The organism is Gottfriedia sp. NPDC058432, assembly GCF_042721555.1.
Classification (GTDB): Bacteria; Bacillota; Bacilli; order Bacillales; family Bacillaceae_G; genus Gottfriedia.
Genome location: NZ_JBHXLC010000033.1, coordinates 1 through 45,411, shown reverse-complemented (window position 1 = coordinate 45,411; position 45,411 = coordinate 1). Strand labels below are relative to the sequence as shown.

The window sequence follows — 45,411 nt, the reverse complement described above, 5'->3', positions numbered from 1 at the left end:
CAAATTTACAAGATAACCACAAGAAGAGTGCTATTTTTACTTGTCCTTAAATAACAATAAGTTTTAAAAAAAGAAATGTCGATATTTAATTTCTGCTATTTCTATATTAATTCAATTACTTAAACAGGATGAAGTTATTGGCGGTTAGCGTTTTCTTAAAAGAAGTCTAAAAACTCTTGAAATATTAAATCTGATAGACTAGTATATTAATATATAATAAATTAAAATTAATTTGTTAACAATTAGTTAAGATGCCTTAGGGCTTAATAGGGAATCTGGAGCATTACCAGAACTGTCCCCGCAACTGTAAGTGTGGACGAAATAGACAAACCACTGAAACGTTTATATGGACGTTACGGGAAGGGTCTAAAGTAGGAAGATACACAAGTCAGGAGACCTGTCTTAGCTTTTAAAGTTTCGAGTTCTTCGGGGGTTGAGAAGATGAAACGTTTGGACAAAAAGGATTATTTATTAACTTTCTTTGTGCTGGCGTTTTATCCGTTCAACTTATGTTGAACGGATTTTTTCGTTTTAATGATTCTAAATCATTTTTTTATGCCTCTAGAAGAAACAAGTCTTTTTAAAAATTGAATAGATTAGGATTGGTGCACAATGAAAATTGTGCTTAATAGGGAAGTACGGTTTAAATCCGTCACGGTACCCGCCACTGTAAGGGGAGTTCATTGCAGATGTCACTGAAGGAATTTGGGAAGACGCAATAGAATGATGAACCTAAGTCAGGAGACCTGCCTTTACCTAATAGCTTCAAACAACCTACGGGAACATAGGTAGAAGTGCTGAACTTACATCGCTATTTTTTGTGTGTATATATTCTGCACCCCTATGTTCATAGGGGTGCTTTTTTTATGAAAAAACGAAAGGGAGTGTGTGACATGACTACTTGGAATTTACAAGGAACGAAACACCATGTTTTCATTTGTAACGGCAGCAGCTGTATGAGAAAGGGTGGGGAGGAAGCGACACAAGCAATACGGAATGAAATCACCAATTTAAGCTTAGATTCAATCATACATACTACAAGAACGAGATGCAATGGGAGATGTAAGGATGCACCCGTTGCCATCGTCTATCCTTCAGGGACTTGGTATAAAAACGTAACCCCAGAAGTGGGAACTACGATTGTAAAGCGTCATCTGGCGGAAGGTCATTGCCTTCAGGAGCATTCGATCTATCAATATTCCGAAGCTGGATTCATACATCCAGAAGGGTCGGAATGCATCGAAGGAATACAAAAAGCGGTTAAAGAAAAGATTTAACAGCGGATAGTAGCTGGATTCTAGTTTGAAATTGTGAAAGGTGGCGTAATAGTGTGAAAGGCAAATTATTGGTTATTGGTTTTGGCCCTGGTGATGAAAAACATATTACCGGACGGGCAAAGGAAGCCATCCAAGAAAGTGATATCATCATCGGATACAAAACCTACGTTGATTTAATCAAGGGATTAATAGCTGGAAAGCAAATCATCAGCACAGGAATGACAGAAGAAGTGAGCCGTGCCCAAGAGGCTGTGAAACAAGCTGAGCTCGGTTACACGGTAGCTGTCATTTCGAGCGGTGATGCCGGTGTATATGGAATGGCAGGACTTGTTTACGAAGTGCTAATTGAAAAAGGCTGGAAAAAAGACTCAGGGGTAAAAGTAGAGGTGGTTCCTGGCATTTCTGCCATCAACTCCTGTGCTGCTTTATTAGGCGCGCCGGTCATGCATGATGCCTGTACGATTAGCTTAAGTGACCATTTAACACCTTGGAGTTTGATCGAGAAACGAATCGAAGCGGCAGCTCAAGCTGATTTTGTCATTGCCCTATACAATCCAAAAAGCGGGAGAAGAACACGGCAGATCATGGAAGCACAAAAAATTCTATTAAAATATCGCTCGCCAGACACCCCTGTAGGATTGGTAAAGAGCGCCTTCCGTGATAGTCAAAAGATCGTCTTAACCAATTTACAAGAGATGTTAGATCATGAAATTGGCATGTTAACCACCGTTTTAATAGGCAACTCTTCAACATTTTTCTACGATGAATTAATGATCACTCCGCGTGGTTATCAGCGGAAGTATACATTAAATCAGGCAATTCAGCCTTTGAAACCGCATCAGCGACTGCAAAAGGAAGCCGAACCATGGGCACTGGAGCAAATGGAAGATGTAATGTCGATAAACAAGAAACCAGTCACCCCAACCTCAGTGAAAGAGTCGCCAAGAGAGTTGGCTGAGGAAGCCTTGCAAATGAACCTTGGTGAGACCTATGGACGAAACCAAGATTTAATTGTGAAGCAAGACTTTCAATCTATTTTTGAGGTAGCGGTCAGCCCTGGTGTCGTCAATAAAAAATTTACCGCGCATCAGATGGTTATTCTTTCCGAAATTGTCGGAGAAGAAGGAGTCATGGAATACACACAAGACCATTTTATGAAGCTGCAAATTTTAACCTCTAAGCCTGATGAGATTATTAAAAAACTAACTGCAGCCAACTTTTTAATTGCTCCTGTTGGCGACGTATTAACCGTAAAAGCATGTGATTTTTGTGACGGAGAAAAGAAGGATTCCATTCCTTATGCCGATGAGCTACAAGAAAGGCTTGGTGGCATAGAACTCCCAAAAGAACTGAAGCTTGGTGTGAATGGCTGCGGCATGGCCTGTTATGGAGCCGTAAAAGAAGATATTGGCATTGTCTACCGTAAAGGAGCGTTTGATTTATTTTTAGGAGCCAAGACAGCTGGAAGAACCGCTCATAATGGCCAAATCGTTGCTGAAGGAATCGCACCGGACAAAATTGTCGGAATCATAGAGGGGATTGTTCAAGAGTACCAACAAAAGGCCTATCCAAATGAACGTTTCTATAAATTTTTTAAACGGGTCAAAGAGGTTCAAGGTTTTGTGTACCAGGATATCACACCAAACCTTAAAATCGAAGCAGCTGTTTGCGGGGAATAAAGGAGAGAAGTCTAGCGGTAATTGGCAAGTAAGGCATTTACAAACAAAGGGGAGGAAATATTTTGAAAGCAATTTTATTTGTTGGGCATGGAAGTAGAGATCAAGAGGGAAATCAGCAGGTTCGTGAGTTCATCCGTGAGATGAGAAAGACTTGGGAAGATTCATTCCTGGTCGAGACGTGTTTTTTAGAATTTGAACGACCAACAGTGAATCAAGGCATCGATCTATGTGTGGAGAAAGGGGCCGACCATGTTGTCTTGATTCCAATCATGCTCTTACAAGCAGGACACTCCAAAATTCATATTCCAGCAGCTATTGATGAGGCAAAGAATAAATATCCGCTTGTTCAATTTACTTATGGTCGGCCAATTGGTGTTCATGAGGAAACATTTGAAATTCTAAAAACTAGATTAATGGAAATTGGCGAGAATGTAGAAACCATCGAAGACGATACGGCTGTCCTTTTGTTAGGACGTGGCGGAAGTGATCCTGATGCGAATAGTGATTTATATAAAATTGCTAGATTACTATGGGAAAAAACAAACTATAAAATCGTCGAACCTGCTTTTATGGGGGTGACCAATCCCTCTGTGAACGAAGGGATTGAGCGCTGTATTAAGCTTGGAGCAAAAAAAGTAGTAATTCTGCCTTACTTTCTATTCACTGGCATCTTGATTAAACGGTTAGAAGATATGATGGTACCTATTCAAAATCAATATCCCGCTATTGAAATTCAGCTGGCTGACTATTTTGGTTATCATCCAAAATTACAGACAATTTTAATAGATCGGGTGGAAGAAGCCCTCCGTGATGAGGTGAAGATGAACTGTGATACTTGCCAATACCGTCTTAATGTGATGGAACATATCGATCATCACCACCATCATGACCATGACCACGATCATCATCATGACCATGACCATCATCACGACCATCACCATCACCATGATCACGAACATGCGGTGCAAAAGGCTGGAGATAGAGGATGATCTTCGTGTTAGCCGGAACAAGTGATGCAAGAGCCCTTGCTTTAGAAATAAAAAAGGAAGGCTTCGATTTCCTTGCCTCAGTAGTCACAGAAAATGCAGCAGTTGAATTAAGGGAGTCAGGGATACGTGTTCAAGTAGGAAGATTAACGGATACAGACATGGTGAGGTTGATTGACACAAAAGGGATTCTAGCGGTTGTCGATGCCAGTCATCCGTTTGCTGAAGAAGCTTCCAAAAACGCAATCAAGGCGGCCGAAACGGCGGGAATCCCCTATGTTCGGTATGAACGGGAGTCACAAAAATTCCAATATGACAAAATGAAAGTCGTCGAAAGTTACGAGGAAGCTGCCGAGCTTGCATTGGCCAATAAAGGCGTGGTAATGCTGACGACAGGCAGCAAGACGCTTCAAATTTTCACAGAAAAACTATTAGGTAACCCGGACATTCGCTTGATCGCCAGGATGCTGCCTCGTATGGATAATATGGAAAAATGTGAGCAACTAGGACTGCCACAGAAAAATATTATTGCGATCCAGGGCCCATTTTCAAAAGAGTTCGACAAAGCCCTATATAAGCAATATGGCGTGAACTTAATGGTGACTAAAGAGAGTGGGAAAGTCGGATCGGTCGATGAAAAGGTAGAAGCAGCCAAGGAACTGGGGATTGAGGTTATCCTTATTGGCCGCCCGAAACTGAATTATGGCACCGTCTATACTGATTTTATCGATGTCATCACAGAATTATATAAAAAGATTGGTTCCACACCAATTGTCACAACAGAACAATCATTTTAATACAGGAGTGAGAGAAATGGATTTTCGTACTGAATTTAAACCGTTAACCGTCCAACCGGAACAGATTGAAGGTAGAAGTTTTGAAATGATTAATGAAGAAATTGGTGAGCACCCTTTTACTGAGGATCAGTATCCAGTTGTCCAGCGTATCATCCATGCATCCGCTGATTTTGAACTTGGGCAAAGCGTTCTCTTCCATCCTGACGCTATTCAGTCCGGTATTCGGGCGATTCGGAGCGGAAAAATGGTAGTTGCAGATGTTCAAATGATTCAAAGTGGGGCAAATAAAGCGCGAATTCAAAAATTCGGTGGAGAAATCAAAGTCTATATTTCCGACCCAGATGTCATCCAGGAAGCCAAACGGCTGAATACAACAAGGGCGATTATTTCGATGAGGAAGGCAATCAAAGAAGCAGATGGCGGTATATTTGCCATTGGGAATGCCCCAACCGCTTTACTCGAACTTATCCGTCTGATTAAAGAAGGAGAAGCAAAACCTGGTCTTGTCATTGGATTGCCTGTTGGGTTTGTTTCTGCGGCTGAGTCAAAAGAAGAACTAGCTAAGCTCGATATCCCATTCATCACCAATATTGGCAGGAAAGGTGGCAGTACCGTGACCGTTGCTGCATTAAATGCCATTTCCATTATGGCTGAACGGGGATAATCGATGCAGGAAGTACCAAAAGGAAAGTTGCGGGAAGGATATACGACTGGGGCCTGCGCAACAGCAACCACCAAAGCAGCGCTGACCGCATTAATTACGAGTGAACCGCAAACAGAATCAACGATTTACTTGCCCGTCAAGCGGTTTGCAACCTTCCAGATAGAAAGCTGTGATGTAACGGACCAATCGGCTACCGCTAGTACGATTAAAGACGCGGGGGATGACCCAGATGCCACCCATGGGGCCTTGATTGTTTCCACTGTGTCATGGCTCGATGAACCAGGCATCGTGCTTGATGGGGGAATTGGGGTTGGCCGCGTCACAAAGGACGGCTTGCCCGTTCCTGTCGGAGAGGCCGCGATTAACCCCGTTCCCCGCAGGATGATCTGCGAGACAGCAGAAGGGGTATTAAAAGAATTCGGGATTACAAGAGGCATTAAAATCGTCATTTCCGTACCAGCCGGTGAAGAAATCGCCAAAAAAACACTCAATGGACGCTTAGGGATCATTGGCGGGATTTCTATTCTCGGAACCCGTGGGATTGTCGTTCCTTTTTCCACAGCCGCTTATAAAGCTAGTATCATCCAGGCAATTAGTGTTGCCCGAGCAAGTGGCTGCGAGCACGTTGTCATTACAACAGGCGGGCGGAGCGAGAAAAATGCCATGAAGCAATTCCCCGAGCTGTCTGAGGAAGCTTTTATTGAAATGGGTGACTTTGTCGGGTTTACCCTTAAACAATGCAAGAAGCAAGGGGTAAAGAGAGTTTCGATGGTCGGCATGATGGGGAAATTCTCAAAAGTGGCAATGGGGATCATGATGGTTCACTCAAAAAGTGCCCCTATAGATTTTGATTTTTTAGCTGAGGTGGCAAGCCGTACCGGTGCTGATGCTACCCTGGTCGAGGAAATTCGAACTGCCAATACGGCATCACAGGTTGGTGATTTGATGACAGCACAGGGCCACCTATCCTTTTTCGAAATGCTTAGCGACTATTGCTGCGTCGCTGCGTTAAAAGAAGTCGATGGTGGGATCGACATAGATACGACCCTATATACCATGAAGGGGCAATTGTTAGGAAAGGCGGTGCGAAAGAGTGCCATCAATTAAAATGATCGGCATTGGGGACGAAGGGAAAGTCAGCCTACTCCCAATGTACGAAAAGTGGATTAATGAAAGTGAACTATTAATAGGAGGAAAAAGACAGCTTGCTTTTTTTTCTGAATTCGCCGGCGAAAAAATGGCGATTGAAGGCGGGCTTTATTCTCTAGTGGAACGGTTGCAGTCGGAGACTAGAAAGGTAGTCATTCTAGCTTCAGGAGACCCGTTATTCTATGGAATTGGAAGCTATTTATCTTCTAAAATCGATTTGGATATTTATCCATATATAAGTTCAATCCAGCTTGCTTTTGCCAGAATGAAAGAAAGATGGCAGGATGCTTATTTTACTAGTGTTCACGGCAGGAGTATAAAAGGGTTGGCACAGCGAGTGGATGGAAAAAAAACAGTCGCAATCTTAACCGACACAGAAAATTCCCCAAATAAAATCGCTCAATATTTACTTTCCTTTGGCATGACTGAATATGAGGCGTTTGTGGGCGAGAACCTAGGCAGTGACAAGGAACGATGCCGCTGGTTTACCCTTTCTGAAATGAAGGATGAAGAGTTTTCACCGCTCAATGTAGTAATTCTTAAGAAAAAAGGGGAAAGCCCACATTGGCCGATAGGCATTGACGATTCGGAATTTTTACAGCGTAAACCAGATAAGGGATTAATTACAAAAAAGGAAATTCGCACACTAAGCGTTAGTGCCCTAAGGTTAAAAGAAGATAGCACAGTTTGGGATATTGGGACATGCACAGGTTCTGTTGTGATTGAGGCAGCGAAAATCGCCAGGGAAGGACAAGTGTTTGCTATCGAAAAGAACGAGGGCGACCTAGAAAACTGTATGCAAAATTTAGCAAAGTTCCGCGTGGATGCAACACTCGTCCATGGGAAAGCACCAGAGGGATTAGAAACCTTTCCGGAACCGGATGCGGTTTTTATTGGCGGGACGGCAGGTGGGATGGAAGACATTTTGGATATTTGCTGTAGCCGCTTGAAAACTTGTGGACGCATTGTCTTAAATGCCGTCACGATTGAAAATCTTTCAGAAGCGATGCTTTTGTTTAAAGAGCGGGGCTATGAGACGAACATTACTCTTGCTCAAATATCTAGAAGTAAGCCCATTTTGAATTTGACAAGATTTGATGCATTAAATCCGATTTACATAATAGAAGCATGGCGCAAGGAAGGGGAGTAAACATGTTAGGTACATTATACGGCCTTGGGGTTGGCCCAGGGGATCCAGAGCTCATTACCGTTAAGGCGTTTCGTAAATTAAAGGAATCACCAGTGATTGCTTATCCGAAAAAACAAAAGGGCAGCAAAAGTTATGCTCATCGAATCATTGATGTCTATTTTCAGCCGAACGAAAAAGAAATGCTGGGCCTTGTCTTTCCGATGACAAAGGATCCAGCCACATTGGAAAGAAAATGGACCGAAACCGTGGAAAATGTATGGGCGAAGCTGCAGGAGGGAAAGGATGTCGCTTTTGTAACTGAAGGGGACCCTCTTTTATACAGCACGTTTATTCATATGATGCGTTTGATGCAGGAGAAGTATCCGCAAGTTCCGATTGAAGTTGTTCCGGGAATTTCGTCCATCAATGGAGCGGCTTCTAGGCTGGGAATTCCATTAGCAGATGGGGATGAGCATGTGGCGATTGTTCCAGCACGGGATGACTATGAAACCATGAAAAAAGTCATTCAAGACAATGATTGTGTCATTTTTATAAAAGTAGCGAAAGTGATTGATTTAATGCTAGAAGTATTACGTGATTTAGATTTGCTTGACAAGGCTTCAGTCGTCACAAAGGTAACATCGAATGAAGAAATTATTTGGAGGGCAGATGAGCTCGAAGGAGCGGAGCTTGAATATTTAACATTAATGGTGGTGAGAAAATGAAGCTTTATATCATTGGTGCCGGACCGGGCGATCCAGATTTAATCACGGTAAAAGGTCTTCAGCATCTTCAGGAAGCAGATGTTATTCTATATGCTGATTCGCTTGTAAACGAAGACTTAATTGCAAAAGCAAAACCTTCCGCCGAAATATTGAAAACCGCCGGGATGCACTTAGAAGAAATGGTTGACGTCATGGCTGACCGAATTCTACAAGGGAAAAAGGTTGTTCGTGTACACACGGGCGATCCGGCTGTCTATGGGGCGATTATGGAACAAATCGTCTTGTTAAAGAAGAGAGGAATCGAAATAGAAATTGTTCCAGGTGTGAGCTCTGTGTTTGCGGCCGCCGCGGCCGCTCAAGCTGAGCTGACGATTCCTGATTTAACCCAATCCGTGATCCTGACAAGAGCCGAGGGTAGGACACCTGTGCCAGAATTTGAAAAGCTGGCTGATTTAGCAAAACATCATTGCACGATTGCGCTTTTCTTAAGTGCGACGTTAACGAAGAAACTTGTCAAGGAATTGACCGGGGCAGGATGGAGCAAGGATACTCCTGTTGCGGTTGTTTATAAAGCGTCGTGGCCAGATCAAAAAATTGTCCGGACCACACTGGAACGCTTAGACGAGGATATGCGGATTAATGGGATTCGTAAACAGGCGATGATTTTAGCAGGATGGGCACTGGATGAAAACATCCACGAACAAGATTATCGTTCCAAGCTGTATGACAAACAGTTTACACACGGATTCCGTAGGGGGGTAGAATCGTAATGATCGAGCTCCAAGAAGCGCAAAGGGCGGTCATCCAGCAGAAGGGGGACTATGCGGTTGTCGCCATTACAAAGCATGGGGTCGAACTGGCCCGCAAGCTGGGACATTCGTTTCAAAATGCCGATGTGTACTATATGGCGAAGTTTGAAAAAGGAGATGAGAGGAACAAGGACATCCAGTTATTTACCGGGAGCGTTCGACTTCTTCTGCCCGCTCTTTTCGAGGCCTACAAGGGGCTTATTATCATCATTTCCCTTGGAGCCGTGGTACGAATGATTGCACCTATTTTAAAGGATAAAAAAACAGATCCTGCGGTTGTCGTTATCGATGATAAGGGTGAACATGTGATCAGCGTGCTGTCAGGCCATATCGGCGGTGCAAATGAACTAACGAAAGAAGTGGCGGCCACTCTACAGGCCCGTCCAATTATTACCACAGCTTCAGACGTACAGGAAACGATTGCGGTTGATTTGTTCGGGAAACGATTTGGCTGGATTTGGGACTCGGCTGATAAGCTGACGCCCGTTAGCGCTTCGGTTGTAAACGAAGAAAAAATCGCCGTGGTTCAGGAGTCAGGTGAAAAAGACTGGTGGTCATATGACCGGCCGCTACCAGGAAATATTCAGCCGTATTCATCGATTCAAGAAGCGCTGGCCGCAAAGCCAGATGCTGCCTTAGTAGTAACCCATCGGAATTTATCCGAAGATGAAACGGAGATTTTACATAATGGAGTTTTATATCGACCAAAGGTGATCGCCCTTGGATTGGGTTGCAACCGTGGGACAACTGCAGCGGAAATCGAAGCAGTAATCGACGAAACGCTTGAGGAATTAAAGTTTTCAAAAAAAAGTGTCATAGCGGTTTGCACGATAGATCTAAAAAAGGATGAAGCAGGACTGCTTGAAGTGGCGAAAAAAAACGGCTGGGAGTTTATTTATTACACCCCAGCTGAATTGAATTCGATTAAACTTCAGAACCCTTCTGAAACAGTCTTTAAATTTACCGGTGCATACGGCGTCAGTGAGCCGGCTGCTTTATTGTACAGCGCAGCGGAACATCTAACGTTGATAAAGAAGAAATCAGGTAATGTCACCATATCAGTAGCGGTGATTCCCTATTGATAGAGGAGGGAAATAGAATGTCTACTCGTAGACTTGTGATTGCAGGGACAGGCAGTGGTGTCGGAAAAACGACGCTGACAATCGGGCTGATGTCTGCTTTAAGGAAAAAGGGCTATACCGTCCAGGGCTTTAAATGTGGTCCAGATTATATCGATCCGACCTATCATACGGCGGTCACGGGGAGAACGTCAAGAAACATTGACAGCTGGATGCTCAACCACGAGATGGTCAAAGAAATTGTCAACCGTGCAAGTAATGGAGCGGATATTTCCGTCATCGAGGGGGTCATGGGATTCTTTGATGGGAAAAATCCTCTAAATAATACGGGATCAACTGCCGAAATCGGTCTTGTCACCGAAAGTCCGGTCATTTTGGTCGTGAATTGTGCCAGCATGGCCCGTAGTGCGGCGGCCATTGTGAAGGGATTTCAATCGTTTCTGAATGAAGCCAATATTGTCGGGGTGATCGCTAATCGAGTGGGTAGCGAAGGACATTATAAAATCGTTCAAACCGCGATTGAGCAAGAATGCGGTATTCCCGTCCTTGGTTACTTGAAAAGAAACGAGGAACTCTCGATTCCAGAACGGCATTTAGGGTTGATACCCTCCGTTGAACGGGGGGAATTGGATCCATTTTTTGAGCAACTAGGTGAATTAGTTCTTGAAACCGTTGATGTAGATTCTATATATGACTTGGCACAAGCCCCCCTTTTAAAGGTAAAAGAATCTCAGTTTAAAAGAGCGGAGCAGGCAACTTTAAAAATTGCAGTCGCACGAGATGCCGCTTTTAATTTTTACTATCAGGAAAACCTCGACATGTTAGCAGCCGCCGGAGCCGAGCTAATCGAGTTCTCTCCATTAAAAGGTGAATGCCTGCCGGAACAAGTCGATGGCTTGTATATCGGTGGCGGTTTCCCAGAGGAATTTGCGGAAGAGCTTACCAATCAGACAGAGGTAAAAAACTCGATTCGAACGGCCATTGAAAAAGGACTTCCAACCTTGGCGGAATGCGGCGGGTTTATGTACTTAACTGAATCGTTGGAAAAAACGGATGAAACGAGTTACAAAATGGTCGGGATCATTCCTGGAAAGGTGAAAATGCAGACAAAACTAGCTGCTTTGGGATACCGAGAAATCACTGCAGAAGAAGAAAATTTCTTGTTAGCGGGAAATCTGAGTGCAAGAGGCCATGAATTTCACTACTCCACCTTTCATCCGAGAACGGTTTTTGAACCGGCCTACCAAACGAAAGGGATGCGTGGGTTTAAGCATGAGGGCTATAGGAAAGGGAATTTAATTGCAGGTTATACCCATTTTCATTTTGGCTCATGCCCTGAGCTTGTCGAAAATTGGGTGAAGAAATGTAAGGAGTTCAAACAAAATGACTAAAGCTTTCCCACTTATGTTTCAAGGTACCAATTCGGATGTTGGCAAAAGTGTTGTCGTGACCGCCTTTTGCCGGATATTCGCCCAGGACGGATATAAAACGGTTCCATTTAAATCACAAAATATGGCGTTAAATTCCTATATCACAGTGGATGGAAAAGAAATCGGCAGAGCACAAGGTGTTCAGGCCGAAGCCGCATGTATTCAGGCAACCACCGATATGAACCCGATTCTACTAAAGCCAAACCGAGATAACCAATCCCAAATTGTCGTCCATGGTAAACCATATAAAAATATGGAAGCAGGAAGGTACCGCCGGGAATTCTTTCAAACGGGATTGGAACTTATTCAACAATCACTGTCCACTCTGTCCCAAAATTATGAACGAATTGTCATTGAAGGGGCTGGTAGTCCGGCCGAGATTAATCTGAATGACCGGGAACTAGTTAATATGCGGGTCGCCAAAATGGCGGATGCCCCTGTGATTTTAATTGGGGATATCGAAAAAGGCGGAGTGTTTGCTAGTTTAGTAGGAACCCTTCAGCTAATGGAACCAGAGGACCGCGATCGAGTAATTGGTGTAATCATCAATAAATTCCGCGGTGATCTCAGCCTGTTAGAATCTGGATTAACGTGGTTTGAGGAGTATACAGGAAAACCCATTCTCGGCGTGATTCCTTACTTGCAGAATCTAAATATTGATGCCGAGGATTCTGTGATTTTAAATCAATATACATATACTCAAAATACTGAAAAAGAATTGGATATCGCGGTGATTCAGTATCCGAAAATCTCAAATTTCACCGATGTCGACCCGTTTTTTGCTGAGCCGGATTGTCATGTTCGTTTTATAACGAGAGCGGATCAATTACTAAATCCAGATTTAGTCATTCTCCCGGGCAGCAAGAATACAATTGAAGATTTACTGTTTTTACGAAAGAGCGGCATCTCTCAAAAAATAGCAGAATTACACAAAAAGAATCACTCCGTTCTTTTCGGGATATGCGGAGGCTATCAAATGCTCGGTGATAAAATTGAGGATCCGTTGGCGATCGAGTCTCTCCATAAAGAAATCGAAGGCCTTCAGTTACTGCCAATTGGAACTACTATTACGAAAGAAAAGACGACAATCCTATCAGATGGGAAGTTGCATCTTTTCGGAAAAAACTTTGATGTGACAGGTTACGAGATTCATATGGGTGAAACCGTGGCGACAGGAGCGTCCCAAGGGCTTATTTTTACAAATGAAAAATGGGATGGTTGTCATTCCCCAGACGAAACAATCATTGGTACTTATTTTCATGGGATATTCCATAATGATGAATTTCGTGAGGAATTACTTAATCAGCTTCGCCGTAAAAAGGGATTGGAGCCCATCCACATGCGTCCATCATTTAACCAATTGCGGGAAGAAGCGTTTGACCGGCTGGCAGAACATGTAAGAGCACACACTAAACTGGATGTCATTGAAGATTTAATGAAGGATTATCAAAAAAGGAGATCAAACAATGAATAGCGTTATCACAGGAATCCAGCCTCTTGATAGAGAAATGGGACAGCAAGTTCGTGAGTATATCGATACGTTAACCAAACCTCCGGGCAGTTTGGGGAAATTAGAGGAATTAGCCATTCATCTGTCGGAAATGACATCTGAAGCATTCCCGGTCGTGTCACCGCCCGGTGTGATAGTTTTTGCCGCTGATCATGGTGTAGTCGAAGAAGGGGTGTCCGCTTTCCCTCAGGAAGTTACCGTGCAAATGGTCAAAAACTTTTTAAACAGCGGTGCGGCCATCAATGTTTTTAGCCGACAAATCGGAGCCATGTTTGAAGTCGTCGATATCGGTGTGGCAGCAGATATTGATGCTAACGGGTTTGTGAATCGAAAAATTCGCTATGGAACCAACAATTTTTGCCAACAAGATGCAATAACAAGAGCAGAGGCCGAACAAGCCATTACAGTTGGCTATGAACAGGCGGAACAGATGATTAAACAGGGAATCAAATGCCTAATTGTTGGTGAAATGGGGATCGGTAATACGACGTCAAGCAGTGCGATTGCAGCGGTTTTAAGCGGCAAGGACATCGATGTACTCGTCGGCCGAGGAACAGGGATTGCACAAGAAAAAATTCGTCATAAACAAGAGGTCATCACAAGGGCGTTAAAGGAAAGGAACCCTGACCGAAATAATCCCATCGATATCTTAGCAAAAATTGGAGGTTTGGAAATTGCCGGAATGACAGGTGCAATGCTCTCCGCCGCTCAAAACCGGATTCCGATATTAATAGATGGGTTTATTTGCACGATTGCAGCTCTTTTGGCAAGGGAAATCTGTGAGACAGCAGCGGAGTATATGATTGTCGGCCATCGTTCCGTCGAGCCTGGACATGAAATTGCGCTGCAGTTATTAGGTAAAAAGCCACTTCTTGATTTAGATTTGCGGCTAGGAGAAGGAAGTGGGGCCGCAATGGCCTTTCCAATCTTACAATCAGCAACCTTAATGTTAAAAGAAATGGCCACTTTTGCATCGGCTGGAATTTCAAATGAGTAATTTAGGAAGGAGCTAGAAGATGATAAATGGAAAAGTGTATCTTGTTGGTGCTGGACCAGGAGACCCTAAGCTAATTACGGTTTACGGGATGGAGTGTATCCAACAGGCGGATGTAATTTTATATGACCGTTTAGTAAATGAGGAACTGCTCAAGTATGCAAAGGCGGAGGCAGAGTTGATATTTTGTGGAAAACTGCCAGGAAAACATCATATCATTCAAGATCAAATTCACCAGCTGTTAATTGAAAAAGCCAGTCAGGGCAAGACTGTCACCAGATTAAAAGGAGGCGATCCTTGCATTTTTGGCCGTGTCGGTGAAGAAGCGGAAATTCTTGCAGAACATGGGATTCACTATGAAATAGTGCCGGGGATTACAGCTGGTATTGCAGCACCTGCTTATGCCGGAATTCCTGTGACCCACCGCGATTATGCTTCCACCTTCGCGATCGTCACAGGCCACGGCCGTGCAGAAAAGGGTGCGGATCAATTAAATTGGTCAGCTCTCGCTCAAGGAATCGATACGATTGCCTTTTATATGGGAATTGGGAATTTACCTTATATTGTTTCGAGATTAATAGAGAACGGAAAAAGCCCTGATACGAAAGCAGCCGTTATCCAATGGGGGACCACGGCCAAGCAGAAAACGGTGACCGGGAGTTTAAAGGATATCGAAGTCCGGGTTCTAGAAGCCGGGATTACTCATCCTGCGATTGTTCTCGTTGGTGATGTGGTTGGTCTTCGCGAGAAATTACGCTGGTTTCAAGAAGCTGATGAAAAACAATTAGTTGGAATAGGGAGGGTCTAAGATGTCGATTTTAGTGGAAATCAAAAGCCGAAGAGCAATCCGTGATTATGCGGCTCGAGAGGTAGAGGACGAAAAGATTCACACCTTATTAGAAGCAGCGACATGGGCACCGAATGACCGGATGCGTGAACCATGGAGCTTTTATGTGATTAAAGGCGAAGCAAAAAAACGCTATGAAGCGTTGGCCTATGAATATCTATTGGAACGCTTTCCAACCAAACCAAATTTAATCGAAAGCTCCTTAAAGGTACTAAAAACAACACCGGTCCATATCGTCGTTACCGCTGACATCGTTCCAGACGATGAAGAGGCCTCTGCCGATAATGAATATGCCGTATGCTGTGCGATCCATTCGATGTGGCTTTCCGCCAAAGAATTAGGATTAGGTCTGGTTTGGCGGACAAGGGGAGTCGGACTTGTTCGTGACCATCGAATGTATGAGTTTATTGGCTCACCCGAAAACAAGAAAATCATCGGAAATTTGTTTATCGGTTATCCCGATTCAGAAGTATTAAAAAAGGCGAAAGTTCCGGCTAGGACATCCTTTGAAGAAAAGACAGTCTGGTTGTAATGAGGAGGAAAGCGTATGGAAGAGGTAACTGAAAACAAAGCAAAGCGCGGTCTTACACTAGTTTACACCGGTGATGGAAAAGGGAAGACGACAGCAGCCCTTGGGCTCGCAATTCGTGCCGCGGGTCGGGGAAAACGAGTGCTTATGATTCAATTTATTAAATCGCCTGATCGAACGTACGGGGAAAAAATTACGTTCGAAAAATTAGGGATTGAAATCGTGCAGACAGGAATCGGCTTTACGTGGACGAAAACACCAGAGGAACATCGGGTAGCCCTAAAAACCGCTTGGTCTTTTACAAAAGAAAAGGTCCAGTTTGGCAGCTATGATGTTGTCATTTTAGATGAACTAAATAATGCGCTCGCAATTGATAAATTTCCGATTGACGATGTCCTTCCGTTAACAGAAGTTATTGAGTTGATTCAGAAGCGCCCTAAGGGGATGCATTTGGTGATTACCGGACGGTCAGCCAAAGAGGAAATCATCGCTTGTGCGGATTTAGTAACCGAAATGAAGCCAGTTAAGCATTATTATAACGAAGGAATTCCTGCCGTGAAGGGAATTGAGTTTTAATGATCTATATTGAAAAATTTGGTCATGGTGGCGATTTACTGACGGCAAAACAATTGTTTGGTAAAGATTCATCGCAGCTGTTAGATTTTAGTGCGAATATCAATCCACTTGGTCCACCTGCTAGTGTAATTGAGTTGATAAAGGAGCAACTGGAGTCGATCGTCCATTATCCCGATCCCGCCCATCGTGTTCTTAAACAAAAGCTGGCGGAAAAACACTCCGTTTCACCAGAACAGATTTTGATAGGAAATGGAGCAGCAGAGTGTATCGCCCTTACGATTTTAGGATTGCAACCTGAAACAGTGGGGGTTGTATATCCTTGCTTCTCGGAATACGAAGAGCTTGCTAGAGCTTATGGTGCTACCATCAATTCATTGGTCGGCAGGGTAGAAAATGATTTTAAGCCTGATCAATCGGAATTCCTTCAATTAATAGCGAAAACCGATCTTGTATTTGTAGGACATCCCAACAATCCCACTGGTGTAACATATTCAAAGGAAGAACTTGTCGAGATGGCAGAACAGGCAAAGAAGACAAATACATATTTGATAATAGACGAGGCATTTATTGATTTTCTTCCGATCGAAACACGAGTCACGCTGCTTGAGGAATTGCAACGTTGGAAACAAGTAATCCTAGTTCGCTCGATGACAAAGTTCTATGCGATCCCTGGTCTCCGGCTGGGGTATATGGTGGCCGATCCAAGCCTGATATTAAAGTTTCAGGCGAAACAAGTAACTTGGAGTGTCAACCAAATGGCACTATTGGTTGGTGAAGCGGTCCTAAACGAAAAGGTATACGAGGGAGAAACGATTACCCTAATTCAGGAGCAAAGAAGCCTTGTCAAACTAGCCATTGAAGAAAAACTTGGGTGGAAGGTTTTTCCCGGTCAAGCCAATTTTCTGTTAGTTAGGATAACAGCTGGCACGGCGGCTGAATTACAGTGGCGCATAGGTCATAAAGGAATCTTAATACGCTCCTGTACCATGTATCCGGGGCTAACGGATCAGGATTTTCGGATTGCGATTCGAACCGAAGAAGAAAATCAATGCTTAATCCAAGCCTTAATTGAAGTAAGTAAAGAGGTGAATCCATCATGACCTTAACCTATGTAACTGGAGGAATTCGCTCCGGGAAGAGTGAATTTGCGGAACGCTTGGCTTTCAGTCATACAGGTAGAGTCCTTTATGTTGCATTCGGAGTTCAAGCCGATCAAGAAATGGTGAAAAGAATTGATAGCCATAAGAAGCGGCGCCCAAGTGAATGGGACTTATTAGAAAAACCGAACGAACTAACTTCTGTTCAAACCGTCTATCAAGGCTACGATGTTATTTTAGTTGATTGTATTTCTTCGTGGCTGTCCAATCATTGTATGTGGTTAACGGATCAGGAACTCAAGGAAGAAAACAAGATAACCAGTTTAATAGAGGAAGTAGATCGTTGGATTAAGGTGATACAAGAAAATCATCAGCATGTGATTGTTGTTTCTAATGAGGTAGGTCTAGGTGGTGTCGCATTATCGTCGTTGGGGCGTTTTTTTCAGGATGTTCTAGGAAAAATCAATCAATTATTAGCAGCCGAAGCAGATGAAGCATACACCGTTTTTTCCGGTCTGCAACTAAGGCTAAAATAATGAACCTGGCTACCAGTCAAGTAAACTATCTTCCAACCCCTTTTTTTGCAGGCACCGCCACCTCCATTGGGAATACAATTGGCTGCCTTGTTTATGAGGCCACATGTGAAGCAGTAATGAGTCAGGAGGGCTGAGAATTCGATGTTAGTTCATGCCATTAATATTGTTATTGCTTATTTTATTGATCGAATCATTGGTGACCCCCGAAAGCTGCTACATCCGGTGGTCATCATTGGGAAGTCTATTAGTCGTTTGGAAAAAGCGATTCGTTTTTTCATCGTTAAGGAAAGGTATTTGAAACTGGCAGGACTCTTATTTCCTATTTTGATTGCTGGCGGCAGCTATTTAATCGTTGCTTTGCTGCTTTGCGGCCTCAATCAGGTGAATCACGTTCTTGCTGTCATTGCGGAAATCTGGTTAATTTCAACGACCATCGCGACAAAAGGATTGGCTGATGCAGGGTTGGAAGTATTCCAACACTTGAAAAATCAGGATTTAAGGGCTGCACGTAAAAGTCTGGGAATGATTGTCGGAAGAGATACAGAAAACCTCGAGGAAAGTGAAATTTCGCGGGGGGCAGTGGAAACCGTAGCCGAAAACATTGTCGATGCCATTATATCACCGTTATGCTTTGCCCTTATCGGGGGTGCCCCGCTTGCAATGTTGTACCGAGCGGTTAATACGTTAGATTCGATGGTAGGATATAAGAATGAAAAATATCAAAACCTAGGCTGGGCCTCGGCCCGACTAGATGATCTATTAAACTATTTGCCTGCCCGGTTAACGTTTGGAATGATGCTGCTTGCTTGTTCGATTAAACGTCTCAATATACTAGGCGCTTGGAAAATGATGAAACGGGATGCTAAACTTCATCCGAGTCCAAATAGCGGTATCCCAGAAGCGACAATCGCAGGAGCGCTTCAGATACAACTTGGAGGAACGAATTATTATTTCGGTAAAGTCTCTGAACGGGCAAAGATGGGCGAACCATTACGGAAGATCAAAGCAGATGATATTTTACTTACAGTAACAGTTATGAAAACTACCTCCATTATCTGTGTCGTATTATTTATGGTACTTGCGATATTAGTGGAGCTGGGCATGAAGTAAGGGGATAGGAGCCTGAACAATGAAACTAGGAAGAGGAAGCTGCAATGGCACATTTGGAGAATTGGTCCAAGGTATCATGAAAGAGCGTCCGTTTTTAATCACTTTGCCTATCCGGAGTTTACGAAGTGAGGCTAGATTTGTTCCAGACACAAACGTTTCCCGGATAAGGGTTGTAAATTCCAAAATGAAAGCGAAGAAAGCGGGTGAATCATTACTCCAACTTTTTGGGATAAGAGGAGGTGGGTATCTTGAAATCCATTCCAATATCCCAACCGGCAAGGGGATGGCTAGTAGTTCAGCGGATATTGTTGCTTCATTAAGAGCAATTGCTGACAGCTATAGTATTCCGCTCACAAATGAAATGATCTCGATGATTGCCGCAAAAGTGGAACCTACCGATGGGGTAATGTATGAGGAAGTCGTGGTGTATGAATATATTCACGGGCAACTGATTGCAAGCTTTGGGACCTTACCCCCATTCATTCTCGTTGGTATCGATCTTGGGGGTATGATCAAAACAATAGAATTTAATGAAGTGCCGAAAGTATACAGCCAGGACGATCAACAGCAATTAATTAAAGCTTTTGATCTAGTTTCAAAAGGGTTTAAGGAACAAAATATAACTTATATTGGGGAGGCGGCAACCCTCAGTGCAAGGGTGAATCAAAAAATATTGCCAAAGCCTGTTTTTCCTCTATTAGTTCAGTTGGCCGATCGCTACCAGGGCGGAATCGTTGTCGCCCACAGTGGAACGGTCGCGGGTATTTTACTAGATGGAAATCTTCCAAACAGTGAATTGGTGGTTTCACATTTAATTAGGGAAATGTCACTCGCTTACAAGGGTGTACCTTTAAATTTATTTCATTATGAAAGTAAGAAATAGATAATGATTTGAATGATTCACAAAGTTTGATTACAAAAGGGTGGTAACATGTTTAGTCAAGAGGAACGAGAAGTGATTTACGTTTTCATTAATAAAAGGAGAGTTGGCCGCACTTTTCTCCCGGATGTCCTCTAAAATCCTCAATCTGTCAAAGGTTTAGGATTGATTTTTTATGTTGCAACTGTTTAAAAAAGGGAGGAATTTTTTAATGGAAACAGTATCAATGTTTTTCCTTGTTTTTGTATTGGGGCTTCGGCATGGGTTGGATGCTGATCATCTTGCTTTTATTGATGGACAAACCCGTTTTAATTGGAAAATGGGCAGTTCGTTCGCACGTTGGGTGGGGACATTATTTTCATTGGGTCACGGAGGAATGGTAGCATTAACAGCAGGTATTTTAGGAATGGTGATAAAGAATTTTTCATTCCCAGCTTATTTTGATAATATTGCATCATGGGTGTCGATTTTTTCTTTATTCCTTATTGGAACGTTAAATACGTATAATCTGTTACGCACTAGAAACAATCACGAAGAGTTTCAACTTAGCGGACTAAAGGGAAAGTTTATCCCAAAAATTGCGAAGGGGACTACAAATCCTTTTCTTATTATTTTAGTAGGGGCTTTGTTTGCCTTGGCTGCTGAGACAGTAAGTCAAACCGCCGTCTGGTCTTTGGCGGCTGGAAGTGTAAGTAAATATACCCCTTTATTTTTAGGGCTAGTTTTTATGTTTGGGATGATGATTACGGATACAATTGATTCGATGATTGTCTATAAAATGGTGAACCAGTCCAGCAAAATCGGTCAAGCTGCGTCAAGACTAATGGGTTGGGTGATTGTCGTCTTGGCATACGGAGTTTCCTTCTATCTGGCATTTACTTTTTTTAACCCTTGGGCAGAACTCGATTTCGAAATCGTGGGAGTCATTCTTTTCATTTTCTTAGTCGCATCATTTATCTTTATAAGCGTTTACTCCAAAAAACAGAATCACGAAATAAATACTACGAATTAATTAGATAAGCTCTGACAATTTTATAGTGTCAGAGCTCTTTTAATCTCTATAGTAATCGTCCATAAAATTGCGAAAAATATGAATCTATTGGGATAAGATTAAGGAGATGTACCGTGAAATTGTTGCTTATGGAACGGCTGTAGTAGTCGAGAAAATATAATAAAAAAACCTTGTCATTTCAAGGTTTTTTTATTTCACTTTTTATAGAATTAAATATAAATAAAAAAAGTGCGGACAAATTTTCGGACACAAACCAGACTGTTCCAATAATGGAACCAGATAGCTTATACAATTTAACTAATGTAGATTCACAATATATCGAAGGAATGAGAAAAGGAATTGTAGCATTCAGAATAAACATCTCAAAAATTGAAGCGAAAGCTAAATTAAGCCAAAATCATCCCGTGGAACGACAAGAGTTAATCATTAGGCAACTAGAAACCAGTTCCCAACAAGATAATATTCAGGTAGCATCACTAATGAAGAAAAATCTACAGAGATAGCGGCAGCATTAAAAGATGTTATTAATCTAGATAGGATGTAGAGTGAAGAAATAAAAAGAACCCTTGAGCCAGGGTTCTTTTTAGATTGACATCACGATAATAGATATAAGAAATAACATCATATGAATAACGGAGTATCTAAACATCCATTTCGCCCAATGTGCTTCGTTTTGTGTAGCAAATCCCCTGATCGATAAAATTATCCATCCAATATTTAAAAGTGTCATAAATCCGATGAAAAACAAACCAAGGGATTTCATGAAGAATGGCATTGGAATTAAACAGATAAGATAAAATAGTAGATGGATTTTTGTTTTCTTGACGCCTGATACAACAGGTAACATGGCGAATCCTGCCCGTTTGTAATCATCAAATCTTCGTATAGCGATGGAATAAGTATGAGGCATTTGCCAAATGAATACGATGAGTGCCATCATCATAGGAATAAGTTGAAAGCTACTAGATAACACTGACCAACCGATTAACGGTGTTACACATCCTGATATGGCACCAATAATCGTGTTCCATGAGTATTTTTGTTTACTCCAAAAAGTGTACAAGACCACATAAAAAAACCAACCAACGAATGAAAATAGTAACACTTCGGCATTAGTAAAAAGCAATATAAAAAATCCCATTATACTTGTTGTAACTCCTAAAGTTAAAACAAACTTCTTGCTGAACTCTCCAGTAGCACTCGGTCTATTTTTAGTTCGCTCCATTTGTTTATCTAAATCGGCTTCGTACCAATTATTCAACATTAAAGCACCAGCAATGACAAAGGCACTTCCTATTAATGTAACAAAGAAAGAGGCAATATGTGCAGCAAGTGGAAGATGATTGATATGCGATGATAAAAAATATCCTGCCAACACAGGAAGCACATTGATAACAAAGACTTTCCCTTTAATGAGGCTGATTAGGTTTTTAAAGAAATTTTTAGATGATTTTGTTTGAATTTGATTCATATATATTCCTCTCTTTTTTTATCCAAAAGACTATTCATTCTAGCACAAATATTCTCCAAAAGCTCATGGTTTATTTTTGAATTTCTAATACCACCGCCTGAAACATGTTTATACAAGTAGGGGGGTGAACAGTTTAGTTGACTGAATCAAGTTCCTCCACGGATGTGACATTCTACCCCGACTAATGTAAATAATAAGACCTTAAAGCATTCATGTCACAATATTTGCCTATTCAACCACTTTGACTACCATTTTGGGATCTTATTTGGATTATTAATTATCTCGATTGCACATAGGAGAAGTGTAGGGGATTAAAGATGTGGTCTACATAATTATTTAAGATTTTGTCTTATTCAGTCGCTCCAAGGAATAAGCAAAAGATGTAATGATGCATAAAACAATTTCAAATTATTTTTAATTCCAATACATGAGTGCATAGACCTCTCAAAAAAAAATTGTTATAATCAAATTCATAAGGGAACTGGTAATTAATTCTGTAGTAAGCTAATCAAACTAATATTTTATTTTTTTGGTTTGTTATTAAAATTATGAATATGAACATCCAAATGCTTCTTTCCTGTTTTTTTAGTTAATAGTTATTTAGCTATCTAACGGACAAAATGACGGACATAATTTTGTGAGTAGCTTGTTTAGTATTGTAATACCAATACTTTTAGGGGGTCTGTCTACATGAAGTACAATATGAGTGGAATTGTAGCATATGGAACGGCTGTAGTAGTCGAGAAAATATAATGGAAAAATTTATTTTCGGTTTTTATGGTCTCCAAATTTTATTTCTCATTATTTGTTTATTGCTAGGTTACTTTATTTACGATAAACGATTTAATCGAAATCATGGAAATCAGATACCAGAAGGATTTCAACGAACTAGCGAAGTGAATATTGATCCTGTAACAGGGGAGAAAACAAGAGTTTACTATAATCCAGATACAGGTGAACGATTTTATAAAAAAGAAAAGTGATATTTAAAAACGCCCTTTTAGGGCGTTTTAGTGTGTAGACATAGTACAAAAAACTTGGGTTTCAGACTGATTGCAAGCGCTTGTCTTTCGAGGCGTGAAGTCTGGTGAGGAGCGGAGTTACCTTAGACGGTAATGAGCACCGCAGACAGGCGAAGCAACGAAGAAAGCGAGCGTTTGTCAACAGTCTGAAACGCCCTTTTGGGGCGTTTTTGTCTGAAAATCAAGTTAATTTGATAGTCGAGTTAATCAATTCAAGCATATCATCAAAATCAAATGGAGATTTTGATTTTACGGTCTCAGCAAATTGAGATACAAGTTTTAATGTTTCAATACTTTCGATTGGATGGTGGCCAGCAGCACTTTCAGCGGATAGCATGACTGCATTCGTCCCATCCATCACAGCTTGAAATACATCAGTTACTTCAGCTCGTGTTGGAATTGAATTTTCTACCATTGATTGAAGCATCTGAGTTGCTGTGATCACATATGTACCATTTGAATTACACTCATGAATCATTGCTCTTTGTAAGAGAGGAATCCATTGATAAGGTAATTCAACACCTAAATCACCACGAGCAATCATAATTGCATCAGTTTCTTTATTAATTTCTTGGAAATTTTTTATTGCTTCGATCGTTTCAATTTTTGCGATTAACTGAGGTGTTTTACCACTTTTTGAATTCATAAAACTTCTAATTTCTTGTAAATGTGATGCACGACGAATAAATGAGCATGCAATATAGTCTAAACCTTCTTGCAAAATGAATTCGATGTCTTTTCGGTCTTTTTCAGTAATAGCAGGTAAACTTGTAACGACTCCTGGTAAATTAACCCCTTTATGCGAAGAAATTTCGCCACCAGTTTTTACAGAAGTGACAATCTTATTTTGTTCTATCTTATCAACTAATAACTCCACTGCACCATCATTAATTAATATACGATCTCCTTGTTTAACATCATTTATTAAACCTTTATAATCTACACTTGCTTGATTACGATCACCTGTAATTTCATCAATTAAGAGTGTAAAAGTTTGATTAGGTTCAAGATTGATTTTTTCCCCTTCAATTTTTCCTAAACGAATTTTTGGACCTTGGAGGTCTCCTAAAATCTTGATATCTTTTCCTGTCTCTTTTCTGATTGATTTTAATAGTTCGATGACATTGTGATGACTTTCATGTGTTCCGTGTGAAAAATTGAGTCTTGCGATCGTCATGCCATGCTCAATCAATTCAGACAATATTTTTTTATCAAAACTAGCTGGTCCAATCGTACAAATTCGATCAATGGTCATTTGATATCGCCTCCATATACTGGAATTATTATACCCAAGATTAAGTAGAAGAAATCTAACTGATTTTTAAAGTGATAGATAAAGACTATGAGTTATTTTAAAAATTATCTGAAAGGATGTCAGAATGATTAACAATTCTGCTACTCAAAAATTTGAAACAAACCGATTAATTCTTAGAAATGAGTCATAGTAACAGTAATTAAAGGTGTGCATAAATCAGTTGAAGAAACGATTGAACAGTTTCAAAAAAGAATATCTTAAATAATCTACATTTCTAAATTTTGACATTTTTCTACGTTATGTAGAAGGAATTCATGTAACTTTTGTAGAACACTACTATTCGATCAAAATTTAAGATGAGGTGAATCTACTGATGATTAAACAAGATGAAATAAAAATTGTAATTGGAGCAGGTGAATATAACAATAATCCAACATGGATTCAAACTCAGGAAGAAGAACTTAATTTATTAGTTAGGTCGACTTGGGAAAATAAATTTGAGAAAAATTCGGTTTCAGCTATTTTAGCTGAACATGTTTGGGAACACCTTACATATGATGAAGGTTTAGAAGCTGCTAAAATTTGTTATGAATATTTAAAACAATCAGGCTATATTCGTTGTGCTGTACCAGATGGATTTTTTCAAGACGAAACATATCAAAGTATTGTTAAAGTGGGAGGACCTGGACCAAAAGATCATCCTGCTGCAAGTCATAAAATAGTATATAACTATAAAACACTAATTAACATGTTTGAAACAGCGGGTTTTGAAGTTAAACTACTAGAATATTGTGATGAAGAAGGAAATTTTCAGTTTAATGAATGGAATGGTAAGGAAGGTGTTATTTTCCGTTCAAAAAAATATGATCCTAGAAACCACGGGGAAAAAATCCTGTTTCCTTCAATCATTGTAGATGCAGTAAAACGATAATTTAACAAAAAATCATATTATTAAATACAAAGAACTGAAGGATTACTTCAGTTCTTTAAAATAGACTATATTAGTAGATCATTATATCTCTGATTTCTTTCGTTATTCGTTCGATTTGACCTTGAAACATCATAGAAGGGATGAAAATCGAATCTTCAGGATGGTTTATTACTAGATAAGCACTATGTGATGGTGTTTCTTTATAGCGGTATTGTAAATTAACACGTGTAATATGATGAGCAGGAATCGTTCGCTTAAAACCCCAATGTTCGTATGTAACTCCGTGATCGTTTATCCTAATAACCATACTACGAATATAACCGATATAAGCTAGAAAGCTTAAGCTTACCAAAGTCATGATCATATATGACTTAATCGTATTAGGAAATCCATGCTTTTGTACATAAATGATGAAAGTGACCATACAAATTGCAAACAATATAGAAACTAAAAAATTGGAAAGCCTTCCACTACTTCTAAATTCCACCTTTGATACACCTCTTTCATATTAATATAGTTTGGTCTAAAAACTTTTAATATTAACAATTAGGATGATCTCTTTTAGTATGAATTAATAATCATTTTTATTAATGAGTCTTATCCACTCTAATAGAAGTAGTAATCAAACAATCTTTCTTTTCTATTAAAATAAAGAATACAAGTGTAAGGAGTATATGATGAAAATACAACCTCAGAAATTTACGGAAAATGGCCTTCAATATATTATTAGACATGCAGTACTTACTGATGCTAAACAATTATCTAATTTAAGAGTACAGATTGACGGAGAGACGGAAAATTTAGACAGGGAAGCAGGAGAAGCATTTATTGATCCAAAAGGCTTTGAACAATTAATTATCTCAGATACAGAAACTATTAAAAATTTATTTTTAGTAGCAGAAGTAGAAGATAAAATAATAGGTTTTTCTAGATGTGAAGGTAATCAAGTGAACTACCCACCACTTAGTTAACCTTTCGGTCTACTTGAAGTGGGGGCTTCTCGACTTATTGTTGCTTTTACTAGCCAACGAAAACTGACCGAGCTAACCCTCTTGTTCCAAGAGTTTTTGTTTCTATGCTAATACTAATAGGCGAATACCTTCATTTTTGATATTGACTGCTGAATTGTAGTCACGATCTGAAGCATAACCGCATGAACAATGGTAGGTGCGTTCAGATAGTTTCATCATTTTTTCTGAACCACAACAAGAACACTTCTTAGTGGAAGGATACCACTTATCAATTTTCACAAGCTGTTTTCCTTGTTCTTTTAGTTTGTAGGCTAAGAAAGCAGTGAACATACCCCAACCATTGTCGTGAACGCTTTTACCAAAGTGTAGGGCTTGAGACATTCCTTTCATGTTCAAGTCCTCAATCACGACAGCATCAAAGTTAGAAGCTAATTCTTTTGACTTATGGTGAAGGAAATCTTTGCGTTGGTTCGCTACTTTCTCATGAAACTTAGCCACTACTAGACGTTGCTTATTCCAACGTGTAGAACTTTTTTTACGCTTAGAAAGAATCCGTTGTGCTTTTGCTAATTTTTCTGACATAACACGATAGTAGCGAGGATAATTGGCTTTCTCATTCTCGCTACTCACATATAATTCAGCCATCGCAAAGTCTAATCCAATAACGTTTTTCACTTCTTTTTGTACAATTTCTTTTTCGTATTCAGTCAAAATAGAAACATAGTATTTACGAGTAGAGGTCATAGAAATCGTGCATGACTTGATTATGTGGTCTTGTGGAATTTTTCTATGTTGTCTGATTCGTACCATTTTTAGCTTTGGTAATTTGATATGGCGAGCAAATAACATTATGTTTCCGTTTACGAAATTGGTTGTATATGAATTTCTACCATTTTTTTTCTTGAATGTAGGAAAGTCATTGTGTCCACTAAAGAAATTCTTATATGAAGTTTGCAAATTTAGTTGAGCGTTTGCCAAGGCTAAAGAATCAACTTCTTTTAACCACTCAAATTCTGCTTTGTATTTTGCAGGAGTTGGAAACTTTTGTTTCTTTAGTTGTTCTTTATCGTCTTTGTATTTCTCGTATGTTTCTTTTCGTTCTGCCAACATTTTGTTGTATACGAATCTCACACAACCGAAAGTTTTTTGCATAAGAAATGCTTGTTCTTCTGTTGGGTATAATCGAAACTTATATGCTTTATTGTGCTTTGTCATATCATTGCACCTCACTTTTGACCTTGATTTTCAATGTATTTCTTAATGGTATCTATAGGAGCACCGCCTGTTGTTAGCAGACGTAAACTTCTTGAAATTCATCTCCCACCTACTCATTGGGCTATCGACCTTCATATTCCTTGAGGATGGGAGACTTCTTTCGGAAATCTATTAAAAAACGTTAAGGTACTTTCTGATGGGAAATTTAATTATACGATTTTAATGGGTAGATTTAAGGAATGAATTTAAAAAATAGTCGATAAATTGGCTCTTTTTTGCAACCATTTGATAAATTAAATTAATACCTAAGTATTATAAGAGGGGTTATTATAAAATACATTTTTAATATTATAAAATGAATTTTCTGGAAAATCCACTTTTTTATACCTTTACTAGGAGTTGAGCAAATCTGAAAAAATTAAATAAAAATCCTCTATTAAAAACGTATTGGTGATCTCTATTATTACCTTCTTTTAAATTTGAAGGAATGAAAGACTTGAAGTAGAAAATATTAAAAGGGAACTTAATCGTGACCATCTTGTGAAGCTAAATCAGATTGACATCAAGAGGTAAAAAGAAGAAGAGATTAGATCAAAATATAAGAAGAGGTGTTTCTATTGATTTTAGGTATCAACCCTTTTTTAATATAAAATGGAAATGGACAAGAAGCTGTTACATTTTACAAAGATGCTTTCAATACAAAGACCCTTACTCTTCAAAGATTTGGCGACATGCCAGGGGAAGAAAATACAAATCTAACTGATGAAGAAAAAAATCGTATCTTACATGCACATCTCAAAGTAGGTTCAACAGATATAATGATTTCAGATACTTTTACAGGTCTACCTTATCAAATTGGCGACCAAACCACCCTAGCTATTTTAATTAATGATGTTGAAACAACAAAAGAAGTATTTGGTAAATTACAAGATAGAGGAAAAGTAATCATATCGTTACACGAAACATTTTTTGGAGTCCTTTATACGGACAAGTAACCGATAAATTCGGTGTTACATGGCAAGTTTCAACACAGTCAGCTCAATAGTTGAATGATACTTTCTGTAAAACTACAGCGTTCGATACTGTTCCAAACTGACGCGCTACGATACATAGAGAGAAGCGTTAGAGTTGGAAAAGATAGATCCTTATTTGGAAGATAAAAACGGGGGATATGAATTAGCATTGTAAAGGAACTGAAGAGCATTCAGCTCCTTTTTCAATATCATGCGTTAGTTGAATAGTAAGTTACTTTTTTTCATTTGAAGTGGCTTTGGCTGAACCTGTGAATGGATTAATTTCATAAGAAAGATCTCTACCGGCCTCTTTTTCTTCTTGGTGAATTCTCTTTCCTAAAGATGCATAATAGCAAATCCATGCACCCAACGCTAAAATACCACCAATTGTTGTAATCCAAAAAGCCATTTAATTTCCCTCCAAAAAGTTCCAAATGAGAAATACGTATGTGTTTATTCTCTAAAAAGAATATTATTTTTATGCTTAAAAAATCCGAGAATAAAAGATGAACATTACATTTCAGGTGGGATTTTATATGTAACTTTTCCTTCTCCGTCTAAAAATTCCATACGAGGAATATCATTTTCGTCTACTACCATTCTAATTCGAGGTTTTCCTTTGCTATCTGATAGTTGAACTGTTACTTCTCCTTTGGAATTCTTCCCCATAAAGGCTCGAGGCGTATTTCCTTCCCAAATATTTTCTAACTCTTTATCAATTTCCTTTTCCGTAAGTGCAGAGTTTTGTATACTATGCGTTCTTTCTAAAAGATCTGGTAAAGGTGTATTAGGTCTATCATAAATTGAAATTCCATAATTTCTTTGATCATTCACATCAATATAATGCATTTGTACAACTTGATCTTGTTTATATTGATCAAAAGTTAATGATGCGTATGATTCATAGTTTCCTATTTCATCTTTTTTACTTCCAAATATAAGTCCTCCACACTCATCACCTTCTCCGTTATAAAACATTAATCCAGCAATAGGATCTTTTTGCCTGTGACCTGGAAGAATATCTTTTCCATCCATAATTGCAGGTGGGATGTTATCATTATTAAAAATTCTCATTCTTACAGTTCCATCTTTATCGACAATATTTATATTTTCAACATTAATGCTTTTGAAATCAGACATAAAAATTCCTCCTATCTATCCGTATATAGGAGTATTTATATATACCCATTATTTTCCTTTTTTTCGAACTTCATAATAAAATCCTTATATACCACTAAAATGCCAATTAATAGAATAAGAAAATCAACAATCGCCTTTAACAAAGCCTAATATTTTAAAAAAAGCCGTTTTGTCTTGCGTTTTTCAAGTATAATGAATCATACTCAATAAATGAATATGATTTTTCTAAGAGAGAATTCTATACATATATCGAAAAAAACATAAAACGAGGTTAAGAAATGACTAAAAGAAGTTATGCGGATTATCATCTAAGTGAGGAAATTAAAAGAGCACTTGCTGTTTTAAAATACGAAACTCCAACTGAAGTTCAGAGTGAAGTGATTCCATTAGCAATGGAAAATCAAGATTTAATCGTAAAATCTCAAACAGGAAGCGGTAAGACTGCCTCTTATAGTATTCCTGTTTGCGAAATGATTGAATGGGAGGAAAAAAAACCACAAGTTTTAATTCTAACTCCAACGAGGGAACTTGCAGCTCAAGTCCGCGAAGATGTTACGAATATTGGCAGATTTAAACGGATAAAAGCGGTGGCCGTCTATGGTAAAGAACCGTTTAGTAAACAAAAGGTAGAATTGGAACAAAAAACACATGTAGTAGTTGGTACGCCTGGAAGGGTCATGGACCATCTTGAAAGAGGAACCCTTGATATAGATCAAATAAAATATTTAATCATCGATGAAGCTGACGAGATGCTTAATCGAGGCTTTATTGATGAAGTAGAAGCAATCATTGATCAGTTACCTTTAAACCGTGTTACGATGGTTTTTTCTGCTACCTTACCTAAAGATGTTGAAAATCTCTGCCATAAATATATGAAAGAACCTACTCATATAGAAATTGAATCAACTGGTGTAACTGCAAATACAATTGAACATTTTTTAATTGAAGTGAAAGAAGAAGAAAAGATTTCACTTCTTAAAGACGTCACTGTTGTAGAAAACCCAGACAGCTGCCTAATTTTCTGCCGGACTAAAGAAAACGTAGATGCAGTTTATAGTGAATTGGAAAAAGCTAATTATTCATGTGAAAGACTACATGGAGGACTGGAACAAGAAGACAGGTTTGCTGTAATGGATGGATTTAAAATAGGGAACTTCCGCTATCTAGTAGCAACCGATGTAGCTGCTAGAGGTATTGATATTGATAATGTAACGTTAGTCATCAACTATGACGTTCCTATGGAAAAAGAGAGCTATGTACACCGTACTGGTAGAACTGGTCGTGCCGGAAATAAAGGAAAAGCAATTACGTTTTCGACAAAGTTTGAAGGAAAGTTCGTTAAAGCAATTGAAAATTACATCGGTTTTGAGATACCTACTATAGAAGCTCCTAGTCATCAAGAGGTGATTAGTCGAAAAGCAATCTTTGAAGAAAAACTTAACAGCAGGCGAGTGGTAAGAAATAATAAAACAGCTCGAATTAACCAAGATATTATGAAACTCCATTTCAGCGGCGGAAAAAAGAAGAAAATTCGTGCTGTTGATTTTGTTGGAACAATTGCAAAAATCCCTGGAGTTACAGTAGAGGATATCGGTATTATTTCTATTCATGATCAAATGTCATATGTTGATATTCTGAATGGAAAAGGGTCATTAGTTTTACAAGCCATGGAGAATGCGACGATTAAAGGAAAAAAATTAAAAGTGAGTAAAGCTATTAAATAAAGAAGTAAAGTTTATGGACTTAATCATTCAAACATAAAAATTATTCAATTCTTGAATTAAATTACAAAAAAAGTCGATTTTCCCAATTTGAATTGTTAACGGAAATCGACTTTTTGTTTTTCATTAATATGCGCTATTTTAAATCAATTTTATTTTACAAACAAGCTTCTAATGCAAGTTTCATCATTTTATCGAATGAAGTTTGTCTAGCCTCAGCACTAATCTCTTCATGAGTAACTAAAGAATCTGAAATAGTAAGTAAACAAGCTGCTTTCTTTCCTAAAACTTTCGCATTATGGAAAAGTGCAAAACTTTCCATTTCTGTACAAATACAATTATGCTCTTTATAAAAATTAACAAAATTTGGAACTGAACTTTCATAATAAAAGACATCGCTAGAATGTATTCTTCCTTTAACGATCGGAGTATTGATTTGTTTTGCTGTATCTTCAATTTTGTTTGTTAGTGTTTCACATGGATACTGAATGTCACTTTCAACACCTGCTTGAGTCTTTGCAAATGTAGATTGACTCCAAGCACTATCTACAAGCACAATATCGTGAATGTTTAGTTTATCTGTATAAGCTCCTGCACTACCAACTCGGATAATATTTTCTACATCATAAAATTTATATAATTCGTATGAGTAAATTCCTATACTTGGCATGCCCATACCAGATCCCATTACTGATACTTGTTTTCCTTTATATGTTCCTGTATAGCCAAACATATTACGTACAGTATTAAATTGCACTGGGTTTTCTAGATATGTTTCTGCAATATATTTTGCACGTAGTGGATCCCCAGGCATTAAAACTGTTTTTGCAATTTCTCCTGATTTTTTGGCTGTATTATGTGGCGTTGTCATATTATTTTCTCTCCATTTCTATTCTTTTAATTTTCTTAACTAAATCCAATACAACTACTATTCTTACTCATTTCACCCATGTTAATTTATCTTTAGGTTAACATTCTTTCCTAAAATGTTTCCGTTTACAAAATAAAGCAAAACAAATGTTCAAAAAATGAAAATTAATACTACGAAGTATAGTTGTATATATAGTTGTCTATTTAGTTTCAACTAAATTATATTTCAATAAAATATAGAAAGCAATAGCAACTTAAACTCACTCAATCATTTATCCTATTAAATCAACGTTATTTTAAAGAATAATGATCTTGTTTACCTTTACGATCAAACACAAATTTGCGAATAATTCATAACTCGATATAATATTTATAAGGAGTGTTGTTATGTCCGTTGAAAATAAAAAAAAATTACCTCTATATGTAGGGGTTTATGAAAAATTATTTAAATTAATTAATGAGGGAGTCTATCCGATTGGAAGTAAGCTTCCTTCTGAACCAGAACTTTCTAAGATGATGAATGTTAGCAGAATGACATTAAGACAAGGGTTGAGTTTACTAAAAGAGGACGGTTATCTTGAAACAATCCATGGACAAGGTAATTTTATAAAACAAAATGTAAATTTAAGAAGTGTTGGCTTAGAAAAAATTGATAACTCAGTTTTTCAATGCTGTACAGAAACAATTGATGATGTAGATGCTTATTTAGAAGTTAGTCTTTCGGATGACTATGAATACGTTAAAAAGATTTTTAATAAAGATTCTGCAGTGATGGTCAGGTTTAATAGATGGTACAAATCTAAAAATAAAATTGTCGCCCATGCTTATACTATGTTCCCAAGTGAGACAGCTTCCCAATATCAAATAAACCTAGGCGATCAGCAGAGTTTACTAAAAATACTTGAAGAAGATATTTATAAGTTAATCCATTCATCAACAATCGAAATAAAATATACAGAATCAGTCCTTCCTTCATCAAACTATGAATTACGTTCAACTAATAATTTATTCGTTTTACTTGTTGAAAATCTATATGACTCAATGGGGAATATTGTACTTAAAAATAAGATTTATATCCCAATCGAACTTAGCTCAATTAAAATAAATCGAATAAATAAATAGTTGAAAATGTAGCGTATCTAAAAATGAAATAAGCAAACTAGATGAAGTATGACAGTTTTTAGTTGAGAAATTTAATTACATAACATTTTGCACATCCAATCAGTTGTGAATCAAATTAAGAACATTTCAGCAAACTATATCATATTTAATTGATTTTAAAGGAGAGCAATATGATTAAACTTGTATTAATCAGACATGGGCAAAGTTTATGGAATGTTGAAAATCGGTTCACAGGCTGGACAGATGTTGATTTAACGAAGAGCGGTCTTTCCGAGGCAAGAGAAGCTGGTATCATTTTAAGGAAAAACGGATTTACATTTGATGTTGCCTATACATCAGTACTTAAACGAGCAATCCGAACATTATGGATTATTTTAAATGAAATAGATATGATGTGGATTCCTGTTTATAAGACATGGAGATTGAATGAACGTCATTACGGTTCACTTCAGGGGTTGAATAAATCCGAAACAGCCCAAAAATATGGGGAAGAACAGGTTAATATTTGGAGAAGATCTATGAATGTTAGACCACCAGCTCTAAAACCGGATGATCCAAGATATGAAATAAATGAACCTCGTTATAAAACCTTGTTAAAAGATGAATTCCCGCTTACTGAAAATTTGGAGGATACAGAAAAAAGAGTATTAAAATATTGGGATGAAGATATTGCTCCAGCTTTGAAAACAGGCAAAAAGGTTATTATATCTGCACATGGAAATACGTTGAGGGGAATCGTTCAATATTTAGATCAAGTCTCAGCTGACGGGATTGCTTCACTTAATATTCCAACAAGTATTCCTTTAGTTTATGAATTAACTGACGAACTAAAGCCAATTCGACATTACTATTTAGGTATGGAAGGTGAACTTCCATCTGATGTAATCCCAAAACATATCCCTAGCGAATTACTTGACCAATTTGATGATGATCATCCAAATATAACAATACAAGATGATTAAAATACAAAAAAGGATGGGTGAGCAATTGTGCTTCCCATCCTTTTCATTATGCTTCAGATAACTTTAGTTTTTTTATTTGTAGTTGTACTAATCGGAAAGATAATGTTAGTGCTGACACACCTAAACCGACGATTAATCCAACCCAATATCCTTTTGCACCAAGATTTGTATTAGATAGTGCGTACCCGACTGGTAATGCTATTACCCAATAAGCTAAAATCATCATAATTAACGTTGCATTTACATCTTTATAACCTCTTAATGCACCTTGGATTGGCGCTGCAATTGCATCAAATAGTTGGAACATGACTGCAAAGATTAAGAATCCGCCTGCCAAAATTTGTACAGATGGATCATTTGTATACCATCCGGCTACATCATAACGGAATAAATAGATGATGATCCCGAAAAATGAAGCAATTGAAACTGCCATTACTAAACCAATTTTGCTATATTCTTTTGCATTTTGAAATTCTTTCGCACCAACTTCATAGCCGACAGCAATTGTTAAAGCCATCGAAATACTTAATGGAACCATATAAAGAAGACTCGCAAAATTCATTGCCACTGTATGTGCAGCAATCGTTTCGGTATCAAACTCACTTAATAATAATGTTACGACTGAGAATACACTTACTTCAAAAAAGATACTAAGACCAATTGGAACTCCTAATTTTAAAATACTTTTCCAAGTTTCAAATGAAATTGGAGGAAGTTTTTTAAATAGATTGAATGTGCTAAATGGCTTTTTAGTTTTAATAATGTAAAAAGCAATTCCAAAAATAATCCAATACGTTATTGCAGACGCTACTCCAGAACCTACGCCACCTAAGCGTGGGAGACCAGCTTTACCGAATATAAGGAAATAGTTCAAAATTACGTTAACTGGTACTGAAATAACTGTAATAACCATAGTAGTTCTTGTTTTACCTAAACCATCAATAAACTGACGAATGACTGTATATAGAAATAAAGGTAAAATTCCAAATGATAATGCGAATAAGAAATGAAGAGCAACACGATGAACTTTCGGATCAAGATTCATATGATTCAAGATTGGATGAATTGAAAATATACCAATAATAATAATGACAATTGCAATTATCCCAGCCAAATAAATTGCCTGCATAACAAGTGGCGTTATTTTTTCATCCTGTTTTGCACCATTTAAATTGGCAACCATTGTCGTAAGTGCGACTAAAATGCCAGTTAACCCAGTACTAATTGGAGTCCAAATACTAACACCTATCGCAACCCCTGCTAAGTCCCCTGGACTACTATTACCAGACATGATTGTATCAAAAAATGACATCGAAAATAATGTCACTTGAGTGATTAAAATCGGAAGTAGTAGTTTAAAAAAGCGTGATATTTTATCCGTTTTAGTAGTATTCAATTTATCGACCTCCTAAACAAACACTTTTACAATTGTATCATGTTTTGGTTTAATAGCTATAATGAAATTATTCGGATAAATATTTTATAAAGAAAGTTGGTCTTAGATTGGGAAATCAAGTTGTTATTATCACAGGCGCAGGAAGTGGATTAGGAGCGTCATTAGCTAAAAAATATTCTGAAAATGGAGCTCACATTTGTTTGTTAGGAAGAACTGAAAATAAACTTAGAGAAATTGGAAAACAATTACCTAACAATTATTCAATACATACTGTTGATGTTTCAGAATATGAAGATGTAAAAAGAGTCTTCGATACAATTATTCAAACATATGGAAAAGTTGATTTATTATTTAATAATGCAGGTGTTGGAATATTTGAGCTTGCAGAAGAATTAAATGAAGAAGCAGTACATAATATGATTGATATTAACTTGAAGGGAACCATTTTCTGTTCACAAGAAGTTTTAAAACAAATGAAAAAACAAAATAGTGGAACGATCGTCAATATTGTTTCTACCGCAGGTCTAATTGGAAAAGCAACAGAATCAGTTTATTGCGCAAGTAAGTTTGGAGTTAAAGGCTTTACCGAAAGTTTGGTTGTTGAATTAACAGGAACGCCAATTTCGGTGTTTGCAGCATATATGGGCGGAATGAATACAGACTTTTGGTCAGGTATTTTTGATGAAGATAAAACTTCAAAAATGATGAATCCAGAGGATATCGCTGAAATTATTATTGAAAATATAAAACCACGTAAAAATATATCGATACCCGAAATTATTATAAAAAACATAAAATAAGTATTATCCAAGCTAACTTTTACACAAACTATATCCAAATCATGAAGGATTAAGTGAGGTAAAAAAGATGAGCAAATCGAAAAAGAACAAATCAATTGATTCAAATCAAAATAATTTTGACGAATTATTACTTGAAGATCTTAATACTGCAGATGATATTCCTATCGATTGGTTACCTAAAAGTGAACCGATTACGGAAACAATGTCATATAAACAGGCTGAAGATTAATTAGACTATAGATTGGTTTTTGTTTCTATAGGATGAGTAGGCTTAGTGACCTGAAAATTAAGCGTTTTCAATTAGTCTGATTGGCATGTTTTTTTGACTTTGTCTTCAAACTGTAAAGAATAGCCATTTTGGCTATTTTTTTTTATATTGATATGGTATTATTATTGAAGCGTTTTATATTAAAGCCAATTCTTGGCATTAAAATACATAAAAAAATGAAAAACAAGATATAGTTAGGAGAATTTTTGATGGAAAAAGTACTAGTTTTTGGACATAAGAACCCAGATACAGATACAATTTGCTCTGCAATTGCATATGCAGAATTAAAAAAGGCATTAGGTGAAAGTGCTGAAGCAATTCGTTTAGGTGAAGTAAGTGCAGAAACGCAATTTGCACTTGATACGTTTAAATCTGAAGCACCACGTTTAGTAGAAAAAGTTGCTTCTGAAACAAATAATGTCATTTTAGTTGACCATAATGAGCGTCAACAAAGTGCTGATGATATCGAACAAGTTCGCGTACTTGAAGTTATTGATCATCACCGTATTGCTAATTTTGAAACTAGTGATCCTTTATACTATCGTTGTGAGCCAGTTGGATGTACAGCTACAATTTTAAACAAATTGTATAAAGAAAATAATATCGAAATTAAGAAGGAAGTTGCTGGTCTAATGCTTTCAGCAATTATTTCTGATACATTATTATTTAAATCTCCAACATGTACTGATCAAGATGTTGCTGCTGCAAAAGAACTTGCAGAAATCTCAGGTGTAAATGCAGAAGAATATGGTCTAGAAATGTTAAAAGCGGGTGCAAATCTAGCTGATAAATCGATTGAGTCTTTAGTTTCACTTGATGCGAAAGAATTCCAAATGGGTAACTATAAAGTAGAAATCGCACAAGTAAACGCAGTTGATACAAATGACGTACTTTCTCGTCAAGCTGAATTAGAAAATGTACTTGAAGGCATCGTTTCTAATAAAGGATTAGACTTATTCTTATTCGTTGTAACAGATATTTTAACGAATGATTCGATCGCTGTTGCAAAAGGAAATGCGACTAATGCAGTTGAAAAAGCATACAATGTAACTTTAGAAAACAACACTGCTTTATTAAAAGGTGTTGTATCTCGTAAAAAACAAATCGTTCCAGTATTAACTGAAACATTTAATACACTTTAATTCGTAATTTAACAACAAAGTCTTTTGAAGGCTTTGTTGTTTTTTTATAATAGCTAATAAATGGGGGATTTGAAATGGAAAATTTAAAGTATCCGATTGGCAGATTTAATGTACCATCAAGCTTCACTCATCAACAACGTAAAGAATTTATAAAAGTACTAAAAGATGCTCCAATCAAATATAAAGAGGCAATCACGTCACTTACTAACGAGCAATTAAACAAACCCTATCGAGATGGTGGTTGGACACCAAAGCAAGTTATTCATCATGTTGCTGATAGCCATATGAATAGCCTTATTAGAGTTAAATTAGCTTTAACTGAAGAAAATCCTACTATCAAAGCCTATGATGAAAATGCATGGATTTCATTAAGTGATTCGAATTTTGATTTTCATAGTTCTTTAAAAATAATCGAAGGTATACACGAACGTTACGTAGTTTTACTTGAATCACTTACAGAGGAAGAGTTTAATCGAACTTGTTATCACCCTGAGCTTAAAATTAATATAAGTATAAATTTCATCTTAGCTTTATACGCTTGGCATAGTGAACATCACTTGGCTCATATTTATTTAGTGAAAAACAATTAATAGTAAGGTGTGAAGAAAAATTAAATTATTATTCATTTGTAGCAAGAATCAATGGAGAAGTCCTACAGCGGAAAAAATTTTCCACTTATCTAATGGCTACGAAGCGAGATCAGCAGGAACAGAAGCTGGTGCCAGGATTAAAGTGACAGAGGGACATATTGGTTGGGCAGATATTATTTTTGTAATGGAGAAAAAACATTTAAGAAGAATTCGCGATAAATTCGGTGATTTACTTAATGAAAAAAAGATTGTCAATCTAGATATAGCTGATGACTATCAGTTTATGGACGAAGAATTAATTGAAATTCTCCAAAATAGAGTATCTGAAATAATTTAAGGTTAATAGGTAGTAAGCGTAAAAAATTTAATAATTTATTAAATGAACCCACTCAGCTATAAGAGTGGGTTTAGTTCTTTTTACCTTTATGAAAAGTTAGATTCTAAGTACATCCTCACGAATATAAAAATTTCCAAAAAAACCCAATTACGATCAGTGTCAAAGTCCATGTTGTACACATAAAAATAAAAATAGAGGAAAATAAGAAAAAGGTGTGAGCATGTACTACAAATTATTAAAGCAATATATTAAAAACTCAAATTTAAGTTTGACTGATATAGCCAAAGAATTAAATAAGTTGGGCTTTTCAAAAGACAAGAGCTATTTAAGCAAATTACAAAATGCGAAATTGACTCCACCTGAAGAAAAATTAACTAGAGCGATTGCAAAAGTGACAGGTGGAAATGCTGAAGAATTAATTTGGTGTGCTTATATTATTAATGCCCCTGAAAGATTGAAAACTCCTTTACGAAACATTTCAGAAGAAGTTTTCAATCTCACAAAGAATGAAATCAATGGCAATCTAAAATTTGATGTCGTCTATAAGGAACAAAATGTTGAGGATCGTTCAAAAAAATTTGCTGAATTTATTAGACAGACACGATTACAAAATAACCTATCAATAAAGTGCCTTGCAACAAAAGCAAATGTATCCCATTCATATATTTCACAAATTGAAAATGGCAAAAGAGGTAATCCATCAACAGAAATTTTACGAAAGTTGGCAGAACCACTCGGCGTTCCTGTTATTCAGTTATATCAATTAGCTGGGTATGTACCAATTGAAGAAAACGATTGGATAGAAGGTATGTACCTCATACGTAAAGCGAATTTAATGCTAAATAATGAAGAAAAAGAGAAATTATTGAGGTTAATTGAAGCTTTTCTAAAATTGTCTTCTTTACACTTTTTCTAATAATGTAGAAAAAAATAAAAATGCAGGATTCAGGTTTTCACCTTTAAACTGCATTTTTCTGTCCAGCTATTATGCCTTTAATTAGAGACATTCTGTACCCCTAAAGGAAGAATTAATCCAAAAGATAATAAAGTAGCGTGTAATATAGTTTGAAACATAGAACCACCTAACTAATCAATATTATTTACAATTCAATTCTTTTTTACGAATCTTGACTAAATTTGTAAATTTTAGGAAAGGATAATAAGAAACTGTAAAAGGAAGTGAAGAGTATGTCACAACAATTTGACAATTTACCTGATTATGAATTATTAGCGAATAATCCAGCATTATCTTTACATGAACTGTCATATCACTATGATATGAGTTTTAATGATATTGCTGAAATTAGAGGAATCTCTGTAGAAGATTTAGTAAATTACTATCAAACAAATACTTCTCACGATTCATTATTTTATTTTGAATAAAATATACATAAAGCTGAGCCAATATATATTGGAATCGGCTTTTTTTACATAAGAAAAACATCTATTTATTATTTTTAAAAATTTGAGAGAAAACTAGAATTTAGACTGACTTAAGAAGTCGGATTGTAAATTAAGATAAAAAAAGAAAGTTAAGCCATTTTTAGACTTAACTTCATTTTTTCTTCCTTGTACTTAGTCGCCAATTATTGCATACCATAAAATTACCAATAGGATATTCAAATTTACATTTTTTAATAAACTTGAAATTTAATTTTTCACATATTTTATTAGACGGAATGTTATTAATGGAAGGAAAAGCGTGAATGTACTTATGCTTTGATTCTTTTTGGGCCTTCTTAATAGCTTTTTTCACTGCGATTGTTGCAATCCCTTTTCGTTGAAATTGTGGTAAAATGCTCCAACCAATTTCATAAACAAGTTTACCATCCCATATCCGATCCCAATAACCAACAGTCCCTATTTTTGTTCTGTACGGAAGCAAAATGATTACAAACATTTGTCCTGTACCGATTCTACTCATTTCAAGATAATGCTTGTGCCGACTCATAATTTGATTCAAACTTTCTAATCCTCCAAGATATTTCATCATACTATTCGTATTTGATGTCAGAAGTAAATTAAGATCTGCTTCGTTCCAAGGCTCGATAAGAATGGTTGATTCATCTATTTTTGACAATTAATTCACTCCAAATTTATTTTAAAAAGAATCATAATAAAATAGTATTCTGAAGTGAAGATGATATTTCTAATTAATAAACACAAATTAAATAGGTGAGATTCTTATCGTGAAATTGTTAATAAAGAGAAAAATTCAAACGATAAAAGTAGTACCGATTCATTATGATAAAAAAATAAAGTAAATATGGGCAGTTTGAAGTTAGAAAAACTTCGGACAGCCCTTTTACTGACCAAGATTAAATTTAATAATGAGTAATAAATAAGGTTTATATTTTCATCTTATAAGCTCTGACGATAATCCCATCATTTGCTGGTTCAAAGTCAAACTTTGGTAAACGTTTAAATCCGATTCTTTCATATAAACTTATGGCATTTTTCATAAATTCACCAGTATGTAATCCGATTGCATCAAATCCTTTTTCCTTCGTACGATTAATGCATTTTGAAATTAGCGCAGAAGCAATTCCTTGTCCGCGATAGTCTGACTCGACAGCAAGCATTCGAATCTCTGGGTAATCAAGCTCGTCGATTAAATCTCCATAGGCATTTATTTTAGCTGGAAATAAAGCGACGCTTCCGACAATTTTTCCTAAAACCGTCGCAACAATGATTTCCACACCTTCTTGCTCATCAACATTCGATGAGAGGGACTTCTTTAAAGCATTCCAATGTTTTTCTGGTAACAAGTTGCCGTATTCATAATAAGCGTTAATTCTTTGTTCTCGAATTGACTGAAACATCTCTTTTTCAGCATTACAAAGTTCTATTTTTACCATATATATTGCATCTCCTTATGCCTTAATGAATGAGGAACTTTTCTTTTTGTCTACTTAAATCTTCACGATTGTGCTTCGAATTCCAAATCGTAAGTTCAGGACCTTTTGGTAGGACTTTTGGTTCTTTCTTATCGGGCGAAATAGTAATCGATAAATGGTAATGTCGCTTAATCGCATCAAAATCAGTCGTATCGCCAAACCCTGGTGTTTGATATAAATCCCGTGCATAGCCCCATAAGTTTTTATACTCGCGTATTAAATTTCGATTCGTATTAAAGGCTGTAAAGTAAGCAGCATCGAACCGTACAAGTGTTGTAAATAACCTAACATCAGTATCAGTAATTTTATCACCAAATAAAAAACGTTGTTTAGATAAGCGATGCTCTAGCTCATCTAATCTATTAAATAATGTTTCATAAGCATCTTCATAAGCCTTCTGAGATTGTGCAAAACCACATTTGTATACGCCATTGTTTACATCAGTGAAAATGATTTCATTTAAGGCATCAATTTCTTGGCGGATGGATTCTGGGTATAAATCTGGTGCATTCTTTTTGTGATAAGGCTTCCAAACAGTTTCGAAATAATTTGTTAGTCTAAAATAATCATTATTAACTACCTTACCAGAACTAATATCGATCATTGCAGGAACTGTCGGACGTCCGGTGTAGTTTTGATCAGATTTATGATAAATTTCACTCATGTATCGAACGCCTAAAATTGGATCGAGTCGTCCTGTATCCAAAGAAAATTCCCAATCCACGTGAGGTAATCTTGGACGCATCGGACTGACGGTTCCTAAGCTTATCGAATTTTCTAAACCTAAAACTTTTCGTACAATAACAGACCGATGGGCCCATGGACATGCAGCTGACCAAATAAGTCGATATCGACCTGCTTCAACAGGGAGTTCTTCTGGCTTATTTCCAAATGGTGTAGAAAAACGATTTAACTGACGTTTAAAGAAACCATCAACTGATATTTCAGTTGGTTTAGTTTGATTCATACTTAAACTTCCTCTCTCACTAATTTGGATAATATTTCTTTTGCTCAGAATTTTTGAAGGGGTACATAGAAGTGATTCTAATATTCTATTATACTCTGAATATTTAGAAAATGTATTTTTTTTGGAAATAGAAATGAAGATAATACTATATCTTTAACTGCTGTTATACTACTTTGTTAGAATTTATCTCGAATTTGAGGTATATTTAAATTGATTAATAAATATAGGAATAGAACTTTGTAAGTCTATTCAAAATTCACTTCAAAAATGACAGAAATTCGGAGGAATAGCTTAATGGAAATAGGAATCAGTACTTTTGTTGAAACAACACCTGATGCAAAGACAGGTGAAGTAATAAGTCATGCGGAACGATTGCGTGATGTTGTGGAGGAAATTATTCTTGCAGATCAAGTTGGATTAGATGTATTTGGAGTAGGGGAACATCATCGTAATGATTTTGCAGCATCTTCGCCGGCAATCGTACTAGCAGCGGCGGCATCACAAACAAATCGTATACGGCTAACAAGTGCCGTAACTGTACTATCATCAGCAGATCCAGTACGAGTTTTTCAAGATTTTGCTACGCTTGATGGTATTTCGAATGGACGAGCTGAAATCATGGCGGGACGTGGTTCTTTCATCGAATCATTTCCTTTATTCGGCTATAATTTAAACGACTATGATGAACTGTTTGAAGAAAAACTGGATTTACTGTTAACCTTGCAAAAATCCGAATTTGTAACATGGAGTGGAAAACATCGACCAGCCATTAATAATATAGGAATCTATCCACGTCCAGTTCAGGAGCCCCTGCCAATTTGGATTGGAAGTGGCGGAAACAGTGAGTCAGTCGTTCGAGCTGGACTTTTAGGACTTCCACTAGTACTTGCTATTATAGGTGGACGCCCAATTCAGTTCGCACCACTTGTTGAGCTTTATAAAAAAGCTGCTGCTCATGCTGGTCATGATGTAAACAAACTACAAATTGCATCCCATTCACATGGCTTCATTGCAGAGGATACAATGACAGCAGCTGATAAATTTTTCCCATCAACACAGCAAGTCATGAATAAACTTGGAAAAGAACGAGGTTGGGGAAATTATGACCGAGCTGCATTCGATGCGGCAAGAAGCGTTGAAGGTGCACTTTATGTTGGGGATTCTGAAACTGTAGCACAAAAAATTATCCATCTTCGAAAAAATGTAGGTATTACAAGATTTATGCTTCATGTACCAGTTGGTTCAATGCCACATGCAGACGTAATGAAAGCAATTGAACTATTAGGTAAAGAAGTTGCACCAATCGTTCGTGAAGAAATCTCTAAGTGGGAAGCACATCAATAAGTTGAAATAAATGAAAAACTGTTTTCTATAAAAGAAGACAGTTTTTTTATACTTAAAAAAAATCGTGATAATATTCCATCAAATGGAAAAGAATAGAGCGTAGGAAAGGAGGGTATGCGAGTGTTAAGAAGAAATTGGTTATCAGGACTAATTGTTATTTTGGCAACGATTGTATTAATAGCAACACCAGGTAATTTTAAAGCTTTTGCTGAATCTGAGGTATCAGATGCAAATGATCGCGTACAAACAATCGTAGTAGAATTGAATGATGATTACTTTAATCCGAAAAACATCACGATTCCAAATGGAACAAAAACAACTTTATTATTGAAAAATAAAGGGAGTAAATCACATACTTTTACTGTGAAAATGCTCAATATTGATGTAGAACTTCAACCTGGAAAAGAAACATCCATTGGCGTTCAACCAAAACAAGCAAATACATATGATCTTACTTGTAAATACCATTTCAATGTTGGAATGGTAGGAAAAGTAATCGTTAAATAAAAGCAAGGCCACAGGGCCTTGCTTTTATTTATGTATTGATAATTTACCACAATATAGAAATGTCATTTGAATTTCTAACTGGAACATTACTTTTTAACAAAATCTCCTCATACAATTAAAATGAGGAGGGATATGGATGGAGAATATCGATTTTCATATACTTCAATGGTTTTTCGGTAGTACACCGATTCTTGGTTTAACATTAATGATGTTTATTGCTTCATCGCTTGGGAAACGCCCTACTATACCAATTATTACACTTATTGTAACTTCATGCTTGTGGTTTATTTGGAAAACGCTCCCAAACGATATATGGCATCATATGGGTGCAGGTGATAATGTAGGTCTGTACCAACATATAACATTTGCGCTAATCCTTGGTTTTGCCACATCGAGCATTCTTGGATTGTTTCAAAAAACTCGTCAAGCTTAATAAGATTACCATTAGATATATGAACATTTAAAAGGCTATTAATGTTTATTATATAGATTAGAATACTATGTACTAAAAACTATGAGCTTCTCTAAATAGAGGCTCTTTTTGTGCGACGGGCAGTCGTATAGGGTGCTGACCTAGTCAGCGCCCTTCAATTATTTTATTTAGACAGAGACGACACTTCGGTGTAACGACTGGATGAAGGATAAAATTATGAAT

General features: G+C 37.4%; 47 protein-coding genes, 3 pseudogenes and 2 riboswitches. Of the genes and pseudogenes, 38 read left to right on the top strand and 12 right to left on the bottom strand.

Features of this window, described 5'->3' with window-relative positions; all coding sequences use genetic code 11:
• Window positions 1-232: 232 nt before the first annotated feature.
• Window positions 233-419: riboswitch (cobalamin riboswitch) on the top strand.
• Window positions 420-586: 167 nt separating this feature from the next.
• Window positions 587-768, top strand: a riboswitch (cobalamin riboswitch).
• A gap of 125 nt (window positions 769-893) precedes the next feature.
• The 21 genes from ACFWM3_RS22675 (at window position 894) to ACFWM3_RS22575 (ending at window position 20,815) form a co-directional block, all read left to right on the top strand.
• Complete coding sequence (locus ACFWM3_RS22675; protein WP_056466994.1) at window positions 894-1,277, top strand: (2Fe-2S) ferredoxin domain-containing protein; 384 nt, start codon at window positions 894-896, stop codon at window positions 1,275-1,277.
• 53 nt (window positions 1,278-1,330) lie between these two features.
• Window positions 1,331-2,956 carry a precorrin-3B C(17)-methyltransferase gene (gene cobJ, locus ACFWM3_RS22670; RefSeq protein ID WP_390313009.1) on the top strand — a complete coding sequence of 542 codons (1,626 nt, stop codon included), beginning with the start codon at window positions 1,331-1,333 and terminating at the stop codon, window positions 2,954-2,956.
• Window positions 2,957-3,018: 62 nt separating this feature from the next.
• A complete protein-coding gene (locus ACFWM3_RS22665) occupies window positions 3,019-3,945 on the top strand; it encodes a sirohydrochlorin chelatase (protein ID WP_390313008.1) in 927 nt (308 codons plus the stop codon).
• Window positions 3,942-4,739, top strand: a complete 798-nt coding sequence (gene cobK, locus ACFWM3_RS22660; protein ID WP_390313007.1) for a precorrin-6A reductase — start codon at window positions 3,942-3,944, stop codon at window positions 4,737-4,739. Before ACFWM3_RS22665 ends, cobK begins: the two co-directional genes overlap by 4 nt.
• Window positions 4,740-4,755: 16 nt before the next feature.
• A complete protein-coding gene (locus ACFWM3_RS22655) occupies window positions 4,756-5,403 on the top strand; it encodes a precorrin-8X methylmutase (RefSeq protein WP_129691644.1) in 648 nt (215 codons plus the stop codon).
• 3 nt (window positions 5,404-5,406) lie between these two features.
• Window positions 5,407-6,510: a cobalt-precorrin-5B (C(1))-methyltransferase gene (locus ACFWM3_RS22650; protein WP_390313006.1), complete on the top strand. Its 1,104-nt coding sequence runs from the start codon at window positions 5,407-5,409 to the stop codon at window positions 6,508-6,510.
• Between the two features lies 1 nt (window position 6,511).
• Window positions 6,512-7,702, top strand: coding sequence for a precorrin-6y C5,15-methyltransferase (decarboxylating) subunit CbiE (gene cbiE, locus ACFWM3_RS22645; RefSeq protein WP_390313010.1), 1,191 nt, complete (start codon window positions 6,512-6,514; stop codon window positions 7,700-7,702).
• Window positions 7,703-7,704: 2 nt separating this feature from the next.
• Window positions 7,705-8,406 carry a precorrin-2 C(20)-methyltransferase gene (gene cobI, locus ACFWM3_RS22640; RefSeq protein ID WP_098231743.1) on the top strand — a complete coding sequence of 234 codons (702 nt, stop codon included), beginning with the start codon at window positions 7,705-7,707 and terminating at the stop codon, window positions 8,404-8,406.
• A complete protein-coding gene (gene cobM, locus ACFWM3_RS22635; RefSeq protein ID WP_390313005.1) occupies window positions 8,403-9,176 on the top strand; it encodes a precorrin-4 C(11)-methyltransferase in 774 nt (257 codons plus the stop codon). The genes cobI and cobM overlap by 4 nt, the downstream gene beginning before the upstream one ends.
• Window positions 9,176-10,297, top strand: coding sequence for a cobalt-precorrin 5A hydrolase (locus tag ACFWM3_RS22630; protein WP_390313003.1), 1,122 nt, complete (start codon window positions 9,176-9,178; stop codon window positions 10,295-10,297). The genes cobM and ACFWM3_RS22630 overlap by 1 nt, the downstream gene beginning before the upstream one ends.
• 17 nt (window positions 10,298-10,314) lie before the next feature.
• On the top strand, window positions 10,315-11,685 hold the full coding sequence (locus tag ACFWM3_RS22625; protein ID WP_390313002.1) for a cobyrinic acid a,c-diamide synthase CobB: 1,371 nt from the start codon (window positions 10,315-10,317) through the stop codon (window positions 11,683-11,685).
• Window positions 11,678-13,198 carry a cobyric acid synthase gene (locus tag ACFWM3_RS22620; RefSeq protein WP_390313001.1) on the top strand — a complete coding sequence of 507 codons (1,521 nt, stop codon included), beginning with the start codon at window positions 11,678-11,680 and terminating at the stop codon, window positions 13,196-13,198. The genes ACFWM3_RS22625 and ACFWM3_RS22620 overlap by 8 nt, the downstream gene beginning before the upstream one ends.
• Entirely contained in the window at window positions 13,191-14,231 is a 1,041-nt protein-coding gene (gene cobT / locus ACFWM3_RS22615) for a nicotinate-nucleotide--dimethylbenzimidazole phosphoribosyltransferase (protein ID WP_390313000.1), read from the top strand. Before ACFWM3_RS22620 ends, cobT begins: the two co-directional genes overlap by 8 nt.
• Window positions 14,232-14,250: 19 nt before the next feature.
• Entirely contained in the window at window positions 14,251-15,036 is a 786-nt protein-coding gene (gene cobA / locus ACFWM3_RS22610; protein ID WP_390312999.1) for a uroporphyrinogen-III C-methyltransferase, read from the top strand.
• 1 nt (window position 15,037) lies between these two features.
• A complete protein-coding gene (locus ACFWM3_RS22605) occupies window positions 15,038-15,607 on the top strand; it encodes a nitroreductase family protein (RefSeq protein WP_390312998.1) in 570 nt (189 codons plus the stop codon).
• A 15-nt stretch (window positions 15,608-15,622) separates the two neighbouring features.
• Complete coding sequence (gene cobO / locus ACFWM3_RS22600) at window positions 15,623-16,180, top strand: cob(I)yrinic acid a,c-diamide adenosyltransferase (RefSeq protein ID WP_390312997.1); 558 nt, start codon at window positions 15,623-15,625, stop codon at window positions 16,178-16,180.
• Entirely contained in the window at window positions 16,180-17,280 is a 1,101-nt protein-coding gene (gene cobD, locus ACFWM3_RS22595; RefSeq protein ID WP_390312996.1) for a threonine-phosphate decarboxylase CobD, read from the top strand. Before cobO ends, cobD begins: the two co-directional genes overlap by 1 nt.
• Window positions 17,277-17,813: a bifunctional adenosylcobinamide kinase/adenosylcobinamide-phosphate guanylyltransferase gene (cobU, locus tag ACFWM3_RS22590; protein WP_390312995.1), complete on the top strand. Its 537-nt coding sequence runs from the start codon at window positions 17,277-17,279 to the stop codon at window positions 17,811-17,813. The genes cobD and cobU overlap by 4 nt, the downstream gene beginning before the upstream one ends.
• Before the next feature lie 141 nt (window positions 17,814-17,954).
• Window positions 17,955-18,923, top strand: coding sequence for an adenosylcobinamide-phosphate synthase CbiB (gene cbiB, locus ACFWM3_RS22585; RefSeq protein ID WP_390312994.1), 969 nt, complete (start codon window positions 17,955-17,957; stop codon window positions 18,921-18,923).
• 19 nt (window positions 18,924-18,942) lie between these two features.
• Window positions 18,943-19,806 (top strand): GHMP family kinase ATP-binding protein, encoded by an 864-nt coding sequence (locus tag ACFWM3_RS22580; RefSeq protein WP_390312993.1) that lies wholly within the window; start codon window positions 18,943-18,945, stop codon window positions 19,804-19,806.
• A 208-nt stretch (window positions 19,807-20,014) separates the two neighbouring features.
• Window positions 20,015-20,815 (top strand): HoxN/HupN/NixA family nickel/cobalt transporter, encoded by an 801-nt coding sequence (locus ACFWM3_RS22575; RefSeq protein WP_056465486.1) that lies wholly within the window; start codon window positions 20,015-20,017, stop codon window positions 20,813-20,815.
• Window positions 20,816-21,398: 583 nt separating this feature from the next.
• Here the strand turns inward: ACFWM3_RS22575 and cyoE are convergent.
• Entirely contained in the window at window positions 21,399-22,286 is an 888-nt protein-coding gene (gene cyoE, locus ACFWM3_RS22570) for a heme o synthase (RefSeq protein WP_390312992.1), read from the bottom strand.
• 752 nt (window positions 22,287-23,038) lie between these two features.
• Here cyoE and ACFWM3_RS22565 point away from each other — a divergent pair.
• Complete coding sequence (locus ACFWM3_RS22565; RefSeq protein ID WP_056465490.1) at window positions 23,039-23,269, top strand: hypothetical protein; 231 nt, start codon at window positions 23,039-23,041, stop codon at window positions 23,267-23,269.
• A 220-nt stretch (window positions 23,270-23,489) separates the two neighbouring features.
• Here ACFWM3_RS22565 and ACFWM3_RS22560 read toward each other — a convergent pair whose 3' ends face one another.
• Complete coding sequence (locus ACFWM3_RS22560; RefSeq protein WP_390312991.1) at window positions 23,490-24,563, bottom strand: pyruvate kinase; 1,074 nt, start codon at window positions 24,561-24,563, stop codon at window positions 23,490-23,492.
• A 370-nt stretch (window positions 24,564-24,933) separates the two neighbouring features.
• Here ACFWM3_RS22560 and ACFWM3_RS22555 point away from each other — a divergent pair, with 370 nt between their 5' ends.
• Complete coding sequence (locus tag ACFWM3_RS22555; RefSeq protein WP_056467007.1) at window positions 24,934-25,494, top strand: class I SAM-dependent methyltransferase; 561 nt, start codon at window positions 24,934-24,936, stop codon at window positions 25,492-25,494.
• Window positions 25,495-25,564: 70 nt separating this feature from the next.
• Here the strand turns inward: ACFWM3_RS22555 and ACFWM3_RS22550 are convergent, their stop codons facing one another.
• Entirely contained in the window at window positions 25,565-25,981 is a 417-nt protein-coding gene (locus tag ACFWM3_RS22550; RefSeq protein ID WP_390312990.1) for a hypothetical protein, read from the bottom strand.
• A gap of 190 nt (window positions 25,982-26,171) precedes the next feature.
• On the opposite strand from ACFWM3_RS22550, the pseudogene ACFWM3_RS22545 reads away from it, so the two are divergent.
• A pseudogene (locus ACFWM3_RS22545) lies at window positions 26,172-26,444 on the top strand (GNAT family protein); the annotation flags it as partial.
• A 123-nt stretch (window positions 26,445-26,567) separates the two neighbouring features.
• Here ACFWM3_RS22545 and ACFWM3_RS22540 read toward each other — a convergent pair.
• Complete coding sequence (locus ACFWM3_RS22540; RefSeq protein ID WP_390312989.1) at window positions 26,568-27,680, bottom strand: RNA-guided endonuclease TnpB family protein; 1,113 nt, start codon at window positions 27,678-27,680, stop codon at window positions 26,568-26,570.
• Between the two features lie 11 nt (window positions 27,681-27,691).
• Window positions 27,692-27,775 (bottom strand): annotated as a pseudogene (locus tag ACFWM3_RS22535) (IS200/IS605 family transposase); the annotation flags it as partial.
• 522 nt (window positions 27,776-28,297) lie between these two features.
• Between ACFWM3_RS22535 and ACFWM3_RS22530 the strand changes: the two are divergent.
• Window positions 28,298-28,725, top strand: a pseudogene (locus ACFWM3_RS22530) (VOC family protein).
• A gap of 200 nt (window positions 28,726-28,925) precedes the next feature.
• On the opposite strand, the gene ACFWM3_RS22525 reads toward ACFWM3_RS22530, so the two are convergent.
• Window positions 28,926-29,102 (bottom strand): hypothetical protein, encoded by a 177-nt coding sequence (locus ACFWM3_RS22525; protein ID WP_390312988.1) that lies wholly within the window; start codon window positions 29,100-29,102, stop codon window positions 28,926-28,928.
• A gap of 104 nt (window positions 29,103-29,206) precedes the next feature.
• Window positions 29,207-29,833, bottom strand: a complete 627-nt coding sequence (locus ACFWM3_RS22520) for a hypothetical protein (RefSeq protein WP_390312987.1) — start codon at window positions 29,831-29,833, stop codon at window positions 29,207-29,209.
• A 278-nt stretch (window positions 29,834-30,111) separates the two neighbouring features.
• Between ACFWM3_RS22520 and ACFWM3_RS22515 the strand changes: the two genes are divergently transcribed.
• The gene (locus ACFWM3_RS22515; RefSeq protein ID WP_056465500.1) at window positions 30,112-31,557 is read left to right on the top strand and encodes a DEAD/DEAH box helicase; all 1,446 of its coding nucleotides are present in this window, start codon (window positions 30,112-30,114) and stop codon (window positions 31,555-31,557) included.
• Between the two features lie 154 nt (window positions 31,558-31,711).
• Here ACFWM3_RS22515 and deoD read toward each other — a convergent pair whose 3' ends face one another.
• The gene (gene deoD / locus ACFWM3_RS22510; protein ID WP_056465502.1) at window positions 31,712-32,425 is read right to left on the bottom strand and encodes a purine-nucleoside phosphorylase; all 714 of its coding nucleotides are present in this window, start codon (window positions 32,423-32,425) and stop codon (window positions 31,712-31,714) included.
• Window positions 32,426-32,811: 386 nt separating this feature from the next.
• Between deoD and ACFWM3_RS22505 the strand changes: the two genes are divergently transcribed.
• Entirely contained in the window at window positions 32,812-33,546 is a 735-nt protein-coding gene (locus tag ACFWM3_RS22505; protein ID WP_056465503.1) for a GntR family transcriptional regulator, read from the top strand.
• 170 nt (window positions 33,547-33,716) lie between these two features.
• Window positions 33,717-34,508: a 2,3-diphosphoglycerate-dependent phosphoglycerate mutase gene (gpmA, locus tag ACFWM3_RS22500; RefSeq protein ID WP_056465505.1), complete on the top strand. Its 792-nt coding sequence runs from the start codon at window positions 33,717-33,719 to the stop codon at window positions 34,506-34,508.
• Between the two features lie 46 nt (window positions 34,509-34,554).
• Here gpmA and ACFWM3_RS22495 read toward each other — a convergent pair whose 3' ends face one another.
• On the bottom strand, window positions 34,555-35,904 hold the full coding sequence (locus ACFWM3_RS22495; RefSeq protein WP_390312986.1) for an MATE family efflux transporter: 1,350 nt from the start codon (window positions 35,902-35,904) through the stop codon (window positions 34,555-34,557).
• Window positions 35,905-36,011: 107 nt separating this feature from the next.
• On the opposite strand from ACFWM3_RS22495, the gene ACFWM3_RS22490 reads away from it, so the two are divergent.
• The 7 genes from ACFWM3_RS22490 (at window position 36,012) to ACFWM3_RS22460 (ending at window position 40,424) form a co-directional block, all read left to right on the top strand.
• Window positions 36,012-36,704, top strand: coding sequence for an SDR family oxidoreductase (locus tag ACFWM3_RS22490; RefSeq protein WP_056465509.1), 693 nt, complete (start codon window positions 36,012-36,014; stop codon window positions 36,702-36,704).
• A gap of 67 nt (window positions 36,705-36,771) precedes the next feature.
• Window positions 36,772-36,933 (top strand): hypothetical protein, encoded by a 162-nt coding sequence (locus ACFWM3_RS22485; protein WP_156339579.1) that lies wholly within the window; start codon window positions 36,772-36,774, stop codon window positions 36,931-36,933.
• Window positions 36,934-37,181: 248 nt separating this feature from the next.
• On the top strand, window positions 37,182-38,114 hold the full coding sequence (locus ACFWM3_RS22480; RefSeq protein WP_390312985.1) for a manganese-dependent inorganic pyrophosphatase: 933 nt from the start codon (window positions 37,182-37,184) through the stop codon (window positions 38,112-38,114).
• A gap of 74 nt (window positions 38,115-38,188) precedes the next feature.
• Window positions 38,189-38,704, top strand: a complete 516-nt coding sequence (locus tag ACFWM3_RS22475) for a YfiT family bacillithiol transferase (RefSeq protein ID WP_390312984.1) — start codon at window positions 38,189-38,191, stop codon at window positions 38,702-38,704.
• Between the two features lie 19 nt (window positions 38,705-38,723).
• Entirely contained in the window at window positions 38,724-39,041 is a 318-nt protein-coding gene (locus ACFWM3_RS22470) for a low molecular weight protein tyrosine phosphatase family protein (protein WP_056465515.1), read from the top strand.
• A 220-nt stretch (window positions 39,042-39,261) separates the two neighbouring features.
• A complete protein-coding gene (locus ACFWM3_RS22465) occupies window positions 39,262-39,957 on the top strand; it encodes a helix-turn-helix transcriptional regulator (protein WP_390312983.1) in 696 nt (231 codons plus the stop codon).
• Window positions 39,958-40,229: 272 nt separating this feature from the next.
• A complete protein-coding gene (locus tag ACFWM3_RS22460) occupies window positions 40,230-40,424 on the top strand; it encodes a hypothetical protein (protein ID WP_025569137.1) in 195 nt (64 codons plus the stop codon).
• A gap of 172 nt (window positions 40,425-40,596) precedes the next feature.
• Here the strand turns inward: ACFWM3_RS22460 and ACFWM3_RS22455 are convergent, their stop codons facing one another.
• The 3 genes from ACFWM3_RS22455 to ACFWM3_RS22445 form a co-directional block, all read right to left on the bottom strand.
• On the bottom strand, window positions 40,597-41,121 hold the full coding sequence (locus ACFWM3_RS22455) for a GNAT family N-acetyltransferase (RefSeq protein ID WP_390312982.1): 525 nt from the start codon (window positions 41,119-41,121) through the stop codon (window positions 40,597-40,599).
• Between the two features lie 268 nt (window positions 41,122-41,389).
• The gene (locus tag ACFWM3_RS22450) at window positions 41,390-41,899 is read right to left on the bottom strand and encodes a GNAT family N-acetyltransferase (RefSeq protein ID WP_390312981.1); all 510 of its coding nucleotides are present in this window, start codon (window positions 41,897-41,899) and stop codon (window positions 41,390-41,392) included.
• Between the two features lie 22 nt (window positions 41,900-41,921).
• On the bottom strand, window positions 41,922-42,905 hold the full coding sequence (locus tag ACFWM3_RS22445; RefSeq protein ID WP_390312980.1) for a glutathione S-transferase family protein: 984 nt from the start codon (window positions 42,903-42,905) through the stop codon (window positions 41,922-41,924).
• Window positions 42,906-43,199: 294 nt separating this feature from the next.
• On the opposite strand from ACFWM3_RS22445, the gene ACFWM3_RS22440 reads away from it, so the two are divergent.
• The 3 genes from ACFWM3_RS22440 (at window position 43,200) to ACFWM3_RS22430 (ending at window position 45,189) form a co-directional block, all read left to right on the top strand.
• Window positions 43,200-44,249 (top strand): LLM class flavin-dependent oxidoreductase, encoded by a 1,050-nt coding sequence (locus ACFWM3_RS22440; protein WP_390312979.1) that lies wholly within the window; start codon window positions 43,200-43,202, stop codon window positions 44,247-44,249.
• Between the two features lie 114 nt (window positions 44,250-44,363).
• Complete coding sequence (locus ACFWM3_RS22435; RefSeq protein WP_390312978.1) at window positions 44,364-44,756, top strand: cupredoxin domain-containing protein; 393 nt, start codon at window positions 44,364-44,366, stop codon at window positions 44,754-44,756.
• A 136-nt stretch (window positions 44,757-44,892) separates the two neighbouring features.
• On the top strand, window positions 44,893-45,189 hold the full coding sequence (locus tag ACFWM3_RS22430) for a hypothetical protein (protein WP_056465528.1): 297 nt from the start codon (window positions 44,893-44,895) through the stop codon (window positions 45,187-45,189).
• Window positions 45,190-45,411: the final 222 nt, after the last annotated feature.

Coding starts and splice junctions, on each gene's coding strand:
- ACFWM3_RS22675 (WP_056466994.1), top strand. CDS start 894: ATGACTACTTGGAATTTACAAGGAACGAAACACCATGTTTTCATTTGT.
- cobK (WP_390313007.1), top strand. CDS start 3,942: ATGATCTTCGTGTTAGCCGGAACAAGTGATGCAAGAGCCCTTGCTTTA.
- ACFWM3_RS22655 (WP_129691644.1), top strand. CDS start 4,756: ATGGATTTTCGTACTGAATTTAAACCGTTAACCGTCCAACCGGAACAG.
- ACFWM3_RS22650 (WP_390313006.1), top strand. CDS start 5,407: ATGCAGGAAGTACCAAAAGGAAAGTTGCGGGAAGGATATACGACTGGG.
- cbiE (WP_390313010.1), top strand. CDS start 6,512: ATGATCGGCATTGGGGACGAAGGGAAAGTCAGCCTACTCCCAATGTAC.
- cobI (WP_098231743.1), top strand. CDS start 7,705: ATGTTAGGTACATTATACGGCCTTGGGGTTGGCCCAGGGGATCCAGAG.
- cobM (WP_390313005.1), top strand. CDS start 8,403: ATGAAGCTTTATATCATTGGTGCCGGACCGGGCGATCCAGATTTAATC.
- ACFWM3_RS22630 (WP_390313003.1), top strand. CDS start 9,176: ATGATCGAGCTCCAAGAAGCGCAAAGGGCGGTCATCCAGCAGAAGGGG.
- ACFWM3_RS22625 (WP_390313002.1), top strand. CDS start 10,315: ATGTCTACTCGTAGACTTGTGATTGCAGGGACAGGCAGTGGTGTCGGA.
- ACFWM3_RS22620 (WP_390313001.1), top strand. CDS start 11,678: ATGACTAAAGCTTTCCCACTTATGTTTCAAGGTACCAATTCGGATGTT.
- cobT (WP_390313000.1), top strand. CDS start 13,191: ATGAATAGCGTTATCACAGGAATCCAGCCTCTTGATAGAGAAATGGGA.
- cobA (WP_390312999.1), top strand. CDS start 14,251: ATGATAAATGGAAAAGTGTATCTTGTTGGTGCTGGACCAGGAGACCCT.
- ACFWM3_RS22605 (WP_390312998.1), top strand. CDS start 15,038: ATGTCGATTTTAGTGGAAATCAAAAGCCGAAGAGCAATCCGTGATTAT.
- cobO (WP_390312997.1), top strand. CDS start 15,623: ATGGAAGAGGTAACTGAAAACAAAGCAAAGCGCGGTCTTACACTAGTT.
- cobD (WP_390312996.1), top strand. CDS start 16,180: ATGATCTATATTGAAAAATTTGGTCATGGTGGCGATTTACTGACGGCA.
- cobU (WP_390312995.1), top strand. CDS start 17,277: ATGACCTTAACCTATGTAACTGGAGGAATTCGCTCCGGGAAGAGTGAA.
- cbiB (WP_390312994.1), top strand. CDS start 17,955: ATGTTAGTTCATGCCATTAATATTGTTATTGCTTATTTTATTGATCGA.
- ACFWM3_RS22580 (WP_390312993.1), top strand. CDS start 18,943: ATGAAACTAGGAAGAGGAAGCTGCAATGGCACATTTGGAGAATTGGTC.
- ACFWM3_RS22575 (WP_056465486.1), top strand. CDS start 20,015: ATGGAAACAGTATCAATGTTTTTCCTTGTTTTTGTATTGGGGCTTCGG.
- cyoE (WP_390312992.1), bottom strand. CDS start 22,286: ATGAATCAAATTCAAACAAAATCATCTAAAAATTTCTTTAAAAACCTA.
- ACFWM3_RS22565 (WP_056465490.1), top strand. CDS start 23,039: ATGGAAAAATTTATTTTCGGTTTTTATGGTCTCCAAATTTTATTTCTC.
- ACFWM3_RS22560 (WP_390312991.1), bottom strand. CDS start 24,563: ATGACCATTGATCGAATTTGTACGATTGGACCAGCTAGTTTTGATAAA.
- ACFWM3_RS22540 (WP_390312989.1), bottom strand. CDS start 27,680: ATGACAAAGCACAATAAAGCATATAAGTTTCGATTATACCCAACAGAA.
- ACFWM3_RS22525 (WP_390312988.1), bottom strand. CDS start 29,102: ATGGCTTTTTGGATTACAACAATTGGTGGTATTTTAGCGTTGGGTGCA.
- ACFWM3_RS22520 (WP_390312987.1), bottom strand. CDS start 29,833: ATGTCTGATTTCAAAAGCATTAATGTTGAAAATATAAATATTGTCGAT.
- ACFWM3_RS22515 (WP_056465500.1), top strand. CDS start 30,112: ATGACTAAAAGAAGTTATGCGGATTATCATCTAAGTGAGGAAATTAAA.
- deoD (WP_056465502.1), bottom strand. CDS start 32,425: ATGACAACGCCACATAATACAGCCAAAAAATCAGGAGAAATTGCAAAA.
- ACFWM3_RS22505 (WP_056465503.1), top strand. CDS start 32,812: ATGTCCGTTGAAAATAAAAAAAAATTACCTCTATATGTAGGGGTTTAT.
- gpmA (WP_056465505.1), top strand. CDS start 33,717: ATGATTAAACTTGTATTAATCAGACATGGGCAAAGTTTATGGAATGTT.
- ACFWM3_RS22485 (WP_156339579.1), top strand. CDS start 36,772: ATGAGCAAATCGAAAAAGAACAAATCAATTGATTCAAATCAAAATAAT.
- ACFWM3_RS22480 (WP_390312985.1), top strand. CDS start 37,182: ATGGAAAAAGTACTAGTTTTTGGACATAAGAACCCAGATACAGATACA.
- ACFWM3_RS22475 (WP_390312984.1), top strand. CDS start 38,189: ATGGAAAATTTAAAGTATCCGATTGGCAGATTTAATGTACCATCAAGC.
- ACFWM3_RS22465 (WP_390312983.1), top strand. CDS start 39,262: ATGTACTACAAATTATTAAAGCAATATATTAAAAACTCAAATTTAAGT.
- ACFWM3_RS22460 (WP_025569137.1), top strand. CDS start 40,230: ATGTCACAACAATTTGACAATTTACCTGATTATGAATTATTAGCGAAT.
- ACFWM3_RS22450 (WP_390312981.1), bottom strand. CDS start 41,899: ATGGTAAAAATAGAACTTTGTAATGCTGAAAAAGAGATGTTTCAGTCA.
- ACFWM3_RS22445 (WP_390312980.1), bottom strand. CDS start 42,905: ATGAATCAAACTAAACCAACTGAAATATCAGTTGATGGTTTCTTTAAA.
- ACFWM3_RS22440 (WP_390312979.1), top strand. CDS start 43,200: ATGGAAATAGGAATCAGTACTTTTGTTGAAACAACACCTGATGCAAAG.
- ACFWM3_RS22435 (WP_390312978.1), top strand. CDS start 44,364: ATGCGAGTGTTAAGAAGAAATTGGTTATCAGGACTAATTGTTATTTTG.
- ACFWM3_RS22430 (WP_056465528.1), top strand. CDS start 44,893: ATGGAGAATATCGATTTTCATATACTTCAATGGTTTTTCGGTAGTACA.